This is a genomic window from Clostridium weizhouense, from assembly GCF_019431045.1.
Taxonomy (GTDB): Bacteria; Bacillota; Clostridia; order Clostridiales; family Clostridiaceae; genus Clostridium; species Clostridium weizhouense.
Map to the genome: position 1 here is coordinate 57,672 of NZ_JAHXPT010000012.1, position 57,671 is coordinate 115,342.

Consider the following 57,671-nt stretch of genomic DNA (forward strand, 5'->3'; position numbering starts at 1 on the left):
AAGGGTATATTTAGTTTAGTTAGAACATCAAATAAAGGTGCTGAAGATATAGAATATTTAGATACGATTTCAGGAGATAAAGTTTATCATATAGTTGGAGATAAACTTATGGAAATGGGCAAAGATTTTACTTCAAGTTGTGGATATCATCCATTAGGTGGAGTTATAGGATGTACTCATGTTGAAGAGGGGAAGGAGTTAAGAAAAAGATTTAACTCTATGTTCTTTTTAATACCAGGTTATGGTGCTCAAGGGGGAAAGGCAGAGGATGTTGCAATGTATTTAAACAATGGTAACGGTGGTGTTGTAAATTCTTCAAGAGGAATATTATTAGCTTATAAAAAAGAAAATAGAGAAAAAGAATTTGCTTTATGTGCAAGAGAAGAAGCTATAAGGATGAGAGATGAAATAAAAAAAGCAGTAAACAGTTTATAGGAGGAAGAACATGAGTATAACATATAGAGAATCAAAAGTAATTTCGAATGAAAAAGTAGTTGATAATATATATAAAATGGTATGTGAAGATGAGAATGATATAAAAGCAGGGCAGTTTTATATGTTAAAGCTTAATGGGCAAACATTACTTCCAAGACCTATAAGTATATGCGAAAAAGATGGAAATAAAATAACCTTTGTTTATGCAGTAGTTGGGAAAGGAACAGAAGAGTTTTCTAAATTGAAACAAGGAGAATATATAAATCTTACAGGGCCTTTAGGAAATGGATTCAATTTAGAAGAAGACTTAGGAAAAGTAGCTATAATTGCAGGAGGAATTGGAACTGCACCTATGGTTGAAGTTTCTAAAAGACTTAGAGAAAAGAATAAAGAGGGAATTATAGATGTATATGCTGGATATAGAGATGAAGTGTATTTAGTAGAGGAGTTATCAAAATATGCAAATAAGGTAGAGCTTACAACTAATACTGGTAAGCATGGACATAAGGGATTTGTTACAGATATATTAAAAGTAGAAGAATATGACATGGTTTTATGTTGTGGACCTGAAATAATGATGAAAAAGGTTGCTAAAATTTGTAAGGAAAAGAATGTAAGAGTATTTGTTTCAATGGAAAAACATATGGCATGTGGAGTTGGTGCTTGCTTAGTTTGTACTTGCAAAACAAAGGATGGCAATAAAAGAACTTGCAAAGATGGTCCAGTATTTGATGGATATTATGTAGAGTTATAGAATCAGGGGGATAGAAGTTATGTTAAAAGTAAATATAAATGGTGTAGATTTTAAAAATCCAGTTATAGCAGCTTCAGGTACCTTTGGTTTTGGTGCTGAATATAACAATTTTTATGATGTGGGAATGTTAGGGGGAATATCATCTAAAGGGTTAACTTTAAATGTAAAACCAGGAAATGATGGAATGAGAGTATATGAAACACCTTCTGGAATGATGAATTCAGTAGGGTTACAAAATCCAGGAATAGATGGATTTATAGAGCATGAACTACCTGAAATGCAAAAGCTAGGAACTAATATTTTAGCTAATGTTGGCGGAGGATGTTTTGAAGATTATGCTAAAGCTATTGAAAAATTGAATGATACATCTGTTCAGATAATAGAGCTTAATATATCATGTCCAAATGTAAAAGCTGGAGGAATGGCTTACGGAATTAAATCAAAGGTAGCATATGATTTTGTTAGTGAAATTAAGAAAATATCTAAAAAGCCACTTATGGTTAAACTATCACCAAATGCAGAAGATATAGTTGATATGGCTGTTAAATGTCAAGAAGCAGGTGCAGATTCATTAAGTTTAATAAATACATTAAAGGGGTTTGCTATAGATATTTATAAAAGAAAACCAATATTTAATAATATTTATGCAGGACTTTCAGGGCCGGCAGTAAAACCTATAGCATTAAGAATGGTACATGAAGTATCTAAGGCTGTAACTATACCAGTTGTGGGATTAGGGGGAATATCTACAGGAAAAGATGCTATAGAATTTATGATGGCAGGAGCTAGAGCAATTCAAATAGGAACAATAAATTTTGCAAATCCAATGGCAGGTAAAGAGATTATAGAAGAAATGGAAGCTTTCTGCAAATCTGAAGGAATAAAAGATATCAATGAAATAGTAGGGATAGTATAGGAGGAATTATAAATGCAAGCATATAAGAAAGAATTTATAGAATTTATGATAGAGTGTGGAGTATTAACTTTTGGAGATTTTGTTACTAAGAGTGGAAGAAAGACTCCTTTCTTTGTGAATACAGGAAATTATAAAACAGGAAGTCAGCTTAAGAGATTAGGAGAATTTTATGCAAAAGCTATTAAAGAAAACTTTAAAGAAGATTATAATATAGTGTTTGGACCAGCATATAAAGGAATTCCTTTAAGTGTTACAACTACAATAGCATTATCAGATATGTATGGAATAGATGTTAACTATTGTTCAAATAGAAAAGAAGTTAAAGATCATGGAGACAAGGGAATACTTTTAGGAAGTAAAATAAGTAATGGAGATAAGATTTTAATAGTTGAAGATGTAACAACAGCAGGAACTTCAATATATGAAACTATGCCTATACTAAATGAACAAGGTAAAGTTTTAGTAACAGGACTTATAATATCAGTTGATAGAATGGAAAGAGGTCAAGGAGAAAAATCAGCATTAACTGAAATAAAAGAAAAATTTGGATTTAAGACTTGTGCTATAGTTACAATGAAGGAAGTTATAGAATATCTATATAATAAAGAAGTAAATGGAAGAATAATTATCAATGATGAAATTAAATCAAGAATTGATGATTATTATGAGCAATATGGAGCAAAATAATCAGATGAATTAATATTAATAAAAAAAGTTGTTTCAAAATTTGAAACAATCTTTTTTATTATTTGGATATATTTTAAAATATCAATATCATTAGCTAATAGATTCATTTTTGTTATGTTGACTATTAAAAAATCATACTATTGTAATTATTTTTTAATACTATAATAATTTTATTGTGAAATAAAGAATTTGATTAATTGCTTAAAATATAAAAAAATAGTTTTAGGTTAAACTATAAGAAATGAAAATTTAATAAATACTTAATAAAAATATTGAAAATAAAAATCAATTGATATATAATGTCAATATATAGTCCATATAAGAAAAAATTGAGAAAAAATTAACGAAGTTTTATTGGAAATATAAGAAAAATATCAATGAATAAAATTTCAAGAAATAAGATATTTCAAAAATTTGGGTAAAAATGCCCGTTATATGGTAAAAATAAAAAAAGCTTTTCAAATAAAGTTTTTTATATTAAAATTATATTGAGAAAGATTTAACAAAGTCTTTTTCTAAGCAATGAGTATAAAGGAGGAAAAATATGTTTAAACAATGGGAAGGTTTTAAAGAAGGTACTTGGCAGGAAGGTATTGATGTTAGAAACTTTATACAAAAGAATTATAGTTTGTATGAAGGTGATTCAAGTTTTTTAGAAGGAACTACTGAAAGAACTGATAAAGTATGGGAAAAAGCATATGCATTAATTGTTGAAGAGGTTAAAAAAGGGATAATTGATGTTGCAACTGACAGGGTGTCAGGAATTGATAATTATGAACCTGGTTACATAGATAAAGATAACGAGGTAATAGTAGGGCTTCAAACTGATGCTCCACTTAAAAGAATAGTAAATCCATTTGGTGGAATAAGAATGGTAAAAACTTCTCTAGAAGAATATGGATATGAATTAGACAAAGATATTAAAGAACATTTTTCAAAATATAGAAAAACTCATAATGAAGGAGTTTTTGATGCTTACTCAAATGAAATAAGACTTGCAAGAACAGCAGGACTGTTAACTGGCCTTCCAGATGCTTATGGTAGAGGAAGAATAATAGGGGACTATAGAAGAATAGCACTTTATGGGGTAGATTATTTAATAGAAGAAAAGAAAAAAGATTTAGATAATTTGCAAGGAGACATGCTTGATGAATTAGTAAGAAAAAGAGAAGAAGTTTCTGAACAAATAAGAGCACTAAATGCTATAAAATCTATGGCAGCTAAATATGGATGTGATATTTCAAAACCAGCTGGAACAGCAAAAGATGCTGTACAGGCTTTATATCTTGGATATCTAGCTGGAATTAAAGAAAACAATGGGGCAGCTACATCATTTGGAAGAACTTCGACTTTTCTTGATATTTATATAGAAAGAGATTTAGAAGCTGGTATAATCACAGAAAAAGAAGCTCAAGAGTTAGTTGATCAACTTATAATTAAATTAAGATTAGTTAGACACTTAAGAACTCCTGAATATAATGAATTATTTGGTGGAGATCCAACTTGGGTAACTGAATCAATAGGTGGTATAGGTATAAATGGTAAACCACTTGTAACAAAGAATTCATTTAGATATCTACACACTTTAATTAATTTAGGAACATCAGCTGAGCCAAACTTAACAGTTTTATGGTCAGATAAATTACCTGAAAGCTTTAAGAAATATTGTGCAGAGATTTCAATAAAAACAGATTCAATACAATATGAAAATGATGAAGTTATGAGACCTATATATGGAGACGATTATGCTATAGCTTGCTGTGTGTCAGCTATGAAGGTTGGTAAACAAATGCAATTCTTTGGTGCGAGATGTAATATAGCTAAGTCATTATTATATGCTATAAATGGTGGAGTAGATGAATTAAAAGGCATTAAAGTAGTGCCAGGAATTGAAAAGCTTACAGATGAAGAAGTTCTTGACTTTAATAAAGTTAAGGAAAACTATGATAAAGTTTTAGAATATGTTGCTAAAGTATATGTAGATACAATGAATATAATTCATTTTATGCATGATAAATATGCTTATGAAGCAAGTCAAATGGCTCTTCATGATACAGCAGTAGAAAGATTAATGGCATTTGGTATTGCAGGTCTTTCAGTAGCAATAGATTCTTTATCAGCTATAAAATATGCAAAAGTTAAACCGATAAGAAATGAAGAAGGAATTGCTATAGATTTTGAAGTGGAAGGTGACTTCCCTAAATACGGAAATGATGATGATAGAGCAGATGATTTAGGTGTAGCTTTAGTTACTAAGTTCTCTTCTGAACTTAAAAAGCATCCTTTATATAGAGGGGCACATCATACATTATCAGCACTTACAATAACATCTAATGTTATGTATGGTAAGAAAACAGGTAATACACCAGATGGAAGAAAGAAAGGTGAACCTTTAGCTCCAGGGGCTAATCCAATGCATGGAAGAGATATAAATGGTGCATTGGCATCTCTTAACTCAGTAGCTAAAATACCATATAACGGAATATGTCAAGATGGTGTATCTAATACATTCTCAATCGTTCCTGATGCTTTAGGAAAAGATCAAGAACAAAAAGTTAATAATTTAGTATCAATTTTAGATGGATATTTTGTACAAGGAGCACATCACTTAAATGTTAATGTACTTAATAGACAAACATTAATTGATGCTATGGAAAATCCAGAGAAATATCCAACTTTAACAATAAGAGTTTCAGGATATGCAGTTAACTTTAGTAGATTATCAAAAGAACAACAATTAGAAGTTATAAGTAGAACATTCCATGAAAGTATTTAATCTTATAAAATAAATTAGGTGAATTATCTTACTAAAAATGATTGCTATGTTTTAAGTGAATGTTTATATTGCAATACTAACACTATTTTAAAACATAGAAAAAATAATGTATATTAATAATGATATTTTTGATATACTAAATATAATATTAAAACAATTCCCCTGTCTTTTATTTGACAGGGGTTTTATTCTAGGAGGGAAAAATGGTTAAAGGGAAAATTCATTCAATAGAAACTATGGGACTTGTTGATGGACCAGGTATTAGAGTGGTTGTGTTTTTACAAGGATGTTCTTTAAGATGTAAGTATTGTCATAACCCTGATACATGGGAATACAATGGAGGTGTAGAATATACTTCAGAAGAATTAGTTAAAAAGATTGAAAGATATAAAACTTATTTTCAAAGTTCAAATGGTGGTGTTACCTTTTCAGGAGGGGAACCATTAAGACAACCAGAATTTCTTCTAGAAACATTAAAATTGTGTAAGAAAAAAGGGATACATACATGTTTAGATACTTCAGGATTTGGACTTGGAAATTATGATGAGATTTTAAAATACACAGATTTAGTTTTATTTGATATAAAGCATTATGATAGAGCAGGATATAAAAATGTTACATTAATGGAAATTGATAAATCATTAGATTTTTTAGAGTCAGTACAAAAATCAAAAACTAAAATATGGATTAGACATGTAGTTGTTCCAGGATTAACTGATGGAGAAGATCATATAGAAAAACTTAAAGAATATATATCTAATATTGATGGGGTTGAAAAAATTGAATTATTACCATATCATCTTTTAGGAAAAAATAAATATGATGTTTTGAAATTAAAGTATCCACTTGAGGGAGTCCCAGCAATGGATAAAGAACTAGTAAAGAAATATAATAAAATTATAGAAAGATAAGTATGATTTTTAATATTGCTATAGCATTAATCTTAATAGTTAAATAAAAAATATTAAAAATTTATAACAAATATATTTTATAAGTTCTTCTAAGGCTTAGATGAAAAATTATTCTTATAAATAAAATTCATCTAAACTTAAGAAGAACTTAATCTGTATAACTTAATATAAGAAAACTAACAGTAAAGTTATAATTATATTTGAAGTGAAAATAGTTCTTTTTCAAAATTACATATAGGACATGTCCAATCATCAGGTAAATCCTCGAATTTAATTCCAGGTTCAATGTCATTATCTAAATCACCTATTTCAGGATCATATATATAACCACATATATCACAAAAATATCTTTGCATACATTCACCTCATTTGTAATATTAATTTCTAATTCTTATTAATCACATTTGATTAAAATTCATATATAAAATTTACATAAATTTATTATAAATAATAGAATTTTATAGTTATGAATAAGATTATATTATTAATAAACAAACTTATTTGAATCTATATAGTTTTATTATATTAAAGAAGTGGATCTACTGTTAATATATTTTAGCTTTAATAAAAAATTATTTATTATTTTTAAGCAAGTTACTAAAGTATCCTTTAGGTACATAACCTTTTTTTAGACCTTCAATTACTGTTAAATAAGTGGCAGTAGTATCAAATCTAGCATCATGATAATTTCCACTACCTTTAAATAATTGATTAGATTTTTCTGTAATTTGTTCACTTGTTATGTTAAGAAAATTTATGACTTCTTCTAATTTAGGATTTTTAATTTCACCATTTGCTTTTGGAATCTTACAAATATCTTTATAATGAGCCATAGTACAAAAAGAATGGTTTGGAATAAAGTTTTCTCCTAATAAAGAAAGTTCGTGTTTTAAAAATTTAATATCAAAATTAACATTATGGCCAATTAAGAAATCGGCTTCTAAAAAATCTTTTATAAATTCTGGAACTAAATCTTCAAAATATTGACCTTCTGATAATTCATAAAGTTTTTCTAAAGAAAATCCATGAACTTTTTCTGCTGATGGCTCCATTTCATCTACAGTAAAAAAGAAATTCTTTCCTTTAGTAATTTGTGGTTTGGTGTCAGCATCAACCGTTATATAACTTAATTGACATATGCTTCCGGGTTTAATACCTGTAGTTTCTGTATCAAAAAATAATAATTTCATTTTTATAAACCTCCTAGATGAGTAAGTGAATACATTTTAGTAATTTTATTTCTTATATAAATATTATTAACTTTGTTATTATTACGAAAATTTTAAGTAAAAATTAAAGTATATAAACGTTATATTTTAAAATAGAACATTATTTTATATTTATTAATGCCTAAAGATAATTATATAACATTTTTATATTTTTTCAAAGAAAGGAATAAATAATAATAAATATCTAATAGTATTGATTTTTGTTTTCAATGGATATATAATTATAGCAATAATAAATATAATCTATAAACTAAAATTTAAAGTAAATAATTTATAAATATATGAAAATAATATATGTATATAGAATGCTTAGGAGGAAAGATTGTGGTAAAAGAAAGAAAAAGAAAAATATCTATTATAGGTGCAGGATTTGTAGGTTCAACGGCGGCATTTGCTTTAATGAATAGTGGAGTCGCTACAGAAATTTGTATATATGATATAAATATGGATAAAGCTATGGGAGAAGTAATGGATTTAGTTCATGGAACTTCATTTGTTAAACCAGTTAATATTTATGCAGGTAGTATAGCAGAAACAAGGAATTCAGATATAATTATAATTACAGCTGGCGCAGCACAAAAAGAGGGTGAAACAAGATTAGATTTAATAGAAAAGAATTATAATATTTTCAAAGGTTTTATTCCAGAACTTGCAGCAGCAAGCCCAGAAGCGATATTATTAGTTGCATCTAATCCTGTTGACATATTATCATATATAACATATAAGTTATCAGGATTTCCTAAAGAAAGGGTAATAGGTACAGGAACAGTTCTTGATACATCTAGATTAAAATACGTTATTGGTAAGTATTTAAATGTTAATAATAACAATATTCATGCATATGTTTTAGGAGAACATGGTGATAGTGAAATTGTAAGTTGGAGTACTGGAAGTATTGCAGGAGAAAGTTTTGAAGAGTATACAGAAAAATTTTCTTTGGAATGGGATGAAGAAATAAAAAATGTAATTGAAAATGATGTTAAAAATGCAGCATATGAAATTATTTCAAGAAAAAAAGCTACTTATTATGCAATAGGATTAGCAATAAATCAAATTGTAGAGTCTATTTTAAGAGATGAAAATACTATATTAACTGTATCTTCATTAATGAATGATGAATATGGGATTAAGGATATATATTTAGCTATTCCAACTATTCTTAATAGAAATGGTGCTGTAAGAACTGTAGAACCTAAGATAAGCAAAGATGAAATAAATAAATTGAAAGATTCAGCAAAAGTTTTAAAAGAACATATGAAAAATATTAATTTATAAATAATAAAAAAATATTACTTTATAATTCGCAAGAAATTTGACAAAATATTTTCATTTTATTATAATGAGTCAATAAAGTGGAAGTTTTAGTAAAGTTAGGAATTTTATAAACATTTAATGACTATTTTTATTAAAAACAAATATGTAAAATTTTAAAAGGAATTTGGGGGAAATATAATGAAAATTGAAGGACTTATTATTCCAGAAGGATATAAAAGCAAGGCTTCATTAATTGAAACAGAAATTCATATTAAACAGATTAAAGATCTTTTTGAAAGAGTACTTGCTAAAAATTTAAATTTAACTAGAGTTTCTGCTCCTTTATTTGTTGAACCAGAGACAGGTATGAATGATAATTTAAATGGTTGTGAAAGACCAGTAAGTTTTGATCTTTTGGCAACTGGTAAAGAGGTTCAAATAGTACATTCTTTAGCAAAATGGAAAAGATATAGTTTAGGTAGATATGGATTTGAACTTGGTCAGGGTTTATATACAGACATGAATGCAATAAGAAGAGATGAAGAATTAGATAATCTTCATTCTATATATGTAGACCAATGGGATTGGGAAAAAATAATAAATAAATCAAATAGAAATTTAGATACATTAAAAAATACAGTAAAGACTATATATAATGTTTTTAAAGAAGTAGAAGATTTTACTTGTAATGAACTAATAAATGCAGAAAAAATACTGCCAGAAGAAATTTTCTTTATAACTACTCAAGAATTAGAAGATAAGTATCCAGATAAAACTCCAAAAGAAAGAGAAGATCTTATAGCAAAAGAAAAAGGTGCTGTATTTATAATGCAAATAGGAGGAGTTTTAAAATCAGGAGAAAAGCATGATGGAAGATCTCCCGACTATGATGATTGGGCTATGAATGGTGATATAATATTCTATTATCCAGTACTTGATAGAGCTTTTGAAGTTTCATCAATGGGAATTAGAGTTGATGAAGAAGCTTTAGAAAGACAACTTAAGCTTGCTAATTGTGAAGAAAGAAAAAAATTTGATTTTCACAAGATGTTACTTAATCAGGAACTACCATATACAATTGGTGGTGGAATAGGACAATCAAGAATATGTATGTTTTTCTTGAAAAAAGCACATATAGGAGAAGTTCAAGCATCAACTTGGGATGAAAAAAATCTTAAAATTTGTGCTGAACATAATATAAGATTATTATAGGAATTTAAAAGGTAGAGTTAAAAAATAGACTCTACCTTTTTGAATTTTAATTAAATTCTAAAACTTATTTCTCCACTTGTTATAAGTTTTTCTTTTCCATCAGAATCTTTTACGAGAAGTTCACCAGTATCAGTTAAAGAAAGACAAGTTACAATTTCTTCCTTATTATATGTAATTAGTTTTGCTTTCTTATTTATTATATTAGAATTTTCTCTACATATAGATAATACTTCAGAGATATCTTTTTGCAATACAAATTTATTATAAAGAATTTCAAAGTGATTAAGGAATTTTACCAGAATATCACTTCTTTTAAAAGACTTATTTAACTCTATCTTAAGAGATGTTGCTATATCTTTGATTTCATCAGGAATATCATCAATTTCTAAATTAACATTGATACCAACTCCTAGAATTAAATAATGGATTCTATCCATATCACATTTCATTTCAGTTAATATTCCACATATTTTTTTCCCATTTAAGTATATATCATTTGGCCATTTGATATTAACTTTAATATCAAATTCAAGTAAACTTTTGTATATAGCTGCAGCGGCAATTTGAGTTACTTTAGAAGCTTCCATAGGGGGAAGATTAGGCTTTAATATTAAGCTAAACCAAATTCCACTAGAAGGAGAAATCCATTCTCTATCAAATCTCCCTTTACCGCATAGTTGTTTTTCAGCTATTATCAAAGTTCCATTATTTATTTCTCCTCTAGCTAGTTCTTTTGCGGAATGATTAGTAGAAGAAAGTTCATAAAAATGTTTTATGTCTTTTATTAAATTATTTGTTTTTAATAATGGTATAAGTTCTTGAGCGGATAATATATCTGGGCAGGATATAAGTTTATATCCTTTATTTGATTTACCTTCTATAATATATCCTTTGTTTTTTAATGACTTTATATGTTTCCAAATAGCACTTCTTGATATATTTAAATCAGAGCTTATACTCTCTCCAGATAAATAGTCTAAAGAATTCTTTAATTTATTTAAAATTTTATTTTCCATAAGTATCTCCTTGACATTAATTTAATGTATCTAATTAATATTATTATAAAAAATCCTATAACAAATTAATACTAAATAAATATATAAGTTCGAATAAAATTTGTTAATTAATATAAATCTTAGAATATTTATAAATGATATGAATTAACAGTATTATGAGAAACTTATATAGAAAATTTATGATATATATGATTCTAATTAGATATTATTAATTAAATATATATTTTTTATAAAAATTCTACAAAATATCATAAATGTAATAACTTAATTAAAACATAAATACAAATAAAAACACAAATTTATATTTATTAGATAAAATATAGCATAATTCTATTAATATTATATTAATATTGCATTAATATTGTATGAAAAGATGAATATTGAAAATAATTACTAGTATAATTATTGAATTTTAAATATTGATATTATATAATTATGAAGATAGTCAAAACTTAATAAAATTTATAAAACAAAGACTCTTAGAAAGGAACAAATAGATGGATAAAAACATAAAGAAGAAAAAGAGGCCAGTAAAACCTAGACAAAATAATGGTAAAAGAAAGAAAAAAAGAGTTTCTTTAAAAAATCTTGTGATTTTCATTATATTTATGATAATTTTTACAGCTTGTACTGGACCTTTTGTACTTTTATATGGACCTTTTGAAAATGCAAAAAGAACTTATGTTGGAGCAGCTATGACGTCATTAAGTCATCAATATCTAGCTAAATGGTTTTTATCAGATGAAAAAATAGCTGAAATTTTAGGAGGTTCTTCAGTTGCAAGTAGCGAAAATACAAATACAGATGAGATTGAAATACCAAAAATAAAAGATCCAAATATAGAATTAAATGAAATTGATAATCCGAAATATAAAGGATACCTTTTAATAATAAAAGACCCTACAAGAGTTAAAGTGGGATATACATCAAAATTGAAGAAAGAAGGAGAAACAACATCACAGATTGCAGAGAATAATAATGCTATAGCTGCAATTAATGGTGGTGGTTTTACAGATAAATCTTCTAATGCAAAATGGACAGGGAATGGTGGATTACCTATTGGACTTATTATGAACAAAGGAGAAGTTGTATATAATGATTTGGGAGAAGATAATAAAACAGATTTATTAGGTATGACAAAAGAAGGAAAATTAATAGTTGGTAATTATTCTGTAAACCAGTTAAGAAAAATGGGGGTACAAGAAGCTCTAAGTTTTACACCTACACTTGTTGTAAATGGTAAGATGACACCTATGTCAGGTGATGGTGGCTGGGGAATCGCACCAAGAACTGTAATAGGACAAAGAAGAGATGGTGCAATACTTTTATTGGTTATAGATGGAAGAAGCGTAAATAGTTTAGGTGCTACACTAAAAGAAGCACAAGAAATTATATATCAATGTGGAGCTGTTAATGCAATAAATTTAGATGGTGGTAAATCAACAACTATGTACTATAATGGGGATATAGTAAATACTCCTTCAGATAGTTTGGGAGAACGAGCAATACCAACAGCAATAATTGTAGAGTAAAAAAGGAGAAATGATATGAAGGTGATTAAAAAAATAATTGCTTGGGCGATGCTATCTCTAGTTTTACAATTTGCTGGATTGTTCTTATTAGATAGTTTTGTTTTTAAGCATTCATCAGAATTTAAAATGAAAAAAATAGAAGCAAACATAGATAATACAAAAAATATAAATGCAACTATTCCTCAAAATGCACAGGATATTAGAATATCTTATGATGGTAAATATTTAACTTATTATGAAAATAAGGTTTTATACATAGAAGATACAAAAACTGGAAAGAATACTGAGGTTAAAACAAATGATTCAGGAGAAATTTTAAATTATAAATGGCTTTCTGATAGAAATAGACTAGTTATAGCAGAAAAAGTAAAGAAGGATGGGGAATACAAAATACAAGTAGTAACTCATGATGCTAAAACAGGTAATGAAAGTTTTGTTAGTGGAGTTTGTAGATATGAACAAAAAATGGAAGTGAAAAAAATAGCAGTATCTGTTCTTACAGGAGTATATTATATTGATATTGATAAAGGTGGTATGAAGAATACTGTCTACAGAATAGATATAAATCATGATATTACTAGGGTAGAACTTAGGTCAAACGTTCTCGGAAATATAGAAGTAATACCACACGTAGATAGATTGATTTATGAGGATAAATTAAATAATACATTTTATGCAACAAGTCCAGGTAAAAAATTAAATATTAAATCTGATAAACAATTAACACTTTTGGGAATTGATAATGAAGATATTATATACATTGGTGAACTTACTAATGATAAAATAGTAAAAATAATCTATGGAACTGTTGATGAGGATGCTTCTACATGGAAAAGTGTAGATTTAACACAAGTAATCAATGAAAATGATCTTTTCTTTAATAGTAAAAGTGAAATTTTAATTAATGATAATCTTCAAGGGATAGTAAAGAATTTGACTACAGGAAAAGAAACTGTTTATGATGGAAAACTAGTTGAAATTAAAGAAAGATTTATAGCTACTGTTAATGATGGAAAATTACAATATACTAGTTTAATTGAAAAATAAAATTTTAAGATATATAAATTTAATAATATTTTAAATTATATCTAAATTAGATGAAACTTTCCTAGAGCCATAAAGGTATAATAAGGATAGTTTCATCATTTTTTATAAATCTAATAAACAGAATATTTTATAAATTAAAATAGATAAGGAGTAATTTATGGATAAAATACTTAATATTTTTTTAACAGTACCTGCAATTTTAATTGGGTTTACATTTCATGAATATGCACATGCCAAAGTTGCAGATAAACTAGGAGATAAGACTCCTAGATTTCAAGGAAGGCTTACATTGAATCCCTCTGCACATATTGATGTGATGGGATTAATAATGATTTTTTTATTTAGATTTGGTTGGGCTAAACCAGTTCAAACAAATCCGTCTGCATATAAAAATTATTATAAGGATGATTTAAAGGTTAGTATAGCAGGCCCATTAGCTAATTTAGGAGTAGCTTTAGTATTTTCTATTATATATGGATTATATATTGGATTAGTTGTTAGAAATTTATATGGAATTTTGCCAGCAGCTTTTTTAGAGGTACTTCAAGTAATGATTATCTTCGTTATACAGATAAATGTTAATCTTTTTATATTTAATCTAATTCCAATACCTGGCCTAGATGGATTTCATATTTTGAGAGATTTAATGCCACAAAAATTTTATAGAATTGAAAATGAATTATATAAATATCAAATTATAATATTGTTTTCTATAATATTTTTTGGGGGAAAATTAATAGCGGTTCCATCTGGATTAATAACAAATCTATTTATGAGGTTATCAACAATTATATTTGGTATGTTTTAAATAAAGAACTGCAACAAAATTATTTTAATGATTTTGTTGCAGTTTTTTTAGATATATTAAGGAAAATAACAAGTTCAAAGTTTCCGTTAAGCAAGAAAGTAGATTGGCCTCATGACGAACCTATTAACTCAGTATAATGTAAAATAGGCTTAGCAGATAGAATTGCTATTTTCAGGAGTATGACTTATATCTGTATAACTTTTAATTCTCTACCATATATATTTTTAAATCTATCTTTGATTTTAAGAACTTGTTTTATTTCAAAATCAATATTTAGATGAGAGGATAATTTTATTAAGATAGTATCTTTATTTATATCAATATTTAATTTATTTACTGCTTTGTCAAAGTTTGTATCTAAATATTCAGCAATCATAAGTAGTATATTAATACAATCTATTGCTTTTATATCAAAATTATTTATTATAGAAAAAAATTGCGTTAAAGGAATCTTATTTTTTTCATTATAAGTAGCAGCAATTGCAGCGCTCATTAACAACTCTTTATGAGAAAGTCCATTAATGCTTGAGTTTAAAATTACATAAAATGAATGCTTATGATGGTGGTAATAATCTATACTTATACCAGAATCATGTAGTAATGTAGCAGTTTTTAAAACATTATTATACTCATTACCTAATTTATGAATTGGTTTTAATGCATTAAATAGTGTAGATGTTATATTAAACACATGATTGGCATGAGCTTTATTAATATTTAGATAATCAATTATACCATTTAAATTATAATCTAATATATCATCAATAGGACTATAATGTTTAGCTATATATTCAAACATTATACCTTCTCTTAGACCTCGTCCTGAAATTACGATGTCTTCACATTTAGCATTTTCGATTATTGTATCTAGAATTGTTAAACCTCCTACAATTAAGTCGGCTCTTTCTAAAGCTAAGCCATCTATTTGACATCTTTGTCTAAAGTCTTTACATTTTAATAAATTATATATCTTATGTACATCATAATCATTTAATTTATAGTTGTGCAATATATCAAAAGGATATCTTTTTTTAGCTTTATCCATATGACAAAGGGTTCTAGCTGTTCCTCCAACTGCGATAATAGAATCATATTCTTCATTATTTAACCATTCAATATCATTTAATAGATTTTTTATAGTTACGATAGATTTTTCTAAGTTTTCATAGCAGACCCTATCTTCTAAATGATATTGAAATGTATAATTTAAGCTACCAAATGGAATAGTTGTACTCTCTATGATTTTTCCATCTTTTACACATGTTAAATGTGTACATGCTCCACAAACATCTACAATGAGAGAATTTTTAACATACATACTTCTTGTTACACCTAAATAGGTATAGTGTATTTCTTCTTCGTTAGATAACAAAGTAACATCTATATCAAATTGTTCTTTTATTTTTTTAAAAAGGTAATCGTAATTTTTTGAATTTTTCATTGAATAAGTAGAAACTGCAATTATTTCTTTTACATCTGAAAAATTGCATAATGATTTAAATGAACGCACATTTGCAAGAGTTTCATTAATTTTATCTTCAGATATATTTTCTCCTTCAACTAAGTCTTTAGCTAGTTTTATATCACTACTGGATTCACCAATAATTTTATAATAACCATTTTTCATAACATTCATCAGTGTAAATTTAACAGAATTTGCACCGATATAAATAACACCTATTTTATTCATTTTATAACTCCTTATATTGTTAATGATAATTGTTATTTTATTAAATATTAATATAGATTATACAACATTTATAAGATAATTAATATGCTGAATTTATCTGATTTTTATAATTTTTTACATTGACAAAATTATCTATCATTTGTATAATAAATAAAGATTAATATGGAAGAATTCTGAGAAGAGAAGAGTACTTTAATTAATTCCTGAAGCGAGTAAGGAGATGGTGTAAGCCTTATGGATAGATTAATAGGAAAAGAGTCTTGGAGAAGTCGCCTGAAATATGCTTAAAGTAAGGTGGACCGCAAATAACTTTGCGTTAAAAGTTAAGTGGTATTATTGTTTAGTACTTTATTAAATAATAATACAATTAGAGTGGTACCGCGGATAATTCGTCTCTTAATGTTTTAAGAGAGGGATTTTTTTATGTATAGGAAAGTACAGAAATTTTGAACTATCAAATGCTGAAATTATCCATTTTCAACTTTTAATTTTCCATTGTACATGGTGTAGCCACTTTTGTTATTAGATATTATTAGATGAAAATTAAGAAATATTATTTAAAGAATAAAAATAAATATTAAGGAGAATTATTTTTTATTCTACTATATTTATAAATGAAGTATGGTTAAAAATTATTCATAACTTATATTAAACTGTAATTTATATAAGAGGAATATAGATAATTTAAGAAATATAAATTAAAAATAATGTAATTAATAATTAAAGAAATGTTAGAAAGGCCTTGAGGAGGATATATATATGGATTATAAAAATAAAATTGCACAATTAATTAAAGAACATGTAGATTTAGAGCTTGATGCTATAGAAAAGCTTATTGAAATACCACCTAAACCAGAAATGGGGGATTATGCATTCCCATGTTTCCAACTTGCAAAGGTTATGAGAAAAGCTCCAAATATGATATCTGAAACTTTAAAAGAATCTATCAATAAAGAAGGTTTTGAAAGAATTGAAAATTTAGGACCATATTTAAACTTCTTTGTAGATAAAGGTGTATTTGCCCAAAATACAATTGAAAAGATAATGAAAGATGGAGATAAATATGGTGAATCAAATATAGGGGAAGGTAAAACAGTATGTGTTGAATATTCTTCTCCTAATATAGCTAAACCATTCCATGTTGGACATTTATTTACAACAGCTATTGGAAATTCTTTATATAAAATGTTTAAAAAAGAAGGATATAATGTTGAAGGAATAAATCATTTAGGAGATTGGGGTACTCAATTTGGTAAGCTTATATCAGCTTATAATAGATGGGTAGATGAAGAAGCTTTAGAAAAATCACCTATTGATGAACTTTTAAGAATTTACGTTAAATTCCATGAAGAAGCTGAAAAAGATCCTAGCTTAGAAGATGAAGGAAGAATGTACTTTAAAAAGTTAGAAACAGGAGATAAAGAGGCTGAAGCTCTTTGGAAAAGATTCAGAGATTTAAGTTTAAAAGAATTTGAAAGAGTTTATGATATATTAGGTGTTAAATTTGATTCGTTAGCAGGAGAAGCATTCTATAACGATAAAATGGATGTTATTGTTAATGAATTAAAAGATAAGGGATTACTTGTAGAGAGTAATGGAGCACAAGTTGTAATGCTTGATGAATACAATATGCCTCCATGTATAGTCTTAAAAGGAGATGGAGCATCTATATATGCAACAAGAGATTTAGCAGCTGCTATGTATAGAAAGAAAACTTATGATTTCTATAAGAGTATATATGTAGTTGGTAGTCCACAAGCATTACATTTTAAACAAGTATTTAAAGTATTAGAACTTGCAGGTCATGAATGGGCTAAAGATTGTGTTCATGTAGGTTTTGGATTAGTTAAATTTGCAGATAGAAAGCTTTCAACTAGAAAAGGAGAAGTTGTTTTACTTGATGATTTAATAAGAGAATCAATTGAAAAGACTTTAGAGGTTATCAATGAAAAGAATCCAAATCTTGAAAATAAAGAGGAAGTAGCCAAGAAAATAGGTGTTGGAGCTATTATCTTTACTTATTTAAAGAACTCAAGAGAGAAAGATATAGTATTTGATTGGAAAGAAATATTATCATTTGAAGGAGAAACAGGTCCATATGTTCAATATTCATATGCTAGAGCAAATAGTATATTAGGTAGAGCTGAGAATATATGTGAAGAAATAGATTATAGTAAATTATCTTCAAAAGAAGAATTTGAATTAGTTAAATCTTTAGCTAATTTTAACAATCAAATAAAGCTTGCGATAGATAAGTTAGAACCATCAATATTAACAAGATATGTTATTGAAGTTGCTAAAGCATTTAATAAGTTCTATAATGCTCATTCAGTATTAAATTTAGAAGATGAAGTTTTAAAAGCTACTAGATTAAATTTAGTAAAAAGTAGTTTACAGGTAATTAAAAATGGATTAGAACTTTTAGGTATTGAAGTCGTTGAAAAAATGTAATTAAAAATTATATTAAGATTTAAGGCATATGAGATAAAATAATAAGTCAAAGATTTTGAGGATATTTTGCGTCAGACAAGGAAGTGAAGCCTTGGAATAGCCCAGCTATTGCGAGGTTTTGCTGACGAAGTATGACACAAAATAGACCAAAAGAGTGACTTATTATTTTTTTTTTGAATATGCCTAATTATCACGTTAATTAAGTTGTTTATATAAAAGCAAAATTAACTTAATAATTATTTTATTTTTTAGAAAATTATAAATATATAGTCGTCTACTATATGTTTATAAATGTAAAAACATAAAAATGATGGTTTCATAGTAGTTTTGGGCATCTTTTTTATATGGTATAATAATTAAAAAGTAATTTATCTAAAAAGGGGAGAGATAATGTTTATAAATAAGAATATTAAGTATAGAGATATATTATTGTTTGCATTGATCGGAATAATTGGATATAAAATTATAGATAACTATGAATTCTTTTTTAGTTTAGGTACGAAGTTTTTATCTATTCTTTCACCATTTATATATGCTTTAATTTGTGCTTACATATTAAATCCTGTAATGATGTTTTTTGAAAAAAGATTCAAATTATCAAGAGGAAATGCTATATTTGTAACATATGCTATTATAAGTATATTAATATTTATGTTATTGTTTTTTACAATACCAAGTATCATTGATAGTATTGCAGATATAACTAAAGAAGTTCCAAGTTATATGGAAATTGTACAAGGATGGATAAATAAAGCATTAAAGAATCCTAAATTAAATGAAATAATTACACAAGTAGGGCTTTTAGAAAAAATTCAATTATTATCAATTCAGTTTGGTAATTTTACGATAGGTATGTTGCAAGGATTATTAACTTATCTATTATCTTTTACAACTAATTTAGTAAAGGTGATTTTAGGATTTTTAATAGCTGTATATGTATTATCAGATAAAGAAAATTTGATAAAAGGTACTAAAACTATTATATATATATTATTAAAAGAGAAAAAAGCTGAAGATATAATTAATGCTACTAGAATATATCATAAAATGATAGGAGTATATATAGGTACAAAGGCTATAGATTCTCTTATAATAGGTTTAATTGCATTAGTAGGCTTAATTTTAATAAAGGCTCCATATGCGTTACTTTTAGCTTTAATAGTAGGAATAACTAATATGATACCATACTTTGGACCTTTTATAGGAGAAATAGTCGGAGCAGTTGTATGTATGTTTGTTTCACCTGTAAAAGCATTAATGGCTTTTCTTTTACTTCTTACTATTCAACAGTTTGATGCATGGTATTTAGATCCAAAGCTTATAGGTGCAAAGGTTGGTGTAAAGCCATTTTGGATAATTATGGGTGTGATAATAGCGGGAGCATTTTGGGGACCATTAGGAATGCTTTTAGCCTCACCAACAATAGCAACTATAAATATATATTATGCTAAAGTTGTAAATAAATTTAGAAATAATAATAAAGAACTAGTTAAAAAAGCGGATTTATAATAAATAAAAGACTATTTTCAAAAAATGAAATAGTCTTATTTTATATTGTTTAATTATCAGATTTATCTTTTCTTGTTGGACAGTGCTTAGAGCAGCTTCCACAATTACATTTGCCTTTAGATGAATTTTTTATATTTTTAAATATTATATAGATAGCAAATATAAAAATTATAATAGTAACTAATATCTCCATTATATATCACACCTACCTTAGTTATAGAAAAAATAAATATACTATTTTTAAATATTAAATAAGTAAATTTCCAATATTAAATACTAAAAATGATACAATCCATGCAAGGACTAGTTGATAAAATACAGAGAATAATGTAAGTTTTATTCCAAATTCTTTTTTCATAGTACCAATTACTGATACACAAGGAGTGTAAAGTAATATAAAAACTAAGAATGCATAAGCTGATAATGCAGTAAAATGAGAAGAAAGAACGTCACTTAAATCTCCTGAAAAAATTACACCCATAGATGCTATAACAGATTCTTTAGCAAGTAATCCAGAAAGTAATGATACTGCTGATTGCCAATTCCCAAAGCCTAGAGGTACAAATATTGGTGCAATAACATTTCCTATAGAAGCTAAAATACTATCATTAACTTCATTTACCATACCGTTAAAGTTAAAGTTTGATAAAAACCAAATGATTACACTCATAGCAAAAATAAGAGTTCCAGCTTTTTTTAAGAAGTCTTTTGCTTTATCTGAGGTCTGCTTAAATATTGAAGATAATTTTGGAACTTTATATTCAGGTACTTCAATAATAAAAGGTTCTTCATCCTTTTTAAAATATGTACTTTTAAATAATATACCTAATAAAAAAGCTAAGATTATTCCTAACAAATATAATGAGGCAACTACTAAACCTCTATGTGAAGTAAAGAAAACAGAAGCAAAAACTGTATAAACAGGTAATCTAGCATTACATGACATAAGAGGAACAAGAAGAGAAGTTAATTTTCTATCTTTTTCACTTTCTAATGTTCTTGCAGTCATAATAGCTGGTACAGTACATCCGAATCCGACTAGCATAGGAATAAATGCTTTTCCTGATAAGCCCATCTTTCTCATTATCTTATCCATTAAAAAAGCAACTCTTGACATATATCCACTATCTTCTAAAATAGTTATGCATATAAATAATACTAATATTATAGGTAATAATACAAGTATTCCACCAACTCCAGTAATTATTCCATCAATAATTAAAGAGTGGAACCAAGGAGAAGCTATGGATAACTTATTACTTATAAATGGAATAAATATATCATTTAAAAAATTATCTAATAAGTCAGAAAGTGGCTGTCCAATCCATGAAAAAGTTAATTGAAACATTAAAGTTACAATTAATAAAAAAATAGGATAAGCCAAAAATGGATTTAGTACAATCTTATCTATTTTTTCTGAAGTAGTACTAGTATAATCTTTAGAAGTAGTAGTACACTCTGCTAATACTTTTTCGATAAAATTATAGGCTTCATCTTCGGAAGAAAAAGTATAATCATTAGAATCTATTTCTTCATTAGAATCATATGTTTTGATTTTTGATATTAAAGAATCAATTCCTACATTTTTACCAGCTGATATTGGTATTACTTGTACATTTAATAATTTTGATAATTTTTTATAATCAATCACGATACCTTTAGTTTCTGCAACGTCAATCATGTTTAAAGCAAGAATTATTGGTTTGTTAAATTCTTTTAATTGAGTAGTTAAGTATAAGTTTCTATTTAAATTTGAGGCATCAACAATATTTAATATTAAATCTACCTGTCCATTTTTTAGAAATTCTTTAGATACCTTTTCTTCGTTTGAAAAGGTGTCCATAGCATAAATACCTGGTAAATCTACTATTTTAATACCATCTATGTAGCCTTCTTTTTTATCAACAGTTACCCCTGGCCAATTTCCAACATATTGATTTGAACCAGTTAAGGCATTAAATAATGTGGTTTTTCCTACATTTGGATTTCCTAGCAAAGCTATAGTTGTCATAAAAATCCTCCCTATATGGATAATAATATATTTTTAGCATCCTTTTTTCTAATTGCTAAATCAAATCCTCTAAATGTTATAATTATTGGATCACCTAATGGTGCTTTTCTTTTAAATTCAACTTTAGTACCTTTAATACATCCTAAGGCAGATAATCTTTTCTTTAATTTTGAATCTCCATCTACTGAAAAAATAACTCCTTTTTCTCCTGGTCTTAAATCATAAAGACACATGAATATCACCACCAATTGAAAATTATTTTCGTTCAATTTATAATATCATCAGTGCAATAAATTAGTCAATACTTTCTATTTAAAAACATAATATATTATAATTAGATTAAAAATAGTATATATAATATTTAAGTTATAAGGGAAATAAAGTATAATTAAATGTAAAAAATAGAATTTTTAATTAGATGCGAGGTGATGTAATGTCAAAAATTGGAGCATTTTTTGATTTAGATGGAACATTATATAGAGAGGGACTAATTACAGAAGTATTCAAAAAAATGGTTAAATATGAGATTATAGAGCCAGAAAGATGGTATAATGAAGTAAGACCTCATTTTTTAAGATGGGATAAAAGACAGGGGGATTATGACAATTATCTGTTAAAAATGATAGACGTTTATTTAGAGGCCATTAAAGGCTTACAAAGACATCAAATAGAATATATAGCTAAAAAAGTTGTAGAGCAAAAAGGTGATAGGGTATATACCTTTACAAGGGATAGAATAAAGTGGCATAAAGAGCAAGGTCATATTATAATAATAATATCAGGTTCGCCATCAGAACTTGTTAAAGAGATGGCTAGCAAATATGGATTTACAGATTATAAAGGTGCAAACTATGTTATAGATGAATATGGATCATATACAGGTGATGTGATTGCTATGTGGGATAGTAAAAGTAAATCTAAAGCCATAAACGAATTAGTAGAAAAATATAATATTAACCTTGAAAAAAGTTATGCTTATGGAGATACTTCAGGAGATTATACAATGTTTAAACATGTAAATCATCCATTTTGTATTAATCCAACTAAAGAACTTTTACAAAAGGTTATAAAAGATAAGGAATTAATAGAAAAAATTAAAATTGTAGTTGAAAGAAAGGATGTAATTTACAACTTAGATATTGAAGATATACAATTTGTATAGGAAAGAGTGGTACTGTGATTATTCGAGAGAACAATGTAAAAGTAGAAGATGTTAGTGATGAATTTATGATAAAACCTGAAAATAGAGAATATTTACCTAGTGAACTTATTTTTTTTGATCTTGAACATTATGTTTATAAAAAGCCAAAATGTATCGGTGTATTTGGAGCATGTCAATTTAAAGAAAAAGAAATTTTAGTAACTCAATATATGATAGAAGATAGGGATGAAGTAGTAGATATATTACATTTGGCTAAAAAATATTTTATAAGAATGAAAAAAGAAGGTAAGAAAGCCATAGTAACATTTTCAGGAAATAATGATTTTACTGTTATAAATTATCTTTTCAAAAGATATGGTATAGAATACAATTTTGAAAAGGAATATGATTCTATAGATATACAAAAAGAATATGAAAAGAATAAAACAAGTTCTATAGGTCTTAAAAATCTAGAAAAAGTATTTGATATTATAAGAGAGGGAGAAGTTATTAGCGGTTCTAATTTAGCTAAAACTTTTCATAAGGTATTAAAAGACAAAAGTTATTTTAAAAGAATGCCACAGGAAAAGATAGAAAAAATACTCCTTTATAATGAACAAGATGTTGTTAATCTTTATCATATCTATGTTAATTGGAAAAAATACATTTTTGAAGATGTTCAGATTGATAAAGAAGATCATTTGATTAATGAATTTGAAAATGTACTTGAAGATGAAGAAGATAATGAAAGCGTAGATGACGAAATAGATAATTTTGATGATGAAAATAGAGAAATAATAAATCACTAATAAAATTTATAGTTTTCTAAGTTTCAGATTCACTATTTAAGTATAGCTTTAAATCTGAAGCTTAGAACAACTTAAATAATACGGTACCTTAAACCCCTTTTAAATACTTTGGTATTTAAAGGGGGTTTTAAATTGTTTAATTAATTTAATAATATATAAAAGTATTTAAATAGTTGTACTTTATTTTAAATATTTATTAAATCTAATATTTATAGGTTTTCTTTTTAGTATCAATAAGCAGATTTTATTAATATTTTGTTAGAGATTTTCCATTTGATCCAATAATTATAGTGTTATTTTTATTTGTTTGATAAATAGTAGTATTATTTTTTTCAAGACGTTTTAATACACTTTCATTTGGATGATTATATGAATTAAAATCTCCTACAGAAATTATAGCTATTGAAGGATTAACCTCTTTAAGAAAGCTTTCAGTTGTAGAAGTAGATGAACCATGGTGTCCTACTTTTAGAACATCAGATTTTAAATTTTCTTTCTTTAATAATAGAGTTTTTTCTATTTCTTTTTCAGCATCTCCGGTAAATAGAAATGATATTTCTCCATATTCTATCTTAATTACAGGAGAATAATTATTTAAGTTTTCATAGTGGTTTTCAATAGGAGTAAATATGGTGACTTTTGTATTTTTTCCTAAATTAATAGAATTAACACCTCTTTTTATAACATTTATTTTAAGACCTTTAGATTTTAATGCATCAATCATTTTTTCAAATGTATTTGTAGTACTTTCAACTTTAGGTGCATAAAAATTTAAGATAGTATATTTTTTTATAATTTTATCCATATTGCCAATATGATCTTCATGTGGATGTGTTGCAATTACAAAGTCTAAAGTTTTTATATTTAAAGATTCTAAATAATTTAAAAGGTTATTTCTAGATTCTTTAGGACCAGAGTCTATCAAAAGATTTTTATTATTTACTTGTATTAGTGTTGAATCACCTTGACCGACATTGATAAAATGGACAATCATATCATTTTTGATAGATATTGTCTTCATAGAATTGCTAGATTTAAAATTAAAGTTTGTATATATTATAAATGAACAAATTAAAATTACAATAATATATAGATTCTGTTTAAGTTTAATTTTCAAATTAATTCACCTCTTTAAAGGATACGAAATATATAAGATATAGTTAAATGAATAAAGAAAGTTTACATAATTTTACCATTAAATTAAAGAATAATAAATAAAAATAGTATCATTGATGTAAGAATAATAGTGTTTTTAATAATACATATACGTTAATTTTATAGAATTTTAAGTATATGTTAAATTGTAAAAAAATGAAAAATGAAAAAATGACTTATTGAAAATTGCAAAAAATATGTTATAATTAAATTTATATATAGGATTATTCAACAATTATGCAATTTCTAATGTTGAAAAAATTCATATTAGGGGGTAGATTAAATGAAAAAAGAATTTTCCATGAGCAATGATAAAGTAATGATAAATTTTACAGCTAAATATTGTAATAATATTGATTCAGTATTAGAAAGTAATGGGTTTAGAAGAATTTTAGATACTTATTTAAAAAAATCTAAAAGAAAAAAAACATTAACTTATAGATTTTTAACAGAATCTTTAGAGTGTAATAGTGCTTCTGAAATCTGTAAATTACTAATAAAATCAATAAGACTTTTAACAATAATGGATGTAGAAGAAGTTATAGAGTTAAATCCTAATTATAAAAACTTATTAAAAGATAAAGATAGTTTTATAAGATTTATAGAAGAATTTTATTTATATTGGAGAAGATTAGAAAGATATACAATTATTCATAGATATAATATACAACAAGGATTAGCAGCTATGAGTTTTACTGAAGCTAATGCTAAATTTTCTGAAATAATACTAAAATTATATAGAAGAGTTGAAAAAAATGTATTAGGATATCAACCAAAGGTTTATAGACAAATACCTGCGGGTGGAAATGCATGTGTTATGATTCATAAAATGGATTGGCCAATTCCACTAGGATATGAAGGTTTAGAAGATATTCCTTTTATTGATAATATACTTTTAGAAACACCATTTATAACTTATCCTAAGAAAAATACAAGAGATGGAATGTTTTCAGAGACTAAGGAAAATCCATTAAAATATTCAAGGATAAACAAAGAACATTGGTTTTGTTATCCAGCAAAAATTGGAGAATCTTTAGCTTATATTTATTTCCATAGAGATTTTATGGAACATGGAATTACATTATGTAATTTATTTGAAATGGCAAGAAGCGAAGAGATAAGAGGAAGAAGACCTGATATAGTATATGTATTTGGAGCTAATGATGAAAATGTAGAAGAATTAAAGACAATATTTTATGATGATAAGAAGAATGATATTATGTTAGGATATGTTAATCATTCAGATAAAATTGATTATTTTGGATATATGAAAAAGATGTCATTAACTCTTCATAATTTAATAATGATAAAAAAAGGTTATTTACCAATTCATGGTGCTATGGTGAATATAATACTTAAAAATGGAAAAACAGCAAATGTTGTTATTATGGGAGATAGTGGAGCAGGTAAATCAGAAAGTTTAGAGGCATTTAGAAGTTTAAGTGAAGAATATATATCTGATATGACTATAATATTTGATGATATGGGAACATTTAAATTAGAAAATGGAGAAATTTTAGGATGTGGTACTGAAATAGGTGCTTTTGTTAGATTAGATGATTTAGATCAAGGTTATGCATTTAAAGAAATGGATAGAAGTATATTTATGAATCCTGATAAGGTTAATGCTAGATTAGTAGTACCAGTAGCACCTTATAAGGAAGTAGTTAAAGGTCACAAAGTAGATTTATTTTTCTATGCTAATAATTATGAAGAAGTGAAAGAGAATGGAAAATATTTAGAATACTTCACGTCACCAGAAGCAGCAATAAAAGTATTTAAAGCAGGGGCTAGAATGGCAAAAGGTACAACTACAGAAAATGGGTTAGTTGAATCATTCTTTGCTAATCCATTTGGGCCAGCACAAAAACAAGAAGAAACTAATGAACTTATAGAAAAGTATTTTAATGCTATGTTTGAAAATGGAAATGTTAAAGTTGGTCAAATAAAAACTTGTTTAGGAGTAGAAGGACAAGAAAAAAATGGTCCTAGAAATGCAGCTTTAGAGTTATTTGATGAAATAAAAAAATTATTTTAATATATGAAATAAAATAACAAATAGAAGATTTAATGTATATTTTGTGTAAATCAAAAAAATTATAACTTAATAGTAATCTATTATGTCCACTTAGATACCATATGACTTGTTATTTTTGTTTTAAAAATATTAAAAAGGGATTAATGTTTTACATTAATCCCTTTTTAATATTTTATCTTTTAAAGATTTTAGTATTGAATTAAAAGAATTTGAAGAAACAGTAGGAAAAGATTCTACTAAACGAATATGATTTAAATTTAATTTTAAATTTCCAAACTTACCTTCAAATTTTTTTGGATTAAAGTTAGCTTTTTCTTTTGTTGATGATATAAAAGAAATACAACGTTCTAGTAAATCACCTGTATCTACCTGAAGTTTAGATAATAGATGTTTAAATTTTACTAATGAAATTATAGTTAATGAAAAATCTATTAAAAAATAAATTGTCATTACATAAAAAAAGTAAGTGCCAATATCATTTGGAATATTATATACTATATATTCAATAGCTGGGTGTATAACTTTTACAGCTACAACGGAAGCTGCACCCCACATTAAAGAAAAATGAAAACATATTCTTCCATGTAGATTAAGGGGATCTTCACTATAATCCCACCATTTAGATTTAAATATTTTTTCTAACATAAAACCAGTAATGTATTCTATAACTGATGTTACAATAGTTGCTAATATAAATAGTAAGAATATATTAAGATTAAATTTATCTAAAAAAATTATTATAGAAATTAATCCACATCCATATATAGGGCAAAAAGGTCCATATAAAAAACCTCTGTTTACAAAGTAACCTCTATTTTTATATGCATAGAGTACTTCGACACACCATCCTAAAAATGAATATATCATAAAATAATATATTAAATGATATAAATCCAAATTTGCAATTTTAAATAACTCCATAGTACCTCCTATAAATTTTGACTAAAGTCTTATGTAATTTCTTTATTATAATATAAAATAATTATTATAATATTAATTTTATATTAATTTTTTTAATATAAAATTAATATTATTATTAAAATTTAAGCATCATATCTAAAAAGGTATGATGCTTAATAATTTTCATATAAAAACTTAAAAACTCATATATTGAAGTATAAACAATTGTATTTAATTATTTATACTTCAATATAAAATAAATTAATAATCTAAACCTTTATAAAAATACATTTTAAAAATTCTATTATAGTATTATGTACAGAAAATATATTTTTATTCTTTAGAAATTATAAAAATTTAAATCTGCAAATAAATTATACTAATAATGTAATTTATATAAAGTAGATATAAATATTTTAAAGAATAAAAAACTTATAAAGATATATTTCTATCTATAGGTTGAGATAAAGAAATAAAGGTATCAGTTCTTTGAATACCATCTATATTATTAATTTTATTAAGTAGAAGATCCTGTAAATCTGAAATATTAGTACAAACTACTTTTGCAAACATAGAATAATTTCCGGTAGTTAAGTGAAGTTCTACAACTTCTTTAATTTTGGACATTTGTTCAAATACAGCAGTAAAACAGGATGTTTTATCTACATAGATTCCAACAAAACAACAAACATCATACCCAAGCTTTGGTAAATTTAAAAGTATTCTTGTTCCTTTGATTATTCCTAGATCCTCCATTTTTTTCATTCTAACATGAATAGTTCCACCACTAACATGGCATATTCTAGCTATTTCTAAGTAAGGAGTTCTACAATCTTTTATTAACAATTCTAAAATTTGTAAGTCTAACTCATCTAAATGAGTATTTGCAACTAGTGTCATATTATCACCTCTTAATTAATCATCAAATCTAGTTTTAATTTTATCAAATATTTTAGCAATATTAAAGCTAAAATGAATAAATTTATTAATTATTTTATTAAATTTTATTAAAATAATAAAATTCTTAATTATATTAGACAAATATAAGTTCTAATTAAATTATTACATTTATAATATTTTGGTCAATTTTTACAAAAAAAGTATGTAACAGATTATACTATATAGTCAGAATAATATATAATAAATTTTTCTATAACAGTTCATTACTAAATTAATTAGTAATATTATTTATAAATATTATGAGATTTATAAATGATATGATTGACTTTGTTGAAACTTATAAAAATTGAAAAAAATTACCTTTAAAGCTTGATAATATACATAATATCTAATAAACTTATTAATATATAGTTTTAAGGAGGAATGACAAGTGGGAATTTTAATGACAATTCTTAGCTTTCTTGCAACTTTAGTTATTGTTTTAGGAATATATTGGGTTTGTAAAAAGTTTGTTTTTAAGAAAGTAGTAATAAATAAATGGATAGCACTTGCAATATCAATTGTTTTATTTATGGTTCAGTTATTTTTACCAATAGTTAGACAAATCCCTGTTTTACAAATTATACTATCTTTAATATCAGTAATTTTCTTTTTATGGTTTATGTACATCGAAAGAACTGGTGGTGCTAAAGGTAAGGAAAAGAAAATAGTTATAAAACCTAAAGCTAAACCTAATAGAGTAAAACATCTAAATAAACAAGAAAATAAAAAGAAGTAAAAAAGCTACTAAAAATAGAAATTAAATTCTATTTTTAGTAGCTTTTTTAAATTATACATAATTAAAATAAATTAAAACAAAATAAATTTATATATTTTAAGTGTTATATATATTGGAAATAATTACTTTAAAAACATTTACAAAAAATATTAAAAACTAATTGACTAAAGGTATACGTATATGATATCTTATAAACATAAGATATACGTACAGAAAAACAGAGGAGGAATAAAAAATGGGTAAATTTAATAAAGAAGCAAAGTTATTAATAGATTATGTTGGTGGAAAAGAAAACGTTTCTGCAGTAACCCATTGTGTTACAAGATTGAGATTTGTACTTAATGACCCTACAAAGACAGATGTTAAAAAAATAGAAGAATTAAAATCGGTAAAAGGAACATTTACTCAAGCTGGACAATTTCAAGTTATAATTGGGAATGAAGTGTCAACGTTTTATAATGAATTTATAGAAGTTTCAGGGATTGAAGAGAGCAGTAAAGAAAACGTTAAAAGTGCTGCAAAATCAAATATGAGTCCAATTCAAAAAATGATGGCTAATATAGCAGAAATATTTTCACCATTAATACCAGCTATTATAGTTGGAGGTTTAATATTAGGGTTTAGAAATGTTATTGGTGATATTAAAATGTTGGAGAATGGGACAAAGACTTTGATTGAAGTATCACAATTTTGGGCAGGAATGCATAGTTTTTTATGGTTAATAGGAGAAGCTATATTTCAATTTTTACCTGTAGGAATTACTTGGGCTGTAACAAAAAAAATGGGTACAACTCAAATACTAGGTATTGTTTTAGGTATTACATTAGTATCACCACAACTTTTAAATGCTTATTCAGTTGCAGGTGCTGATCAAATTCCATTTTGGGATTTTGGATTTGCTAAAATTAATATGATAGGTTATCAAGCACAAGTTATACCAGCAATTTTAGCAGCATTTTTATTAGTTTATCTTGAAAGAGGAGTAAAGAAAATATCACCTTCTTCAATATCAATGATTTTAGTACCATTTTTTGCTTTAATACCAACAGTTTTAATAGCACATGCAGTATTAGGACCTATAGGTTGGGCTATTGGAAGCGTAATTTCAAAAGTTGTATATGCTGGATTAACATCAGCATTTGGAAGTGTATTTGCAGCTGTATTTGGATTTTTATATGCGCCATTGGTTATTACTGGATTACATCATATGACAAATGCAATAGATCTTCAATTAATGGCTGAATTTCAGGGAACATCACTTTGGCCAATGATAGCTTTATCTAATATTGCTCAAGGTTCAGCAGTTTTAGCTATGATTTATTTACAAAGAAAAAATGAAGAAGAAAAACAAGTATCTATACCAGCATGTATATCAGCTTATTTAGGAGTAACAGAACCAGCATTATTTGGTATAAATTTAAAATATAGATTTCCATTTATATGTGGAATGATAGGATCAGCAATAGCAGGAGTTATATCTGTGTCTAGTGGAGTAATGGCAAATTCTATAGGTATTGGTGGAATCCCAGGAATATTATCAATAAAACCACAACATATGTTAATGTTTGCAGTAGCTATGTTAGTAGCGATAGCAATACCATTTATTTTAACTGTAATTACAGGAAGAAAAAAATTAGGATAAATAACAAAATATTATAGGAATTAAAAACATGATAAGTGCAAGGTGATATAAAAGACTCATTACCTTGCACTTATTAATAAATTTATGATAATATAAACATATACGTATAAGATGAAGGCGAAGGGTGACTTAATTATGAAAGATTTTAAAAAGAGTGTAGTATATCAAATATATCCAAAGTCATTTAAAGACTCAAATGGTGATGGGTTTGGAGATTTAAATGGTATTATAGAGAAATTGGATTATTTAAAAGAATTAGGTGTAGATTATATTTGGTTAACACCGATTTATATATCACCACAAAAAGATAATGGTTATGATGTAGCTGATTACTATAATGTAGATACTAGATTTGGAACAATGGAAGAGTTCGAATCTTTAGTTAAAGAAGCTAAAAAGAGAGAAATCTATATTATGTTAGATATGGTCTTTAATCATACTTCAACAGAACATGAATGGTTTAAAAAAGCATTAAAGGGAGAAGAAAAATATAAAAATTATTATATTTTTAAAAAAGGAAAAAATGGATTGCCACCAACAAATTGGATATCAAAATTTGGTGGAAATGCATGGGAATATGTTGAAAAATTTGATGAATATTATCTTCACTTATTTGATGTTACTCAAGCAGATTTAAATTGGGATAATAAAGAACTTAGACAAGAGATATATGATGTGGTTAACTTTTGGATTGAAAAAGGGGTTAAAGGATTTAGATTAGATGTTATAAATTTAATTTCTAAGCCAAGTATATTTGAAGATGATAATTTGGGGGACGGAAGAAGATTTTATACAGATGGAACCAATATACATAAGTATTTAAAAGAATTAAATGAAAATACTTTTGGAAAACATGATGATATTATAACTGTAGGAGAAATGTCATCTACATCAATAGATAATTGCATTAAATATTCAAATCCAAATGAAAAAGAATTATCTATGGTATTTAATTTTCATCATTTAAAAGTAGATTATAAAGATGGTGAAAAGTGGTCACTAATGGATTTTAATTTTAAACAATTAAAAGAATTATTTAATGAATGGCAAAATGGAATGATAAATGGTAATGGATGGAATGCATTGTTTTGGTGTAATCATGATCAGCCTAGAGTGAATTCAAGATTTGGTAATGTAAAAAAATATCATAAAGAATCTTCAACAATGCTCGCAACAACAATTCATTTAATGAATGGAACACCATATGTTTATCAAGGTGAAGAATTTGGAATGACAAACCCTGAATTTGATAAAATAGAAGAATATAAAGATGTTGAATCTATAAATTATTATAATATATTAAAATCTCAAGGAATAAATGAAGAAGAGATTATGAAGATATTAAAAAGTAAATCAAGAGATAATTCAAGAACTCCTATACAATGGGATGATACTTTAAATGCAGGATTTACAACAGGAACTCCATGGATAAATGTATCTAGTAATTATAAAGATATTAATGCTAAAAATGCATTAAATAACAAAGAATCAGTTTTTTATTATTATAAAAAATTAATTAATATAAGAAAAGAAGAAGATATAATAGCATATGGAGACTGTAAAATGTTATTACCAGAACATAAGCAAGTTTATGCATATGAAAGAAAATTAAATAATGAAAATATAATAGTAGTAAATAATTTTTATGATAAAGAATGTACTATAAATTTAAACAAAGAGATAGATTATAATATAGAGAAAGTAGAAACTTTAATATCAAATTATAACGATAAATATGATAATCTTGAAAAAATTAATTTAAGACCATACGAGTCATTTGCTATTAAAATTAAATAAAAAAGTATATGGACTATTAAAAATATGTTTAGGTATTTTGAGTAGTCCATATATTTTTATAGATATACTTTTAAGCAATCATTTTATTGTAGAATATAAATATTGATGTTAAAATTATTATGGTGATGAATATGGATAAAAAGTATTTGATAATTTATAACAATATATTAAATAAGATAGAAAATGAAATTTTAAAACCTTATGATAAATTACCTTCTGAAAGTGCCTTGATGAAAGAGTTTAATGTTTCTAGAGATACAGTTAGAAAATCTTTAAACCTATTGGAACAAAATGGATATATTCAAAAGTCAAAGGGAAAATTAGCATTTGTATTAGATATAAATAAAGTAGCGTTTCCTGTGTCAGGAATAACTAGTTTTAAAGAGTTAGCTATAAAAGCTAATTGGAAATATAAAACTTATGTAAAACAACTTGAAGTGGTAAAAAACAATAAGAAATTAATGAATAAACTTAAGATATCTGAAGAGGATGAAGTTTGGAGACTAAAGAGAGTTAGAGAGATTGATGGTGAAAAAGTTATCTTAGATAAAGATTATATGATTAGAGAATTTGTTCCAGGCTTAACAGAAGAAATATGTAATGAATCTATTTATGATTATATTGAAAAAGAACTTAATTTAAAAATAAGTTTTGCCAAAAAAGAAATAACTGTTCAAAGTATAAATGAAGAAGATAAGATGTATTTAGATATGAAAAATTATAATATGATAGTAGTAGTTAAAAGCTATGTTTATTTAGAGGATGCAACATTATTTCAATATACTGAATCTAGACATAGACCAGATAGGTTTAGATTTGTAGATTTTGCAAGGAGAACTTATTAGTTTATTAAAATTAACATATTTTTGATTGCTTTTATTTAATAAGTGAGATAAATGATCAGGTGATCTAGAATAATAATTTTTAATAAGATGTATTGCAAAATAAAAGTTTTAGTTTTGCAGTACATCTTATTTTAAGCATATGAAATAAAATAATAAATTAAAGAGGTATCATATAGTTATATCTAGAGAAGTATCAAATTTTGAAGACGTAAAGACTGATAAAAATTAAGGTAAATAAGACATTTTGAATGTGTCTTATTCTCTAAATATTGGTGAACTTATAGCAATTTTGTTGTCAGAAGAAATTATTTTAATGACATACCATTTTTCTTCTAAAGTAGGAATATGCTTATAAATATATTTTATTCTATTTAAATTTAAATCAGGTATTCTCTTGATAATAATTCCACCAAAAGAAATGATTTGAATTTCTTTGATTTTGTAATTAGAATCTTGGGCAAATATAGAAAATTGTAGTTCGTTATTATTTAATGGCATTATTTCTCCCATAAAATGATTATTTACAGTAAAATACATAATTAAAGATTTTGATTCAGTAGAATATGTATGTCTGCTTCTAAATGCTTCTATTAGAGAATCAGTTGTTAATTCGTTTGAAATAATACAAGTAAGATTTTCATCATCTCCAAAATTCATTCTATGATTATCTTGAGAATTTATAGCGCCTAGTTTCCAACCTTTATCTAATAAACAATAATAGTACTTATCATATCTATTATATTTATTAGGAAAAGATCCATTACCAACCTCTATAGATGTTATAACTTTGTTTAAAATAGGATTACATTCTAAACATTTTACATTCTTATGAGGATGATTAATTGCTACAAATGAATTAGGATTATTTATCATCCATAACAGCAATAACTGAATATTATTTACACTGCCAGTAAAAAATCTATTAGAATTTACTATATTAATGTCACTACAAAAATTAGCTTTACTTTCAAAACCGATTAAGGGTAAGAAACTTTGATGTTTTTTTCTATAACGTGTACGTAAATATTTTAAAGCTTCCCATTTTGTTATTTCATTTCCATTTACTCGAACAGTTTTTGTTAAATAATTATTATGATCAGTTAAAATTAAAAAATCAAGGCCGTTATGGCGTGCATAGTCAAATGCTTCAATTGGAGTACCACGTCCAGTGGAAAAACCACAATGTGCGTGAGGAATACCATAATAAAATTTTAAATTTTTAAAATTAAATTCTTTTTTTGATTTCTTTTTATCCAAATAATATACCCTCTATAAATTGCTTATAATATATAATATATCTTCTAAACCAAAATAATGACAATAAGTAAATGTAATGATAAAATAAGTTTAGGTATTTTTAAAAAGATAGGGTTTATAATTAGAGTGATTTTTGTAAATTATATAAAGAAGGTGAAAAATTAATGATAAAAAGTTTCGAAGGAAAGAATCCTAAAATAGATAAGAATGTTTATATTTCAGAAACTTCTGTTATTATTGGTGATGTTATAGTGAAAGAGAACTCTAGTGTATGGTTTGGAGCAGTTATTAGAGGGGATGAGGAATCAATAACAATAGAAACTTGTAGTAATATACAAGAAAATGTTGTACTTCATGCTGATAAAGATAATAAATTGTTTATTGGCAATGGTGTTACTATAGGACATGGAGCTATAGTTCATGGTTGCGCTGTAAATGATAATGTATTAATTGGTATGGGAGCAATAATATTAAATGGAGCTAAAATTGGCAAAAACTCTATAGTTGCAGCGGGAAGCTTAGTGACACAAAATAAGAAATTTGAAGATGGAGTATTAATACTTGGAAATCCTGCTAAGGCTATAAGAAAGCTAACTGAGGCAGAAATAGAAGAAAATAAAAAATCTTGTTTAACATATGTTAAATTAGGAAAAGAAATGCTTTTAGATAAGTAAAATAAACTAGTATATGGAGGAAATATGATATTAATAGGTGATTATAACGACTTAAAAGTAAGTAAAAAGGTTGATTTTGGATATTATTTATCAGATGAATTTGGGGATGAAGTTTTATTACCAAAAGGATCTTTAAATGGTAAGAGTGTTAAAGAAGGTGAAACTCTAACAGTATTTGTTTATAGAGATTCTAAAGATAGATTAATCTCAACACTAAAAACTCCTAAATTAACTATTGGAAATATAGGATATTTAGAAGTTGTTGGTCAAAGTAAAATAGGTGCGTTTGCAGATTTTGGCCTTGAAAGGGATGTATTTATACCACTTAAAGAACAAGCTTTTAAATTAAAAACAAATAAAAAATATTTATTTTATATGTACTTAGATAAAACTGATAGATTAGCACTTACAGCTAAAATAGATGAATATTTAGAAATAGCAGAGCCAGATCAATTTAATGTTTCAGAGGAAGTTGATGCTATAGTATATGATACTTGTTCTAATGGAACTTTAAATGTCGCTATAGATAAAAAATATAGAGGTTTAATATTAGAGAATGAACATTTTGATTACATATATCCAGGTGAAGAAATAAAGGCAAGAATTAAGAAAATATATGATGATGGTACAATAGGTCTTACAACAAGAAGGAAAAGATTAGATGAAAGAGAAGTTTTGTCAGAAAAAATACTTCAATATTTAAGAGAAAATGGAGGTTTTATGGCATTTAACGATAAATCTTCTCCTGAAGATATAAAAAAGACTTTTAATACTAGTAAAAACTATTTTAAAATTGCTCTTGGTGGGCTAATGAAGCAAAAATTAATAGCTCAAGATAAAGAAGGAACAAGATTATTATAGGATAAAAGACTAGTTAATTAGTGCCGATTAATTCTATCTAGTATGTATAAAAGTATTTATACAAGTTTATAAATCGTATGGAAGTAAAAATATAAATAAATTGGTTAAAATTACATATTTTATGTTAGTATATAAACTATATAATAGGGTAATTAAAAATAAAGAGTATTTATGAATATATTTAATTTATAGTATAAAAAATAAATAATTATTATAAAAAAAATTATAATATTAATAAAAATGATATAGTTTTTTAAAATAATAACGATAATTAAAGAAATGGAGTTATTTTACTAAAATTAAATTAAGTATATAAATTTAGATGAGGAGTAGGTTATATGAAGACTAACATATTATTAGAATCAGGTACTGGGGAATTAGAGATAATTGATTTTGTTGTAAACAATACTCATTATGCTATTAATGTAGTAAAAGTTAAGGAGATAATAAAAACTCCATCTAGTGGCATAACGAAATTGCCAGATCCTAAGCCGGAAATAGCAGGACTTATATTATGTAGAGATGAAATTATTACATTAATTGATTTGAAATATACTTTAACAAGACAAAAAACGGAAAACATAGGGTCTAAGGTTATTATATGTGAATTTAACAAAATTAAAGTTGCATTTAGTATTGATGATGTAATAGGAGTTCGTCGTATTAAATGGGATCAAATAAAAAAACCAGATGATTTGTCGGAAAATTCATTAGCAGTTGGAAATATACTTTTAAATGATAAGGTAATAATTATGCTTGATTTTGAAAAGATAGTTACAGATCTTTCACCAAGTACTGGAATAAGTGAAGATAGACTCGTAAAAGTAGATTATAAAGACAGATCAGATATTAAATTAATTTTAGCAGATGATTCAGCTTTAATTAGAAAACTTTTAAAAGAAACTCTTACAAAAGCAGGTTTTAAAAATTTAAATGTTTTTGATGATGGTAAACAAGCTTTAGATTTTCTTGAGGGGTTAGTAGACAAGAAAGGTGAAAATTTTAATGAAGATGTACAATTGCTTATTACAGACATTGAAATGCCACAACTGGATGGATTAACTCTTACAAGAAAAATAAAAGAAAATGAAATTTTAAAGAAGTTACCAGTAATAATATTTTCATCACTAATCACAGACGACTTAAAGCATAAAGGAAGATCTGTTAAAGCAGATGCACAATTAAGCAAACCAGAAATAGAAGAATTAGTTGAAACTATAGATAAGTTATTAAATAGGTAGTATATCTATATATAGATGGGTTAAAACAGGAAGCATAATACTAATGCGGTATTATGCTTCTTGTTTTTTTATTATAAATAATGGTATTATGAGTAATGACTGAAATAAATTAAAAGTATATTATTTGGATAGAGGGGGACATATGAATATATTAAATCATTTCAAAACAATAACAAATCATAAGTTGCTTGTTATGAAATATTGCTTTAAAGTAGGCTTATATAAACAAGGACTTTTACATGACTTTTCTAAATATTCATGGGTAGAATTTTCAGCAGGAATTAAATATTACAGAGGAGATGTTAGTCCAAATGGTATACAAAAAATAAAAGAAGGGTATTCATCAGCGTGGCTTCATCATAAAGGAAGAAATAAACATCATTTTGAGTATTGGATAGATTACGGCGTAGATTCTAGAGAAGGATTAATTGGAATGAATATGCCTGTAAGATATGTTATAGAAATGTTTATAGATAGAATGTGTGCTTCAATGAATTATCAAAAGGAGAAATATACAGATAAGAGTGCATTAGAGTATTATGAACTTGGAAAAGAACATTATATTTTACATAAAGATACACGAGAAATGTTAGAATTTTTACTTAATAAATTAGCTAATGAAGGGGAAGAGGTAACTTTAAATTACATTAAAAATAACATTTTAAATTAAATAAATTTTAATCTTTACTAAACTATATTTAAATAACTATAAAAATAATTTTTACATATAATAAAATTTATAAAATAAAATTAAATTGGAGGATTCTATGAATACAAAAGAAACATTTTTATGTGATATAAAATCAGGAAGTGATATAAAAACATCATTAATGGTAATGAGAATAATATTTAAGGATGCTAATAAAGTTGTATGTATATTAGCAGATAAAAGTGGTGAAGCAAAAGCTAATGTTTTAAGTAAAAAAGGAGATATTACAGAAGGTAGAGTAATAGCTGTGGAAGGGACTAAAGATATTAATTTAGATATTAAGAAATATGAATTTATTTCAGAATATGATATTTCTGATTATCTTCCAACTGTAAATAGACCTATTGAAGAAATAATGGATGAAATTGAAGAATATACAAATAAGTATATAATTTCACGAGAAGGAAGAGCTTTAAATGATTATTTTTTTAAGAATGAAGAATTTTTAAAAAAATTTAAAAAAGGAATAGGTGGTGTTTCTATGCATCACAATTATTTGGGTGGACTTGCAGAACATACTTTAAATGTCATGCATTTAACAGCTATTCTTTGTGAAAGATATGGTTGTAGAAGAACTGAAACTGCAATGCTTGCAGCAAAGCTTCATGATATCGGAAAAATTCATGAATTATCATATGAAGGACCTTTTAAATATACACTTAGGGGTGAATTAGAGGGACATATTGTTATAGGTGTAGAAATGATAGACAGAGCTATTAATCAAAATATATCTTTATATTCAGAGGATTTTGTTATGAGAATAAAAGGATGTATTGTTCAACACCATGGTAAGCTTGAATATGGTTCTCCAAGGGAAATGAAAATGGAAGAAGCATTTATACTTAATTATGCAGATTCAATAGATGCAACTATGAATAAAATTTCCCAGTTAAAAGATAAAACTGAACCAGGAAATTGGTCAGAATATGACAGGAGAATTGAAACTAAATTATATTTATAGTAATTTTAGACAAAAAAGTATCTATTTATTATAACAAAGATAGATACTTTTGTTATAATATATTAAGTATTTTAAAAAAAATACGATAATACATTGGGGGAATAATAAACAAGGGAGGAAGAATTTATATGAACAAAATTCTATCAAAATTTAAAATGAGACAAGTAATTGTCATGCTTTGTATACTTTCGTGCATATTCACATTAGCTATAGGAGTCGGTGGAAGTATACTTATTCGTAAAATAAATGAAAATGTTGAGTGGATCTATGGTTATTATGAATGGACTGATAACCTTCAACAGATTGATACAAATATGTCAGATATGAAAGCTAATAGATTAAGTGCTCAAGATTCTTTTGATTCAAAGTATATTGATGCAATAAAAGAAAATAATGATATAATAATGAAAAACTATAATGAGTATACAGCTACTGATAACCAAACAGAAGAAGAAGATAATGCTATTAAGAAAATTCATGAATCTTATGAAGAATACTATAAGTTAACTAATGAGGCTCTTAATTTATATAAAAATGGACAAACAATAGATCAATCCTCAAAACAAAGGTTAGCACAATTAGAAAAAACAATAGATGAAAATGTAGAATGGTTAAAAAGTTACATAAAAGAATGGGCAGTGAATGATAAAACATCATGCGATAGTTTATATAAATACGCTATGATAACATATTTAGCAGCTATAGTTATATGTATAGTTGTTTTTAGCTTTATTGCATTAAAAATTGTAGAAATGTTTAAAAAAGAAGTAAAAGAAATAAATGGTGCATTAGAAGAAGTTGCTTCAGGAAACTTAAGTATTAAAGCTGAGATTAATGGAGAAAATGAATTTGATCAAATGAAAAACTATATAAATAGAACAATAGAAAGTTTTAATAATATAGTTAGTGGATTAAAAGAAAAGAGTACTGATATTGATACAAAATCAGAAAATTTAAAAGGAGTTTCAAATGCATTAACATGTTCTATGAATAGTATTTCTGAAGCAATAGGTAATGTTGCAACAGGAGCAGAAGAACAAGCAGGAGATATGGTTGAAATTACATCGATATTAAATAATTTTTCAAATAATATTGATAATTTTATTAATAATTTACAATACTTAAATAAAAGTTCTAATGAGATTACAGAAAGAGCTAATTTAAGCAGTATAAAGATGGACGAGTTAGCAGAAACATTTAAATATATACAACAATCAATAAAGTCGTTTGTAGTTAAAATTTCTAATTTGAGTCTTACAATAAATGAAGTAAGTAATATAACAAGTTTAATAAATGGTATAGCTGAACAAACTAATTTATTAGCATTAAATGCAGCTATTGAATCAGCAAGAGTAGGAGAAGCAGGAAAAGGATTTGCAGTTGTTGCAGATGAAATAAGAAAGTTAGCAGAACAAAGTAGAGAATCATCTAATAATATTACTAATTTAATAAATGGTGTTTCAGAAGATACAAAAGCTATTGTAGATGATAGTAGTATAATAAACGGCAAATTAACAGAATCTTCTTTAGTAATAACAGATTCTTTATCTTCATTTAAAAACATTATTGTATCTATTGATGAAATAGTTCCAAGAATAAACGATTTAAATGTTGCATCACAAGATATTAATAAAGAAAAGAATACAATATTTGAAAAAATAGAAAAATCCACATCTATTGCACAAGAAATGTCAGCTGCATCAGAGGAAGTAGTGGCTTCTTTAAGTGAAATGAATGAAGGTTGTGAGGGAGTATCTATAACAGCTAATAATCTTAATGATCTTACTAATACATTTGAAAATGAAATTCAATTATTTAAACTTAAATAGAGCATATAAATTAATTTAATTAAAAAACCTTCAGATAAAAATTATCTGAAGGTTTTTTTAGACATCAGAAATGATTTGCATATAAGTTTTTTATATTTACAATATCAGTATTTTTTAAATATAGAACATATTTTTTAATATGCTGCGCTAGGATTAGTTTTTATAGCAGATTTTTTTTTGATTTTTGAAAGTTTTGTACATATAATATCTGTTATTATAAATATTACAATAAATAACCCCAAGATCTTAATAGGCATATATGATTCTAGTTCGAATAATAACATTGAATATCCTAGAAGTATCCAGTGGACACAGTACATCTTAGTGATGTTTTTACTCCATCTAGCAAAATGTATATATATTTTTTCAGGTATGTAATTTGTAATAAAATAAATTATACTAATCCAAAATACCGAAAATGTACCTAATATAATATTTCCCATAATATCATGGTGATAATATGTTTCTTGATATAATTCATCTCCAAATGCACCAAATTCTACACCGTTTATGTAAGCATATATAACTAAGGGTACTAATGCTACTAATGATATGATAAAACACTTTTTATAAAAAAGTTGTTTATTTTTACACCTTATAAGTAATTTACCAAAAAAATATCCAAAGATAGGGAAAGCTATCCAAGATAAAAATGGAAACCATGAATAATCATTTGTTCCCCATAGTACTCCAAAAATTCTATCAGTAACTATCATTCCTGTAGAGTTATCCCTAAGGAAAAGATTTAGTGTTTCAAAAATACACCATGTAATTGCTATATGTGAATCCTTAAATTTTAATTTTTTAACAATACCAAAAAATAAAAAAGTTAATCCGGCAAATGGTAAAATATCTATCCCGAATAAAGAAGAAATTGCTTCTTCCTTATAGCTTGGATCAGAATCAAGAATAGATAGAAGATTAAAAGGTATAAAATCTCTAAAAAAGTTTAAAGCATATGCTAATAAAAATATTAGAATACCTCTTTTTATTAAGTATTTTGGATTACTACGTTTTGAATAGACAATACCTAGTCCTAGTAAAAACATAAAGATTGGTGCAGCAGGAGGGCTACCAATGAATTCAATAATTTTGCTATACATAGAAGTTTCAAGACTTGGATGAACATAAACTTCATTAATATGAACTAATATCATAAATAAAATAGCTAAACCTTTTGCAATATCAAGTTCTTTCTGACGTCCCGAATTTATTTTTTCTTTTGTAAATAATTCAGTCATAACAACACCTCGTAAAATAAAAATTTTTTATATTATAATAAAATATCATAATATAAACTTACAAAATATAGTATATCATAAAAATAAAATATATATAAGTTCCAATAAAGTTTGCTTATTAATATAAATCTTAGAATACTTATAAATCCTATGGTTCAACAGTAGAGTAAGGAGTTTATATAGAAAAATTAGAAGATATATTAAAAAAAATCCGAATTTTATAATAAAGTTTGAATAAATAATTATATTTTAATATACATAAAGCCTTAATCTTAGATAAAATTATGTTTAACTAAAATTAAGGCTTTATTTTATTATTTTACAGGACAAAGCTTAATGGAACTTGATTTAATAGGTAAATAGTGTTTATTTGATACAATAGGAAAATTATCATCTTTACATATAGTTTCTTGAATTAAATGAAATTTATCTTCAGATGAAATTTGATGTTTTTTTGCTGCAAAATTTCCAGAAGTTGAATATTTTATTTCAGTTAATACATTGTTAGCTAATTCATAAATATCATTTTCTAAAAATTTAAGAACTTCATCTTTATTATTTAAATTTATATTAAATTTTGATATGGTTTCAATTGGTATTAAGGTAAAGGTATAGGCTACAGTATTTTCTTTGGTTTTGTACCATCTATCAATTAATACAACAGCAGCAGTTTTTTTTATTAAAATTTGGTTAAAATAATCTGTTGAAGGTTCTATACGAAGTGCAAATTCAACATCATCAATAACATCATCTATGCATTTATAAACAGGATGACCTATTTTCTCTAAACCATCTAATTTGTTAGTTTTAGATTTTACTATAAAGTTACCTTTTCCTCGAATGTTTTTAACTAAACCATCATCTTGTAATAAAGCAAGAGCTTGTCTTAAAGTTGTTCGACTCACCCCTATAAATTTGGCTAATTCGGGTTCGGTTGGTAATCTGCTTCCTTCAGCAAAGGTTCCTTCATTTATCATTTTAAAGAGTTTATTGTATACAGTAACGTATCTTAACTCTTTTGGTTTCTGAATTAAATTAATGTCATTCATAAAATATCACCTTTCTATAGAATTTACTATTTTAGTTTATAATTTTAAATTGAAGAATAATTAAATAATATAAATGCAAAAATATATTTATAACTTTAAATTAAGTTGTTTATAAATATAGAAATTGTTATCTTTCAACATATTTAAAGAGTATTTAACGGAGGTTAAAAGATAAATTTTAATATTTTAATAGATTATATGTATTAAATATATTAGGCAGATGAATTTGTTACTTTTTTATTATGCCTTGGTTCTATTATAAAACGATTTCTATATAATTATAATACTAGTATAAACAAGTTTTAGACAAGTATACAAGTTAAAAATAATATTAATATCTATATCTTATTATTATAACCGCATTTGTGTAATATGGCTAATTAAATAATTAAATGATATGTATAAATGTTTAATAGCGTATTAATGATTAGTCTAATTCTACTAAAATCAAAGGAGTAGAGCTGTTTAAATAACAGGTATAAAAGAATGTTATAGGTGGAATAAATTTCATGAAAACGCTTGACATACAAAGAATATACATGCTATTATTTAAATATAGACAAGAATACAACATAGTATACAACTTGAAGTTCATGTTTGCTATATGTTTTTTAAAAGGTCTTTGTAACCGTATTCTTATTATGATTTATACAGAAGTATTAAACTAAAATAAATGTACATAATAAAATTGGAGGGATTAATATGAATTATTCACAAGGTTCAGGAAAACAATATCATATAGATGTAGCAGAAGGAGAAGTTGGTAAATATGTAATATTACCAGGAGATCCTAAAAGATGTAAGAAGATTGCAGCTTATTTTGATAATGCTGAATTAGTTGCTGATAAAAGAGAGTATGTTACTTATACAGGATATTTGGATGGAGTTAAGGTAAGCGTTACTTCAACAGGAATTGGTGGTCCATCAGCTGCTATAGCATTGGAAGAATTGGTAAAATGTGGAGCAGATACGTTTGTTAGAGTAGGTACATGTGGCGGAATGGACATTAATGTTAAAGGTGGAGACATGGTTATAGCTACTGGAGCAATTAGAATGGAAGGAACTAGTAAGGAATATGCACCAATAGAGTTCCCAGCTGTTGCTAATATTGATGTGGTAAATTCGCTAGTACAAGCTTCTAAAACATTGAAAGAAGAATACCATGTTGGTGTTGTACAATGTAAAGATTCATTTTATGGCCAACATTCACCAGAAACAAAACCTGTCAGCTATGAATTGATGGATAAATGGAATGCATGGTTAAGATGTGGATGTCTTGCATCAGAAATGGAATCAGCTGCGTTATTTATAGTATCAAGTTATTTAAAAGTACGTGTGGGTTCAGTATTTTTAGCAATAGCTAACCAAGAACGTGAAAAATCTGGTTTAGAAAATAAACAAGTTCATGATACAGATGCAGCAATAAAGGTTGCAATAGAAGGAATTAGAAATTTAATAAAAGCTGATAAAGAAAAAGAAGAAAATAAATAGTTATTGAAATGAAGAAAATTTCATAATTGATGTCTTAATTAATGAGTATGATATTTTAGAGGGTTATTAAAATATAATATGTTTAAATTATTAGATATTAATTGTGAAATTTTCTTCTATAAAAACAATGTTTAAAAGGTATGAGATTTTATGAAGATAAATTTATACTATTATAAAAGACAGGAGAAGAGGCATGAGTATAATTATAAATTTAGTAGGAATAATCTTAGTAATAGGGTTAATGTATTTTTTATCTTCAGACAGAAAAAGTATTCCATATAAAACTGTAATAAAAGCAATTGGTATACAATTTGTAGTTGCATTTTTATTGGTAAAGTTTCCATTAGGAAGAACAGTAGTTTTAAAAGCTTCTGATATAGTTACTCAGGTACTTGATTATGGTAAAGAAGGTATAGGATTTTTATTTGGAAGTATTGGAAATTCATCAGCGCCAACAGGAATGATATTTGCAATCCAAGTATTGGGAAATATTGTTTTTATTTCAGCGTTGGTTGCTGCATTATATTATTTAGGGATCTTAGGATTTATAGTAAAAATAATAGGAAAAGCAATTGGAAAAATTTTAGGTACAACTCAAGTAGAAAGTTTTGTAGCTGTTGCTAATATGTTTTTGGGACAAACAGAAAGTCCAATATTAGTAAGCAAATATTTAAACAGAATGACTGACAGTGAAATCATAGTTGTATTAGTATCAGGAATGGGAAGTATGTCTGCTACTATAATAGGTGGATATACAGGACTTGGAATTCCAATGGAATATTTATTAATAGCAAGTGCTATGGTACCAATGGGAAGTATTGCAATATCAAAATTATTATTACCTGAAAAAGAGGAGACAAAATTAATTGAAAATGTAAGCATGGATAATAAAGGGAATAATGAAAACCTTATCTCTGCTATTTCAGAAGGTGCTATGAATGGTTTCCAAACAGCAGTAGCAATAGGTACTTCATTACTTGCAATTATATCTTTAGTAGCATTAGTTAATGGTATTCTTGGCATGTTTGGAATAACTCTACAACAAATCTTTTCTTATGTATTTGCTCCAATTGGATTTTTTATGGGTTTACAAGGTTCAGAAATACTTACAGCTGGTCAATTATTAGGAAGTAAGTTAGTTTTAAATGAGTTTGTTGCGTTTCAAGATTTGGGACAAATAATTACGAATTTAAATCATAGAACAGCTTTAGTACTTACTATATCACTTTGTGGATTTGCTAATATTTCTAGTATGGGAGTTTGTATTTCTGGTATTGCAGCATTATGTCCAGAAAAAAGAAATACTCTTGCTAGATTAGCTTTTAAAGCTATGATAGGTGGATTTGCTGTTAGTGTTTTAAGTGCAATGATTGTAGGATTTATTACTTTAATATAGGTTGTCTTAAAAAATAATAGACCAATATAATTGTCTATTTGATCTATTATTTTATATGATTAAGTTATAAATAAAGGGAATAAATATTATTTAAGATTAATATAAACATAAAATTTAGAGGATTTAATACATAAAATTAAATCTATAATAAAAAAATAAATAAAATATAATCAAGTTAACTTTATATAGATAAAGTTAATGTAAGAAAGGAATAAATAAGTATGAAGAAGTATAATAGAATTTTTACAATTGTAATAGACTCACTTGGTGTAGGAGCTATGCCAGACTCAGAAAAATATGGAGATAAAGATGTAGATACTCTTGGGCATATAGCAGAATCAGTAGAAAGTTTTAAAATTCCTAATCTACAAAAATTGGGGATTGCAAATCTACATCCAATAAAAAATGTAGAGAGTGTTGAAAAACCTTTAGCACATTACATGAAAATGGGTGAAGCAAGTGTTGGAAAAGATACAATGACTGGTCATTGGGAAATGATGGGATTAAGAATTGATACTCCTTTTAAAACATTCACAGATACAGGTTTTCCACAAGAATTATTAGATGAATTAATAAAAAGAACGGGTCATAATATAGTTGGAAATAAAAGTGCTAGTGGTACTGAAATATTAGATGAACTTGGTGAACACCAAATGGAAACAGGGGATATGATAGTTTATACTTCGGCTGATTCTGTTTTACAAATTTGTGGACATGAAGAAACTTTTGGTTTAGATGAACTTTATCGTTGTTGTGAAATTGCAAGAGAAATTACACTTAAAGATGAATGGAAAGTTGGAAGAATAATTGCAAGACCATATCTAGGAGAGAAAAAAGGGGAATTTAAGCGTACAAGTAATAGACATGATTATGCATTAAAACCATATGGAAAAACTGTTCTTAATACATTAAAAGATAATGGATTTGATGTAATATCAGTTGGAAAAATAAATGATATATTCGATGGGGAAGGGGTTACAGAATCTAATAAATCAAAGAGTTCTGTTCATGGAATGGAGCAAACATTAGAAATAATGGATAAAGATTTTAAAGGATTATGTTTTGTTAATTTAGTTGATTTCGATGCTTTATGGGGTCATAGAAGAAATCCAGTTGGTTATGCTGAAGAATTAGAAAAATTTGATGTTAACTTAGGAAAGGTATTAGATAAGTTAAAAGAAGATGATTTATTAATAATAACAGCAGATCATGGAAATGATCCAACATATAGTGGTACTGATCATACTCGTGAATATGTTCCATTTTTAGCTTATTCGCCATCTATGAAAGAACATGGAGTAATGGAAACTGCTAAAAGCTTTGCTACTATTGGTGCAACAATAGCTGATAACTTTGAATTAAATATGCCTGAAAATACAATTGGAGAATCAGTATTAGAAAAACTTATTTAATTATATTAACAATAAATTTAATATTTTATTTACTGTTAAATTATTATTGAAGCCTATTTAAAATGGGCTTCAATAATAATCCTATAGTACAAATTGAAAAGATTGGTTGGTGAATATATAAATGAATAAAGAAAATTTAGTTTCTACATTAAAAGAAGTTAAAAAAGATATTATAGAAATGATCTATGAAGCAAAATCAGGACATCCCGGTGGATCATTATCTTGTTCAGAAATAATAACATATTTATATAATGAAAAGATGAACGTTGATGTAAAAAATCCAAAAGATGCAAATAGAGACAGATTTGTGTTAAGTAAAGGTCATGCAGCTCCAGCTCTTTATGCTGTATTAGCTGAAAAAGGATATTTCTCTAAAGAAGAATTAAAAAGTTTAAGAAAAACAGGGGCACTTCTTCAAGGACATCCAGATTCTAAACATGTTCCAGGAGTTGACGTTTCAACAGGTTCATTAGGTCAAGGAATATCAAATTCAGTTGGAATGGCACTAGGACTTAAAACACAAAAAAATGATGCTAAAGTTTATGTACTTTTAGGAGATGGAGAATTACAAGAAGGATTAGTTTGGGAAGCTTCAATGGCAGCAGCTCATTATAAATTAAATAATTTAGTTGCTATAATTGACAACAATGGTCTTCAAATTGATGGGAAGAATGAAGATGTAATGGGGATTACTCCTTTAGATAAGAAATTTGAAAGCTTTGGATGGAATGTTGTTCTTTGTGAAGATGGTAATGATTTTGACAAGATTAATGAAGCATTCTTAAAGGTTGATGAATGTAAAGATAAGCCAAGTGTAATAGTTGCTAAAACTGTAAAAGGTAAAGGTGTTAGCTTTATGGAAAATCAAGCAGGATGGCATGGTCAAGCACCTAATGAAGAGCAGAAAAATAAAGCATTAAGTGAACTTGGAAGATAGGAGGAATTTTTAAGATGGGTAAGGCAACAAGAGAATCATATGGAATGGCATTAGTTGAACTTGGACATGAAAATGAAAAGGTAGTAGTTTTAGATGCAGACCTTTCAAAATCAACAAAGACTAATGGATTTAAAGAAGAATTTAAAGATAGATTTTTTAATGCAGGAATAGCAGAACAAAACTTAATGGGAATGGCTGCTGGATTTGCTAATGTAGGAAATATACCTTTTGCAAGTACATTTGCTGTTTTTGCTACTGGAAGAGCTTTTGAAGTAATAAGAAATTCAATTTGTTACCCAAAAGTTAATGTGAAGATAGCTGCAACTCATGCGGGAATTACAGTTGGAGAAGATGGTGGATCACATCAATCAGTTGAAGATATAGCACTTATGACTTCACTTCCAAATATGACAGTAATAGTACCAGCAGATCATAGAGAAGCAATGGCTGCAACAAAGGCAGCAGCCGTATTTGAAGGCCCTGTTTACTTAAGATTTGGAAGATGTAATACAGAAGATATATTTGGTGATGATTACAAATTTGAAATTGGAAAAGGTACTGAGTTAAGAGAAGGAAATGATGTTGCTATTATTGCTACAGGAATGATGGTTCAAAAAGCCATTGAAGCTTCAAAAGAATTAGAAGCACAAGGAATTAAAGCAAGAGTAATAAATATTTCAACTATAAAACCAATAGATAGAGAGATAATTTTAAAAGCTGCTAAGGAAACTAAAGGAATAGTTACTGCAGAAGAACATTCAGTTATAGGTGGACTTGGAGCTATGGTATCTCAAGTTATATGTGGTGAATGTCCTACATTAATTAAGATGGTTGGAATTAAAGATACGTTTGGTGAATCTGGAACTCCAGATGAACTTATGGAAAAATACAATTTAACTAGTAAAGCAATTATAGAAGAAGTTAAGTCAATATTAAAGTAATTTTAATTAAGAATGTAAAAAGAGTTATTATTATAGTATGAAAAATCTAAAAGGCAAATTTTAATGTTATTTTATAGTTATACAATAATATAAATATTAAGTTAAATATAATTAAAACGAGATAAGTGGAGGTATAAAATGAGTATTCATATTAATGCACCAGAAGGTGCTATAGCAGAAAGTGTATTATTACCAGGAGATCCTTTAAGAGCCAAATTTATAGCTGAAACATTTTTAGAAGATGTAGTTTGCTATAATGAAGTTAGAGGAATGTATGGATTTACAGGAACATATAAGGGAAAAAGAATTTCAGTTCAAGGAACAGGAATGGGTATACCATCAATGTCCATATATGCTACGGAATTAATTGAAAGTTATGGTGTTAAAAATCTTATAAGAGTTGGAACTTGTGGTGGATATCATGAAAGAGTTAAAATAAGAGATCTTATAATAGCAATGTCAACTTGTACAGATTCAAATCTTAATTTAGTAAGATTCCAAGGAAGAACATTTGCACCAACAGCAAGTTTTGATTTATTAAAACCAGCTTATGATATAGCAGTAGCAAAAGGATTTGAACCTAAAGTAGGAAGTGTATATAGTTCAGATATATTCTATGGTGATGATGATGAAGATTGGAAGAAATGGGCTAACTTTGGTTGCCTAGGAGTAGAAATGGAATCAGCAGCATTATACACAATTGCAGCTAAATATGGAGTTAATGCATTAACATTACTTACAGTAAGTGATCATTTTATAACAAAAGAAGTTACAAGTGCAGAAGAAAGACAAACAACATTTAAAGCAATGATGGAAGTTGCACTTGATACAATAGCTAGCTTATAATATAGAAATTTAAAATTTACAATATTTAAAGAGGACTATTAAAAAATAGTCCTCTTTAAATATATAGAGCAGTTATAAAAACTCAGAACACTGAAAGGATGATAAAATTTAAGGTAAAGCATCCATTCTCCATTCAAACGTAGTATAGCCGCTTTGTTCTGTTAATAGTGAACTAAAATTTAAAGTAGTAAGTTTCATATATGTAGTTAAAATTATTTTGGATAATATTTGAAAAATTTTGAATTATAATTTTTAAGTATAAAATTTTCCAAGTAAGAATTGTTGGAATCATTATGTATATTAAACTCACAACCATAATAATATAAATTATTTTTTTCATATTTTCTTTTAGTGAATGTTTCTATAGATATAAAGTTATTATCTATAGGTAGTTCGATAAAGAAATTTATATTTTTAGGTATATTTAATGGCGATTCTAATAATATACCATTAATACTTAGATTTTTACTTGTCATTAAAATTGGTTTAGATAAAGTAATAGCCTCTTTTGATTTTTTACGTATCTTATTTATCTGTAATGGAATATTTACAATTATTCTATTACTATCTCTTCTATTATTAGAAAATAGATATTTCACATTATTAATTGTTATAGTATTTTCAAATATGTTACAAATAACACCACTATATATAGAAATCCCATCATCTTTATCAAAAATATTTATAAAAATTTCTTCATTAAATTTTAATTCGGTTTTTTCATCAGCAAACATAGTTAAAGTATTATTTCGAAATTTATCTACTATTCCATTAGTTGATGTCTTATCATCAATAGAGGTTATTTTTACTAAAGAATATTTAAGCATATATTAGTCTATTAAAACTTAGACTTTACCTCCTTTAAAGTATATTTTCCATTTATTAAAAATAATCATATGCCATACCATTATTTCTGTACTATTTTTGGAAAGAGGTATGGCTAAAAAAATTATGCTCCGCAGTTGGTTAGCAATTTTTTATAAATTAGATATATTTATAATATAAAAATAAGTAAATATAGTATAAATATAAAATTTTCAATATAATATTAATCTTTCCATTATAATATTCGTATTAAGTTTTAATAATATTAATATTATTAAAAGTAAAATATGATATTTTTAAAAAAACCACAAAAAATTAAACAAAAGATAATAAAACTCATTAAAAAGAATTAAATTAATAAATAAAAGATAACAAAATAAGTAATTTTAATTCAAAAAAGTAATAAAATGTATTTATAATAATATTTTTATATGTAATTAGCTTAAATTTGTTGTAAAATTACTATGTATAGAAGCAGAAATTTAGTTAGAAGGTGATTTTATGAATAATAATTTACCATTTTTTAGGTATGTAGGAGATGTAAGTAAAATATCTCATTATATAATAAAAGAATTTTTATATAATAAAGAAATTGCTATAGATGCAACTTTAGGTAATGGAAATGATACAGATTTTTTAGCGAATAATTTTAAATTGGTATATGCTTTTGAAATTCAAAAATGTGCATGTGACAATTATATAAACAATAAAAAAGATAATGTTAACATTATAAATGCTTCACATCATCTTATAAAAGAGTATATATCTGAACCAGTAGATTGTATTATGTACAATTTGGGTTTTTTACCTGGAGGAAATAAAAGTATTACAACCAAAAATGAAACTTCATTAAAAAGTATCAAAGATGGATTAAAAATCTTAAATAAAGGGGGAATAATGACTATTTGTATTTATAGAGGACATGATGAAGGCAAGATAGAAGAATCTTGTATTATATCATATCTTGAATCACTGCCAAAGAATCAATATGGAGTAATGTTACATAGTTTTTTAAATAGAAGTGTAGATGCACCACTTCTTGTAGTAGTAGAAAGAAAATAAGTTGTATTAAATTTATATACAACCTATTCTATAGATTTAACTTCCAGTCTATGTTTTAACATAGTGTTGATATTTTTGAAAAACAAACCTAGTATTTAATAAAAATAAAGTTATTAAACACTAGGTTTGTTAAATAAACTATAGACTATAGTATATATAATTTATAGTTTTAATATTAAATTTTAAGTTAGTTTAAAAATGAGAATCTATTTCTTTTCTTCTAATTTTCTTTAAATCTTTTAATCTTAAATTAGTTTTTTCCATTATGGTATCGAAAGGTTCACCATCAATCATCATCTTTCTAGCCATTTCTTGTGCATCAGTTTTACTTAAGTTACCCATTTAATAACCTCCTATAAATTTTACTAACATTGATATTTTGTGCTTAAAGATAAAATATATTCATAAAGATTATAAGAAAATTGATTTAAGAAGAATTAGTAAGTAAATAGTTGTTAATCTATTAAGAATCAAATCTATTGACTTTAAATAGCTCTAAATCTTTAACTACTTCTTTTTTATATAGTTTACTTAAGAACATCCCCCCAAGTATAGCAAATAAAATTCCATTTGCTCCATACCCTAGACAATACCATAAATTTTTATTTTTATCATTTCCTATAAAACCTAAATTATCATTTGTAGATATAAAACATCCACAATATTTATAGTCTATTTCAATATTTTTTATATTTTTAAATATAGATTTTAATCTTTGTTCTAAGATATCATATTTTTGTTTTACTAACTCTTTATTTTGCATTTGCTCAAAACTAATATCCTCTCCTCCAATAATAATTCTATTATCTACAGTACTTCTAATATAGTTGTAAGGGTCAGAATTATCTCTTATTAAAGTTCCATCATAAAATTTATTAAGATTTTCAATTGGCTTTGTTGCTATATTAAAAGTACAAAATTTAGTTCCAAAATTTCTATTTGTAAATAATGCAGTATTATATCCCGTAGCAACAATTACTTTTTTACCTTTTACTTTATAGCCATAAGATGTTTCTACTTCTATATAATCATCATAATAATGTATATTTTTAACTTCAGTATTTTCATAAATATTAAGTCCCATATCAATACTTACATTAAGTAACTGCATAGTATATTTATAAGGATCTATTTCTATACCTCCATTTTTACTAGTCACTCCTGCTTTTAATTCAAAAGGATATTTATTATTAGAGGAATCTACATATTCAACATCGAATCCATTCTCTTTTCTTAATGAATATTCTTGTTTTATAGCTTTTTCTTCTAAATTAGTAGCTGTATATAGTAAAGTATCTCGTTTAATATAATCACATTTATTACCATATTCACATATAAAGTCGTCAATTTCTTTTAAAGCTAATAAACCAAGATTATAAGCTTTTAAACAATTTTCAAGTCCTAATATATTTGATAATTGTGAGATATTATCATCTAGTTCATATTGCAAAAGTGAGGTGGTTATACTTGTACTTCCATGGGCAACTCTTCCTTTCTCAAGAATAGTAGTTTTTATATTATTTTTTGAAAGGTAATATCCACAAATGCATCCAGTTACACCACCACCTATAATTATTACATCTGTTTCTAAGTTTTCTGTTAAATAGTTAAATTGATGATTTATTTTGTTTATATTAGTAAATAGAGGTTTACCTTTTACATATTCTAAATCCAAAATTGATCACTCCTATAGTTATATTTTTTTGTTTAAAATATTTTTTAATTATTTAAGAGAATATTATTAATAGCTATAAGTTACATTATTATTTTTAAACTATCCATGAAATATATACTATAGTAATTATTAAATAATTTTAAATTAAAAACTCTCTAGGAGATTTATTAAATAATTTTTTAAATGATCGTAGAAAGCTAGAATAATCATTAAAGCCACACTGTATAGATGCTTTTACAATAGGTTCTCCATTTGATATAAGATCTTTTACCATAATTAATCTTTTTTGAAGTATATAATTATGCAATGTGTATCCAGTTTCTTTTTTAAATTTATGCATAAGATAATATTTACTAATATAAAATTTTTCAGATATAGATTCAATAGAAAGATTCTCAGATAAATTACTATTTATATATTTTAAAATATTTTCAATTTGTTTATCGTATTTAAGAGATTCATAATCATTTATATACATATTACCAAGATATATTCTGTTTAAATATATAATTAATTGAATAAATAATGAATTACTTAAAAGTTTACTACCAAATTCAGAGGAATTTAAAGAGGATTCAAGAGAGCCTATTAATGATTTAATATTATTTTGAATGTTAGCTTCAAGTCTTATAAGGTTGAAGCTTTTTTCATTTGCTAATTTAAAACATTCAGAAAGATCACAGTTTTCATAATTATGATTTTTAATAAAGTCTGAATTAGCCCAAATAATTATTCGTTCATAAGTTTCAGAAGGATCAATTATAGGTTTATGAACATCATGGTTGTTTACAAGTAAAATATCCCAAGGCTTTAAATAGTATGCTTTTCCTTCAATTAAGTAAGTTACTTTACCAGATAGAAATATAATTACTTTATTAAAATCATGGTAATGAAATTCAAATTCTTGATTTTTCTTATCTTTTATATGAAACAATTTAAAGTCACTATGTAAATATCCTGATTTGTTATTAGAATGAATATTACTCATTTAAAATTCACCTTTCTATATATGGCTATGATTATATATATTGTAATAATAATTTTTGAATATTTTGTTGAAGATTTAAAGTTGCAATGTATATATTTTATTTTAATTAAAGAACTTTGTTTTTATTATGATATAGATATTGTAAATAATATAAACAATCATATAGCACTTTTTACAATATATCAAGCAATATATGCACTATTTATAGTTAAAATATTGTATATAATGATACTATAAAGAAAATTTTGGTTTAAAATGATTGCTTAGGTTAACCAATTAATGGAGGAATAAGAATGAAATTACATGAAGTATTAAAAGATATTGATTATATATTAGTAAATGGGAATTTAGATGTTAAGATTAATAGTATAAGTTATGATTCAAGGAGAGTATCAAAAGATTCATTATTTGTATGTATAAAAGGCAATAGTGTAGATGGTCATAATTTTATTAAAGAGGCAATTAGAAAAGGTGCAATTGCTATAGTTGTAGAAGCGGAGATTGAGCTTAGGAATAAGGAAATTGTAGTTATAAATGTTAAGAACACAAGAAAAGCATTAGCTTGTCTTTCAAATTCATTTTATGAAAATCCATCTAAAGAGGTTGAATTAGTAGGAGTAACTGGAACAAACGGAAAAACTACGGTTATACATTATATAAGAGATATACTTGAGGGATATGGAAAAAAGACTGGTATAATAGGAACTTTAGGATATGAACTTGATGGTTGTGATATAAACATAGAAAAAAATAATCCAACAACTCCAGAGGCTTTAGAATTGCAAGCGGTAATAAGAGAGTTTATAAATAATGAAGCTAAAAGTGTTGTTATGGAAGTTACATCATCAGCATTATCAAAAAATAGAGTAGATTATTGTGATTTTAATGTTGGTGTATTTACAAATTTATCTCAAGATCATTTAGAAGAACATGGGACAATGGAGGCATATAAAAATGAAAAGATGAAGTTGTTTCATAAGTGTAAAATTGGAGTTATTAATTTAGATGATAAGATATCACAAGAACTTATAGAAAAAGCAAGTTGTGAAATTTTAACTTATGGAATAAGTAATACAGCAGATATTAGAGCAACTCAAGTAAGATATAGTAATGACTCAGTAAGTTTTATCGTTAATTTTAAAAATATTATTAGAAAAATAAAAGTTGATTCACCAGGAAAATTTACAGTTTATAATGTTTTAGCAACAATAGGTGCATGTTATGCCTTAGGAATAGATATTGAGAAAATTTTAAATTTAATAGGAAATCTTAAAAGAGTATCTGGAAGAATTGAAAGTGTAAAAAACAATTTAAATAAAAATATAATAGTTGATTATGCACATACACCAGATGCATTAGAAAAGCTACTTGTTATGGCAAAGGATATAACTAAAGGAAAGATTATTGTGGTATTTGGATGTGGTGGAGATAGAGATAGAACAAAGCGTCCTTTAATGGGAATGGTTGTTGGAGAATTTGCAGATTATACAATAATAACTTCAGACAATCCTAGGACAGAAGATCCAAATAAAATTATTAATGATATAGAAGAAGGTATGAAAGTTATAAATGTTTCATATGAAAGAATTGTTGATAGAAGAGAAGCAATAGAAAAAGCAGTAAAAATTTTAGAAGATGATGATTTACTTATAATAGCTGGCAAGGGGCATGAAGATTATCAAATTATAGGAAATACAAAAATACATTTTGATGATAGAGAAGTAGTGAAAGAAATTTTAGAAAAGGCTATTTAAAATTATTGAATAGAGGAGGAATATAAGTTGAAGTTTTTAAGAAGTTATAAATCATCATTGATTTTATTAATATCAATTTTATTAGGTGGATGTATTGGCTTAATAATGGGGGAAAAGGCTAGTATGCTTGCACCATTTGGAAACTTATTTTTAAATTTAATATTTACAATATTAATTCCAGTAGTATTTTTTAGCATTTCATCTGCAATAGCTAATATGGAGAATTCAAGGAAGTTGGGAAGCATATTGGGAGCTACGGTGATTGTTTTTGGAATAACT

At 25.9% G+C, this 57,671-nt stretch carries 52 protein-coding genes and 1 other annotated feature (2 of these 53 cut by a window edge); of the genes, 35 read left to right on the forward strand and 17 right to left on the reverse strand.

Annotation, left to right across the window (positions count from 1 at the left end):
- The 6 genes from pyrF to pflA form a co-directional block, all read left to right on the forward strand.
- Window positions 1-435 carry the final stretch of an orotidine-5'-phosphate decarboxylase gene (gene pyrF / locus KYD98_RS14145; protein ID WP_219780694.1) on the forward strand. It extends 438 nt beyond the left edge of the window, so only the last 435 of its 873 coding nucleotides appear in the window; its start codon lies beyond the left edge, outside the window; its stop codon occupies window positions 433-435.
- Between the two features lie 10 nt (window positions 436-445).
- A complete protein-coding gene (locus KYD98_RS14150) occupies window positions 446-1,189 on the forward strand; it encodes a dihydroorotate dehydrogenase electron transfer subunit (protein WP_219780695.1) in 744 nt (247 codons plus the stop codon).
- A gap of 19 nt (window positions 1,190-1,208) precedes the next feature.
- A complete protein-coding gene (locus KYD98_RS14155) occupies window positions 1,209-2,105 on the forward strand; it encodes a dihydroorotate dehydrogenase (protein WP_219780696.1) in 897 nt (298 codons plus the stop codon).
- A gap of 12 nt (window positions 2,106-2,117) precedes the next feature.
- Entirely contained in the window at window positions 2,118-2,792 is a 675-nt protein-coding gene (gene pyrE, locus KYD98_RS14160) for an orotate phosphoribosyltransferase (RefSeq protein WP_219780697.1), read from the forward strand.
- A gap of 544 nt (window positions 2,793-3,336) precedes the next feature.
- Window positions 3,337-5,568, forward strand: a complete 2,232-nt coding sequence (gene pflB, locus KYD98_RS14165) for a formate C-acetyltransferase (RefSeq protein ID WP_219780698.1) — start codon at window positions 3,337-3,339, stop codon at window positions 5,566-5,568.
- A gap of 203 nt (window positions 5,569-5,771) precedes the next feature.
- Complete coding sequence (pflA, locus tag KYD98_RS14170) at window positions 5,772-6,479, forward strand: pyruvate formate-lyase-activating protein (protein ID WP_219780699.1); 708 nt, start codon at window positions 5,772-5,774, stop codon at window positions 6,477-6,479.
- A gap of 194 nt (window positions 6,480-6,673) precedes the next feature.
- Here the strand turns inward: pflA and KYD98_RS14175 are convergent, their stop codons facing one another.
- Window positions 6,674-6,835 (reverse strand): rubredoxin, encoded by a 162-nt coding sequence (locus KYD98_RS14175; RefSeq protein WP_219780700.1) that lies wholly within the window; start codon window positions 6,833-6,835, stop codon window positions 6,674-6,676.
- A gap of 216 nt (window positions 6,836-7,051) precedes the next feature.
- Window positions 7,052-7,669, reverse strand: coding sequence for a 3'-5' exonuclease (locus KYD98_RS14180; protein WP_219780701.1), 618 nt, complete (start codon window positions 7,667-7,669; stop codon window positions 7,052-7,054).
- A gap of 333 nt (window positions 7,670-8,002) precedes the next feature.
- Here KYD98_RS14180 and KYD98_RS14185 point away from each other — a divergent pair, with 333 nt between their 5' ends.
- Together KYD98_RS14185 and asnA are read left to right on the forward strand one after the other, a co-directional pair.
- Complete coding sequence (locus KYD98_RS14185) at window positions 8,003-8,983, forward strand: L-lactate dehydrogenase (RefSeq protein WP_219780702.1); 981 nt, start codon at window positions 8,003-8,005, stop codon at window positions 8,981-8,983.
- 183 nt (window positions 8,984-9,166) lie between these two features.
- Window positions 9,167-10,174: an aspartate--ammonia ligase gene (gene asnA, locus KYD98_RS14190; RefSeq protein WP_308462460.1), complete on the forward strand. Its 1,008-nt coding sequence runs from the start codon at window positions 9,167-9,169 to the stop codon at window positions 10,172-10,174.
- A gap of 50 nt (window positions 10,175-10,224) precedes the next feature.
- On the opposite strand, the gene KYD98_RS14195 is transcribed toward asnA, so the two are convergent.
- Window positions 10,225-11,190, reverse strand: coding sequence for a biotin--[acetyl-CoA-carboxylase] ligase (locus KYD98_RS14195; RefSeq protein ID WP_219780704.1), 966 nt, complete (start codon window positions 11,188-11,190; stop codon window positions 10,225-10,227).
- A gap of 497 nt (window positions 11,191-11,687) precedes the next feature.
- On the opposite strand from KYD98_RS14195, the gene KYD98_RS14200 reads away from it, so the two are divergent.
- From KYD98_RS14200 to KYD98_RS14210, 3 genes are all read left to right on the forward strand, one after another.
- A complete protein-coding gene (locus tag KYD98_RS14200; protein ID WP_219780705.1) occupies window positions 11,688-12,722 on the forward strand; it encodes a phosphodiester glycosidase family protein in 1,035 nt (344 codons plus the stop codon).
- Window positions 12,723-12,737: 15 nt separating this feature from the next.
- Window positions 12,738-13,769, forward strand: a complete 1,032-nt coding sequence (locus KYD98_RS14205) for a dipeptidyl-peptidase IV (RefSeq protein WP_219780706.1) — start codon at window positions 12,738-12,740, stop codon at window positions 13,767-13,769.
- 157 nt (window positions 13,770-13,926) lie between these two features.
- A complete protein-coding gene (locus tag KYD98_RS14210) occupies window positions 13,927-14,577 on the forward strand; it encodes a site-2 protease family protein (RefSeq protein WP_219780707.1) in 651 nt (216 codons plus the stop codon).
- Between the two features lie 184 nt (window positions 14,578-14,761).
- On the opposite strand, the gene KYD98_RS14215 is transcribed toward KYD98_RS14210, so the two are convergent.
- Window positions 14,762-16,267 (reverse strand): Ppx/GppA phosphatase family protein, encoded by a 1,506-nt coding sequence (locus KYD98_RS14215; RefSeq protein ID WP_219780708.1) that lies wholly within the window; start codon window positions 16,265-16,267, stop codon window positions 14,762-14,764.
- Window positions 16,268-16,433: 166 nt separating this feature from the next.
- Window positions 16,434-16,667 (forward strand) — a binding site (T-box leader).
- Between the two features lie 359 nt (window positions 16,668-17,026).
- Between KYD98_RS14215 and argS the strand changes: the two genes are divergently transcribed.
- Together argS and KYD98_RS14225 are read left to right on the forward strand one after the other, a co-directional pair.
- Window positions 17,027-18,718: an arginine--tRNA ligase gene (gene argS, locus KYD98_RS14220; protein WP_219780709.1), complete on the forward strand. Its 1,692-nt coding sequence runs from the start codon at window positions 17,027-17,029 to the stop codon at window positions 18,716-18,718.
- A gap of 390 nt (window positions 18,719-19,108) precedes the next feature.
- Window positions 19,109-20,227 (forward strand): AI-2E family transporter, encoded by a 1,119-nt coding sequence (locus KYD98_RS14225; protein ID WP_219780710.1) that lies wholly within the window; start codon window positions 19,109-19,111, stop codon window positions 20,225-20,227.
- 49 nt (window positions 20,228-20,276) lie between these two features.
- Here the strand turns inward: KYD98_RS14225 and KYD98_RS14230 are convergent, their stop codons facing one another.
- From KYD98_RS14230 to KYD98_RS14240, 3 genes are read right to left on the reverse strand one after another with little or no spacing between them, the layout of a single operon-like run.
- Window positions 20,277-20,420: a FeoB-associated Cys-rich membrane protein gene (locus tag KYD98_RS14230; protein WP_258049836.1), complete on the reverse strand. Its 144-nt coding sequence runs from the start codon at window positions 20,418-20,420 to the stop codon at window positions 20,277-20,279.
- Between the two features lie 54 nt (window positions 20,421-20,474).
- On the reverse strand, window positions 20,475-22,238 hold the full coding sequence (gene feoB, locus KYD98_RS14235) for a ferrous iron transport protein B (RefSeq protein WP_219780711.1): 1,764 nt from the start codon (window positions 22,236-22,238) through the stop codon (window positions 20,475-20,477).
- 11 nt (window positions 22,239-22,249) lie between these two features.
- On the reverse strand, window positions 22,250-22,471 hold the full coding sequence (locus KYD98_RS14240; protein ID WP_219780712.1) for a FeoA family protein: 222 nt from the start codon (window positions 22,469-22,471) through the stop codon (window positions 22,250-22,252).
- Between the two features lie 200 nt (window positions 22,472-22,671).
- Between KYD98_RS14240 and KYD98_RS14245 the strand changes: the two genes are divergently transcribed.
- The gene (locus KYD98_RS14245; protein ID WP_219780713.1) at window positions 22,672-23,400 is read left to right on the forward strand and encodes an HAD-IB family hydrolase; all 729 of its coding nucleotides are present in this window, start codon (window positions 22,672-22,674) and stop codon (window positions 23,398-23,400) included.
- A 14-nt stretch (window positions 23,401-23,414) separates the two neighbouring features.
- Window positions 23,415-24,188, forward strand: a complete 774-nt coding sequence (locus KYD98_RS14250; RefSeq protein ID WP_219780714.1) for a ribonuclease H-like domain-containing protein — start codon at window positions 23,415-23,417, stop codon at window positions 24,186-24,188.
- Window positions 24,189-24,435: 247 nt separating this feature from the next.
- Here KYD98_RS14250 and KYD98_RS14255 read toward each other — a convergent pair whose 3' ends face one another.
- Window positions 24,436-25,311: a ComEC/Rec2 family competence protein gene (locus tag KYD98_RS14255; protein WP_308462461.1), complete on the reverse strand. Its 876-nt coding sequence runs from the start codon at window positions 25,309-25,311 to the stop codon at window positions 24,436-24,438.
- A gap of 315 nt (window positions 25,312-25,626) precedes the next feature.
- On the opposite strand from KYD98_RS14255, the gene KYD98_RS14260 reads away from it, so the two are divergent.
- On the forward strand, window positions 25,627-27,381 hold the full coding sequence (locus KYD98_RS14260; RefSeq protein WP_219780715.1) for a phosphoenolpyruvate carboxykinase: 1,755 nt from the start codon (window positions 25,627-25,629) through the stop codon (window positions 27,379-27,381).
- A 153-nt stretch (window positions 27,382-27,534) separates the two neighbouring features.
- On the opposite strand, the gene KYD98_RS14265 is transcribed toward KYD98_RS14260, so the two are convergent.
- Together KYD98_RS14265 and KYD98_RS14270 are read right to left on the reverse strand one after the other, a co-directional pair.
- Window positions 27,535-28,302 carry a putative ABC transporter permease gene (locus tag KYD98_RS14265; RefSeq protein WP_219780716.1) on the reverse strand — a complete coding sequence of 256 codons (768 nt, stop codon included), beginning with the start codon at window positions 28,300-28,302 and terminating at the stop codon, window positions 27,535-27,537.
- A gap of 411 nt (window positions 28,303-28,713) precedes the next feature.
- Window positions 28,714-29,181 (reverse strand): Lrp/AsnC ligand binding domain-containing protein, encoded by a 468-nt coding sequence (locus tag KYD98_RS14270; protein ID WP_219780717.1) that lies wholly within the window; start codon window positions 29,179-29,181, stop codon window positions 28,714-28,716.
- Window positions 29,182-29,611: 430 nt separating this feature from the next.
- Here KYD98_RS14270 and KYD98_RS14275 point away from each other — a divergent pair, with 430 nt between their 5' ends.
- The 4 genes from KYD98_RS14275 to treR all read left to right on the forward strand — a co-directional run bounded on the left by KYD98_RS14275 (window position 29,612) and on the right by treR (window position 34,243).
- Window positions 29,612-29,959: a hypothetical protein gene (locus KYD98_RS14275; protein WP_219780718.1), complete on the forward strand. Its 348-nt coding sequence runs from the start codon at window positions 29,612-29,614 to the stop codon at window positions 29,957-29,959.
- Window positions 29,960-30,194: 235 nt separating this feature from the next.
- A complete protein-coding gene (gene treP, locus KYD98_RS14280; RefSeq protein ID WP_219780719.1) occupies window positions 30,195-31,601 on the forward strand; it encodes a PTS system trehalose-specific EIIBC component in 1,407 nt (468 codons plus the stop codon).
- Between the two features lie 135 nt (window positions 31,602-31,736).
- Window positions 31,737-33,398, forward strand: a complete 1,662-nt coding sequence (treC, locus tag KYD98_RS14285; RefSeq protein WP_219780720.1) for an alpha,alpha-phosphotrehalase — start codon at window positions 31,737-31,739, stop codon at window positions 33,396-33,398.
- Between the two features lie 131 nt (window positions 33,399-33,529).
- Entirely contained in the window at window positions 33,530-34,243 is a 714-nt protein-coding gene (treR, locus tag KYD98_RS14290) for a trehalose operon repressor (protein ID WP_219780721.1), read from the forward strand.
- A gap of 255 nt (window positions 34,244-34,498) precedes the next feature.
- On the opposite strand, the gene KYD98_RS14295 is transcribed toward treR, so the two are convergent.
- Window positions 34,499-35,500, reverse strand: coding sequence for a CehA/McbA family metallohydrolase domain-containing protein (locus tag KYD98_RS14295; RefSeq protein WP_219780722.1), 1,002 nt, complete (start codon window positions 35,498-35,500; stop codon window positions 34,499-34,501).
- A gap of 164 nt (window positions 35,501-35,664) precedes the next feature.
- Between KYD98_RS14295 and KYD98_RS14300 the strand changes: the two genes are divergently transcribed.
- The 6 genes from KYD98_RS14300 to KYD98_RS14325 all read left to right on the forward strand — a co-directional run bounded on the left by KYD98_RS14300 (window position 35,665) and on the right by KYD98_RS14325 (window position 41,775).
- Window positions 35,665-36,174: a gamma carbonic anhydrase family protein gene (locus KYD98_RS14300; protein ID WP_219780723.1), complete on the forward strand. Its 510-nt coding sequence runs from the start codon at window positions 35,665-35,667 to the stop codon at window positions 36,172-36,174.
- 24 nt (window positions 36,175-36,198) lie between these two features.
- Window positions 36,199-37,035 (forward strand): CvfB family protein, encoded by an 837-nt coding sequence (locus tag KYD98_RS14305; protein ID WP_219780724.1) that lies wholly within the window; start codon window positions 36,199-36,201, stop codon window positions 37,033-37,035.
- Window positions 37,036-37,373: 338 nt separating this feature from the next.
- Window positions 37,374-38,276: a chemotaxis protein gene (locus KYD98_RS14310; protein ID WP_219780725.1), complete on the forward strand. Its 903-nt coding sequence runs from the start codon at window positions 37,374-37,376 to the stop codon at window positions 38,274-38,276.
- A 142-nt stretch (window positions 38,277-38,418) separates the two neighbouring features.
- Complete coding sequence (locus tag KYD98_RS14315; protein ID WP_219780726.1) at window positions 38,419-38,946, forward strand: DUF5662 family protein; 528 nt, start codon at window positions 38,419-38,421, stop codon at window positions 38,944-38,946.
- A 97-nt stretch (window positions 38,947-39,043) separates the two neighbouring features.
- A complete protein-coding gene (locus tag KYD98_RS14320) occupies window positions 39,044-39,946 on the forward strand; it encodes a 3'-5' exoribonuclease YhaM family protein (RefSeq protein WP_219780727.1) in 903 nt (300 codons plus the stop codon).
- 128 nt (window positions 39,947-40,074) lie between these two features.
- Entirely contained in the window at window positions 40,075-41,775 is a 1,701-nt protein-coding gene (locus tag KYD98_RS14325; protein ID WP_219780728.1) for a methyl-accepting chemotaxis protein, read from the forward strand.
- A 134-nt stretch (window positions 41,776-41,909) separates the two neighbouring features.
- Here KYD98_RS14325 and KYD98_RS14330 read toward each other — a convergent pair whose 3' ends face one another.
- Both KYD98_RS14330 and KYD98_RS14335 read right to left on the reverse strand, forming a co-directional pair.
- Complete coding sequence (locus tag KYD98_RS14330; protein ID WP_219780729.1) at window positions 41,910-43,016, reverse strand: heparan-alpha-glucosaminide N-acetyltransferase domain-containing protein; 1,107 nt, start codon at window positions 43,014-43,016, stop codon at window positions 41,910-41,912.
- A 314-nt stretch (window positions 43,017-43,330) separates the two neighbouring features.
- The gene (locus KYD98_RS14335) at window positions 43,331-44,065 is read right to left on the reverse strand and encodes a GntR family transcriptional regulator (RefSeq protein ID WP_219780730.1); all 735 of its coding nucleotides are present in this window, start codon (window positions 44,063-44,065) and stop codon (window positions 43,331-43,333) included.
- A gap of 702 nt (window positions 44,066-44,767) precedes the next feature.
- Between KYD98_RS14335 and udp the strand changes: the two genes are divergently transcribed.
- The 6 genes from udp (at window position 44,768) to deoD (ending at window position 51,088) form a co-directional block, all read left to right on the forward strand.
- On the forward strand, window positions 44,768-45,556 hold the full coding sequence (udp, locus tag KYD98_RS14340) for a uridine phosphorylase (protein ID WP_219780731.1): 789 nt from the start codon (window positions 44,768-44,770) through the stop codon (window positions 45,554-45,556).
- 193 nt (window positions 45,557-45,749) lie between these two features.
- On the forward strand, window positions 45,750-46,952 hold the full coding sequence (locus KYD98_RS14345; protein ID WP_219780732.1) for a NupC/NupG family nucleoside CNT transporter: 1,203 nt from the start codon (window positions 45,750-45,752) through the stop codon (window positions 46,950-46,952).
- A 221-nt stretch (window positions 46,953-47,173) separates the two neighbouring features.
- Window positions 47,174-48,364 carry a phosphopentomutase gene (locus KYD98_RS14350; protein WP_219780733.1) on the forward strand — a complete coding sequence of 397 codons (1,191 nt, stop codon included), beginning with the start codon at window positions 47,174-47,176 and terminating at the stop codon, window positions 48,362-48,364.
- 121 nt (window positions 48,365-48,485) lie between these two features.
- Window positions 48,486-49,301 (forward strand): transketolase, encoded by an 816-nt coding sequence (locus KYD98_RS14355; protein ID WP_219780734.1) that lies wholly within the window; start codon window positions 48,486-48,488, stop codon window positions 49,299-49,301.
- A 14-nt stretch (window positions 49,302-49,315) separates the two neighbouring features.
- Window positions 49,316-50,242: a transketolase family protein gene (locus KYD98_RS14360; RefSeq protein ID WP_219780735.1), complete on the forward strand. Its 927-nt coding sequence runs from the start codon at window positions 49,316-49,318 to the stop codon at window positions 50,240-50,242.
- A gap of 138 nt (window positions 50,243-50,380) precedes the next feature.
- Window positions 50,381-51,088 carry a purine-nucleoside phosphorylase gene (gene deoD, locus KYD98_RS14365; RefSeq protein ID WP_219780736.1) on the forward strand — a complete coding sequence of 236 codons (708 nt, stop codon included), beginning with the start codon at window positions 50,381-50,383 and terminating at the stop codon, window positions 51,086-51,088.
- 212 nt (window positions 51,089-51,300) lie between these two features.
- On the opposite strand, the gene KYD98_RS14370 is transcribed toward deoD, so the two are convergent.
- On the reverse strand, window positions 51,301-51,915 hold the full coding sequence (locus KYD98_RS14370) for a PilZ domain-containing protein (protein ID WP_219780737.1): 615 nt from the start codon (window positions 51,913-51,915) through the stop codon (window positions 51,301-51,303).
- A 499-nt stretch (window positions 51,916-52,414) separates the two neighbouring features.
- Here KYD98_RS14370 and mnmM point away from each other — a divergent pair, with 499 nt between their 5' ends.
- The gene (mnmM, locus tag KYD98_RS14375) at window positions 52,415-52,975 is read left to right on the forward strand and encodes a tRNA 5-(aminomethyl)-2-thiouridylate-methyltransferase MnmM (RefSeq protein ID WP_219780738.1); all 561 of its coding nucleotides are present in this window, start codon (window positions 52,415-52,417) and stop codon (window positions 52,973-52,975) included.
- 192 nt (window positions 52,976-53,167) lie between these two features.
- Here the strand turns inward: mnmM and KYD98_RS14380 are convergent, their stop codons facing one another.
- The 3 genes from KYD98_RS14380 to KYD98_RS14390 all read right to left on the reverse strand — a co-directional run bounded on the left by KYD98_RS14380 (window position 53,168) and on the right by KYD98_RS14390 (window position 55,638).
- Complete coding sequence (locus tag KYD98_RS14380; protein WP_219780739.1) at window positions 53,168-53,317, reverse strand: hypothetical protein; 150 nt, start codon at window positions 53,315-53,317, stop codon at window positions 53,168-53,170.
- Between the two features lie 121 nt (window positions 53,318-53,438).
- A complete protein-coding gene (locus KYD98_RS14385) occupies window positions 53,439-54,650 on the reverse strand; it encodes an NAD(P)/FAD-dependent oxidoreductase (protein ID WP_219780740.1) in 1,212 nt (403 codons plus the stop codon).
- 139 nt (window positions 54,651-54,789) lie between these two features.
- Window positions 54,790-55,638, reverse strand: a complete 849-nt coding sequence (locus KYD98_RS14390; RefSeq protein WP_219780741.1) for an AraC family transcriptional regulator — start codon at window positions 55,636-55,638, stop codon at window positions 54,790-54,792.
- 293 nt (window positions 55,639-55,931) lie between these two features.
- Here KYD98_RS14390 and KYD98_RS14395 point away from each other — a divergent pair, with 293 nt between their 5' ends.
- On the forward strand, window positions 55,932-57,392 hold the full coding sequence (locus KYD98_RS14395) for a UDP-N-acetylmuramoyl-L-alanyl-D-glutamate--2,6-diaminopimelate ligase (RefSeq protein ID WP_219780742.1): 1,461 nt from the start codon (window positions 55,932-55,934) through the stop codon (window positions 57,390-57,392).
- Between the two features lie 27 nt (window positions 57,393-57,419).
- Window positions 57,420-57,671 carry the beginning of a dicarboxylate/amino acid:cation symporter gene (locus KYD98_RS14400; protein WP_219780743.1) on the forward strand. It continues 975 nt past the right edge of the window, so 252 of the gene's 1,227 nt are visible here — the first part of the coding sequence; its start codon is at window positions 57,420-57,422; the stop codon falls past the right edge of the window.

Coding starts and splice junctions, on each gene's coding strand:
- KYD98_RS14150 (WP_219780695.1), top strand. CDS start 446: ATGAGTATAACATATAGAGAATCAAAAGTAATTTCGAATGAAAAAGTA.
- KYD98_RS14155 (WP_219780696.1), top strand. CDS start 1,209: ATGTTAAAAGTAAATATAAATGGTGTAGATTTTAAAAATCCAGTTATA.
- pyrE (WP_219780697.1), top strand. CDS start 2,118: ATGCAAGCATATAAGAAAGAATTTATAGAATTTATGATAGAGTGTGGA.
- pflB (WP_219780698.1), top strand. CDS start 3,337: ATGTTTAAACAATGGGAAGGTTTTAAAGAAGGTACTTGGCAGGAAGGT.
- pflA (WP_219780699.1), top strand. CDS start 5,772: ATGGTTAAAGGGAAAATTCATTCAATAGAAACTATGGGACTTGTTGAT.
- KYD98_RS14175 (WP_219780700.1), bottom strand. CDS start 6,835: ATGCAAAGATATTTTTGTGATATATGTGGTTATATATATGATCCTGAA.
- KYD98_RS14180 (WP_219780701.1), bottom strand. CDS start 7,669: ATGAAATTATTATTTTTTGATACAGAAACTACAGGTATTAAACCCGGA.
- KYD98_RS14185 (WP_219780702.1), top strand. CDS start 8,003: ATGTATATAGAATGCTTAGGAGGAAAGATTGTGGTAAAAGAAAGAAAA.
- KYD98_RS14195 (WP_219780704.1), bottom strand. CDS start 11,190: ATGGAAAATAAAATTTTAAATAAATTAAAGAATTCTTTAGACTATTTA.
- KYD98_RS14200 (WP_219780705.1), top strand. CDS start 11,688: ATGGATAAAAACATAAAGAAGAAAAAGAGGCCAGTAAAACCTAGACAA.
- KYD98_RS14205 (WP_219780706.1), top strand. CDS start 12,738: ATGAAGGTGATTAAAAAAATAATTGCTTGGGCGATGCTATCTCTAGTT.
- KYD98_RS14210 (WP_219780707.1), top strand. CDS start 13,927: ATGGATAAAATACTTAATATTTTTTTAACAGTACCTGCAATTTTAATT.
- KYD98_RS14215 (WP_219780708.1), bottom strand. CDS start 16,267: ATGAATAAAATAGGTGTTATTTATATCGGTGCAAATTCTGTTAAATTT.
- argS (WP_219780709.1), top strand. CDS start 17,027: ATGGATTATAAAAATAAAATTGCACAATTAATTAAAGAACATGTAGAT.
- KYD98_RS14225 (WP_219780710.1), top strand. CDS start 19,109: ATGTTTATAAATAAGAATATTAAGTATAGAGATATATTATTGTTTGCA.
- KYD98_RS14230 (WP_258049836.1), bottom strand. CDS start 20,420: ATGGAGATATTAGTTACTATTATAATTTTTATATTTGCTATCTATATA.
- feoB (WP_219780711.1), bottom strand. CDS start 22,238: ATGACAACTATAGCTTTGCTAGGAAATCCAAATGTAGGAAAAACCACA.
- KYD98_RS14240 (WP_219780712.1), bottom strand. CDS start 22,471: ATGTGTCTTTATGATTTAAGACCAGGAGAAAAAGGAGTTATTTTTTCA.
- KYD98_RS14245 (WP_219780713.1), top strand. CDS start 22,672: ATGTCAAAAATTGGAGCATTTTTTGATTTAGATGGAACATTATATAGA.
- KYD98_RS14260 (WP_219780715.1), top strand. CDS start 25,627: ATGAAAAAAGAATTTTCCATGAGCAATGATAAAGTAATGATAAATTTT.
- KYD98_RS14265 (WP_219780716.1), bottom strand. CDS start 28,302: ATGGAGTTATTTAAAATTGCAAATTTGGATTTATATCATTTAATATAT.
- KYD98_RS14270 (WP_219780717.1), bottom strand. CDS start 29,181: ATGACACTAGTTGCAAATACTCATTTAGATGAGTTAGACTTACAAATT.
- treP (WP_219780719.1), top strand. CDS start 30,195: ATGGGTAAATTTAATAAAGAAGCAAAGTTATTAATAGATTATGTTGGT.
- treC (WP_219780720.1), top strand. CDS start 31,737: ATGAAAGATTTTAAAAAGAGTGTAGTATATCAAATATATCCAAAGTCA.
- treR (WP_219780721.1), top strand. CDS start 33,530: ATGGATAAAAAGTATTTGATAATTTATAACAATATATTAAATAAGATA.
- KYD98_RS14300 (WP_219780723.1), top strand. CDS start 35,665: ATGATAAAAAGTTTCGAAGGAAAGAATCCTAAAATAGATAAGAATGTT.
- KYD98_RS14305 (WP_219780724.1), top strand. CDS start 36,199: ATGATATTAATAGGTGATTATAACGACTTAAAAGTAAGTAAAAAGGTT.
- KYD98_RS14310 (WP_219780725.1), top strand. CDS start 37,374: ATGAAGACTAACATATTATTAGAATCAGGTACTGGGGAATTAGAGATA.
- KYD98_RS14315 (WP_219780726.1), top strand. CDS start 38,419: ATGAATATATTAAATCATTTCAAAACAATAACAAATCATAAGTTGCTT.
- KYD98_RS14320 (WP_219780727.1), top strand. CDS start 39,044: ATGAATACAAAAGAAACATTTTTATGTGATATAAAATCAGGAAGTGAT.
- KYD98_RS14325 (WP_219780728.1), top strand. CDS start 40,075: ATGAACAAAATTCTATCAAAATTTAAAATGAGACAAGTAATTGTCATG.
- KYD98_RS14330 (WP_219780729.1), bottom strand. CDS start 43,016: ATGACTGAATTATTTACAAAAGAAAAAATAAATTCGGGACGTCAGAAA.
- KYD98_RS14335 (WP_219780730.1), bottom strand. CDS start 44,065: ATGAATGACATTAATTTAATTCAGAAACCAAAAGAGTTAAGATACGTT.
- udp (WP_219780731.1), top strand. CDS start 44,768: ATGAATTATTCACAAGGTTCAGGAAAACAATATCATATAGATGTAGCA.
- KYD98_RS14345 (WP_219780732.1), top strand. CDS start 45,750: ATGAGTATAATTATAAATTTAGTAGGAATAATCTTAGTAATAGGGTTA.
- KYD98_RS14350 (WP_219780733.1), top strand. CDS start 47,174: ATGAAGAAGTATAATAGAATTTTTACAATTGTAATAGACTCACTTGGT.
- KYD98_RS14355 (WP_219780734.1), top strand. CDS start 48,486: ATGAATAAAGAAAATTTAGTTTCTACATTAAAAGAAGTTAAAAAAGAT.
- KYD98_RS14360 (WP_219780735.1), top strand. CDS start 49,316: ATGGGTAAGGCAACAAGAGAATCATATGGAATGGCATTAGTTGAACTT.
- deoD (WP_219780736.1), top strand. CDS start 50,381: ATGAGTATTCATATTAATGCACCAGAAGGTGCTATAGCAGAAAGTGTA.
- KYD98_RS14370 (WP_219780737.1), bottom strand. CDS start 51,915: ATGCTTAAATATTCTTTAGTAAAAATAACCTCTATTGATGATAAGACA.
- mnmM (WP_219780738.1), top strand. CDS start 52,415: ATGAATAATAATTTACCATTTTTTAGGTATGTAGGAGATGTAAGTAAA.
- KYD98_RS14380 (WP_219780739.1), bottom strand. CDS start 53,317: ATGGGTAACTTAAGTAAAACTGATGCACAAGAAATGGCTAGAAAGATG.
- KYD98_RS14390 (WP_219780741.1), bottom strand. CDS start 55,638: ATGAGTAATATTCATTCTAATAACAAATCAGGATATTTACATAGTGAC.
- KYD98_RS14395 (WP_219780742.1), top strand. CDS start 55,932: ATGAAATTACATGAAGTATTAAAAGATATTGATTATATATTAGTAAAT.